The following is a 56,047-nucleotide window of genomic DNA, read 5'->3' as shown; positions in this document are numbered from 1 at the left end:
TTGGCGACCCCGTACGGCGAGCGCGGGTGGAAACCGGTGCTCTCGTTCTGCGGGGTCTCGCCGACCTGGCCGAACATCTCCGAGGAGGAGGCCTGGTAGAAGCGGATCTGCCCGCCCGACGGACGCCCGCCGCGTGAGACGCCGGAGCACACCCGGATGGCCTCCAGGACGCGCAGCACGCCCATCCCGGTGACCTCGGCCGTCAGCTCGGCCTGCTCCCACGACATCGGCACGAAGGAGATCGCGCCGAGGTTGTAGACCTCGTCCGGCTGAACGCGTTCCACCGCGGAGATCAGCGAGCCCTGGTCGAGCAGGTCGCCCCTGACGAGGTGGACGTCGGCCAGAAGCTTGCGGATGCGCGACACGCGCGGGTTGGCCTGGCCGCGGGCCAGCCCCCATACCTCGTAGCCCTGATCGAGCAGGTGCTCCGCCAGATAGGAACCGTCCTGGCCGGTGATGCCGGTGATCAGAGCGCGCCTGGCCAAGGGTCCTCCAACTCTCGCCTACCCGGGGAATACTATCTAGAACACGTTCCACCGAACAACGCTCGGTCAGGCTAATGCCGCAGTTCGCACGGCTTGTCCGTGTGACTGTGAACCATTCCAGATGACCTACCGAATGGTAGCCTTCTCGGACTAAGGTCATCTTTCACGGTACACGCCCGCGTTCCGGGCCTACCGGCGGAGAAAGGGGTGTCCGTGAGCACGGACTCGCTGCGGATCGCGCTGCTGTCCTACCGCAGCAAGCCCACCTGCGGCGGCCAGGGCGTCTACCTCCGCCACCTGAGCCGCGAGCTGGTCGCGCTCGGCCACCACGTCGAGGTGTTCTCCGGCCAGCCGTACCCCGAGCTCGACGAGGGCGTCATCCTGCGGAAGGTGCCCAGCCTCGACCTCTACCGCGACGAGGACCCGTTCCGCACCCCCAGACTCGGCGAGTACCGCGACTGGATCGACCTCCTGGAGGTCGGCACCATGTGGACCGCGGGCTTCCCCGAGCCGCTCACCTTCACCCTGCGCGCCCACCGCGAGCTGAAGAAGCGCGTCGGCGACTTCGACGTGGTGCAGGACAACCAGACCCTCGGCTACGGCCTGCTCGGCATCCAGAAGCTGTTCCCGGTGGTCGGCACCATCCACCACCCGATCAGCGTGGACCGGCGCATCGAGCTGGAGGCCGCCCAGGGCGTCAAGAAGCTGACCATGCGCCGCTGGTACGGGTTCGTGAAGATGCAGGCCAAGGTGGCCCCCCGGCTGAACCCGATCCTGACAGTCAGCGAGTCGTCGCTGGCCGACATCCACCGCGACTTCAACGTGCCGCAGGCCAACATGCGCCTGATCCCGCTCGGCGTCGACACCCGCTACTTCCACCCGCGCCCGGACAAGCCCCGCCGCAAAGGCTCGATCGTGGCCGTGGCCAGCGCCGACTCCCCGATGAAAGGGGTCGCCACGCTGCTGCGGGCCGTCGCCAAGCTGGCCACCGAGCGCGACGTCAACCTGACCGTGGTGAGCCGGCCGACCCCCGGCGGGCCCACCGAGCAACTCGTGCAGGAGCTGTCGCTGCAGGACCGGGTCCGGTTCGTCCACGGGATCTCCGACGACGAGCTGGGCGAGCTGATCGCCACCTCGGAGATCTCCGTCGTCCCCTCGCTGTACGAAGGGTTCTCGCTGCCCGCCGTCGAGCACATGGCCTGCGGCACGCCGCTGGTGGCCAGCCGTACGGGGGCGCTGCCCGAGGTCGTGGGCGACGCCGCGGTCCAGGTGTCGCCGGGCGACGCCGAGGAACTGGCCGCGGTGCTGCGCCGGCTGCACGACTCGCCGGAGGAGCGCGAGCGGGTGGGCCGGGCCGGCTACGACCGGGTCATGGAGCGCTACACCTGGCACGTGGTCGCCAAGAAGACCGTCGAGGCCTACCGGGAGGCCATCGCCGCCCGCCGGTCCCGCTGATCGCCCGTCCGAAGACAGGAGAACGTTTCTCGTGCTGACCGTCGACTTCGACCGGCTGCCCGTGGGCCCTGGGGTGCGCGTGCTCGACCTGGGGTGCGGCGGTGGCCGGCACGCCTTCGAGGTGCTGCGCCGCGGCGCGAACGTGGTCGCCTTCGACATGGACCAGACCGAGCTGGACAGCGTGGCGGCGATGTTCGCGGCGATGGACAAGGCGGGCGAGGTGCCCGGCGGGGGCACCGGCGAGACCGTCCAGGGCACCGCGCTCGACATGCCGTTCGAGGACGCGAGCTTCGACCGCGTGATCGCCGCCGAGGTGCTGGAGCACATCCCGGACGACATGACGGCGATGCGGGAGATCTTCCGGGTGCTGAGGCCCGGCGGCACGGCCGCGATCACGGTGCCGAGCTTCCTGCCCGAGCGCATCTGCTGGGCGCTGGACGAGGACTACCACACGGCCCCCGGCGGGCACGTGCGCATCTACACGCTGGCCGAGCTGTCGGCCAAGCTGAAGTCCACCGGGTTCGTCATCGGCCCGCACCACCACGCCCACGGCCTGCACGCCCCCTACTGGTGGATCAAGTGCGCCGTCGGCGTCAACAACGACGACAACCCGCTGGCGAAGGCGTACCACGAGCTGCTCGTGTGGGACATCATGAAGCGCCCTCCCGCCACCAGGATCGCCGAGGCTCTGCTGAACCCGATCATCGGCAAGAGCGTCGTGCTCTACGTGCGGAAGCCCGAGGCGTGATCTCGCGCGAGCAGGTCGTACAGACGGCCGAGAGCATCGCGGCCATCCAGCAGGACGACGGGGGCGTGCCCTGGCCCGAAGGACACGTCGACGCGTGGAACCACATCGAGTGCCTGATGGCCATGGCCGTCGCCGGGCTGCGCGAGCCGGTCGAGCGGGGCTACGCCTGGCTGGCGGCGCACCAGCGCGAGGACGGCTCCTGGCCGATGAAGGTGGTCGGCGACGCCGCGGTGGAGCGCGGCGGCGAGTCCAACCACGCCGCCTACATCGCGGTCGGGCTCTGGCACCACTGGCTGGTGACCGGCGAGCGGGCCTTCGCCGAGGAGCGCTGGCCGATGGCCAAGGCGGCGCTCGACTACGTGGCGGGGCTGCAGACCGAGCGCGGCGAGATCGTCTGGGAGCGCGACGCGCACGGCCGGTCGGCCACCTACGCGCTGCTGACCGGCTGCGCCTCCATCCACCAGGGGCTGCGCTGCGGGGTGCTGCTGGCCGACCGCCTGGGCGACCCGCAGCCGCACTGGGAGCTGGCCGCCGACCGGCTGGCGCACGTGCTCGCCGCGCACCCGGAGGCGTTCGCCGACAAGAGCCGCTACTCGATGGACTGGTACTACCCCGTGCTCGGCGGCGCGGTGCGCGGCCAGGCCGCCTTCGAGCTGCTGGAGCGGGAGTGGGGCACGTTCGTGGTCCCCGGGCTCGGCATCCGCTGCGTGTCGGACCAGCCGTGGGTGACCGGCGCGGAGACGTGCGAGCTGGCGCTGGCCCTGGACGCGCTGGGCGACCGTGACCGCGCGGTCGCGCTCTTCGCCGACATGCAGCACCTGCGGCACGAGGACGGCTCGTACTGGACGGGCTGGCAGTTCGCCAACCGCAAGCACTTCCCGTACGAGCGTTCCGGCTACACGTCCGCGGCCGTGATCCTGGCCGCGGACGCCCTGCAGGGGCTCACCGGCGGGGGCGGGATCTTCCGCGACACCGCCGCGCCGTCCGGCCTCACCGGCCGCCCGGAGCTGTGCGGCTGTACGCCCGCGCGGGCGTGACGCGCAAGCGGTTTTGCCGCGTCTTTGCGCGCGAGGCCCGTGCGGCTCCGTGAAAGCGCCCAATGCGGTTACTAGCTTCGGGAGCGACCGTACGAGGCGTCTTCGGGGGAAGCGTGGGCGACACGGGCACGACATCGTTCTTGGAGCACGCCGGAACCGAGCCGGTGGCGAGCCCGGCCCGAGGATGGCGGCGGCTGCTGTCGAGGGATCCGAGCGAATCGGACCTGAGCAGGCGGAGGTTCCGGCTCACCCGGCCGGCCTCCAGGGCCGTCATCGAAGGCGCGGAGAAGTCCTACCTCACCGGCTTCAACGCGGTCGTCTCACGGAATGTCGAACGGATCGAGGACATCTCCCGTGATCAGCTGGCCTTCGCCTACGAAGGGGCGGGGGCCGCGTGCGCGGTGCTCGATCTGGTCACCCTGACCCGGGGCCGGCGCCTTCGCGAGCTACTGGCCGGCCCCGCCGCGCACCACGCGTTCGCCGCCCATCTGGGCGCCGGCCGCGGCTACGCCATGCTGCGGATGCGGCCGGTGCGCGCCGCCCGGCGGGCCCACCCGCTGCTGCGCTGGCTGGCGCTCGACGGGTTCGGGTTCCAGTGGAGCATGGCGCGGGCCGACCGGATGGTGGGCGAGCGGGCCATGCCCGACCTGCTGTCGCGGGCCCACTGCGCGCTGTTCGACCAGGGGCTGGGGCGGCTGCTCTGGTATCACGACTGCGCCTCGCCCGACGACGTGGCGGCCAGGATCGCCGCCTATCCGGTGGCGCGGCGGGCGGCGCTGTGGAGCGGCGTGGGCTTCGCCGCCGCCTACACCGGCGGCGCGGAGGCCGACGAGCTGTGGTGGCTGACCGAGCACGCGGGCGCCGACGGCTTCCGCTCCCACCTGGCGCAGGGCTGCGCGTTCGCCGCGACGGCAAGGGCACAGGCGGGGCACCTGCCGGACCACGTGGCGCAGGCGGCGCCGATCCTGGCGGGCGGCACGGCCGAGGAGGCCGTCGCCTGGGCCGACCGGGCGCTGCTGACCCTCCCGGACGACCCGTGCGGCCACGAGGAGTTCCTCGCCTGGCAGGCGCACACCCGCCGCCTCTGGCTGCGCCGCCACCAGCCGGCCTGACCCGGCGCGCTAGATGCCGTCGGCGACGCGTTCCAGGACGCGCAGCGAGCCCGTCACGCCGACCTCGGCGAACGCCCCGGACTCCAGCGCCCGCAGGTAGACGCGGTAGGGCGCCTGGCCGCCGTCGGCGGGGTCGGGGTAGATGTCGTGGAAGACGAGCGCCCCGCCGGGCATGACGTGCGGCGCCCAGCCCTCGTAGTCGCGGGTCACCGGCTCCTCGGAGTGGCCGCCGTCGATGAACAGCATGCCGAGCGGCGTCGTCCACAGCTTCGCCACCCGGTCCGAGTGCCCGACGATCGCGATCACCTCGTCCTCCAGCCCGGCGGCCGCGATCGTGGCGCGGAACGTCGGCAGGGAGTCCATCTTGCCGAAGCGCAGGTCGACCAGCGTCGGGTCGTGGTGCGCCCAGCCGGGCTGGATCTCCTCGGAGCCGCGGTGGTGGTCGACGGTGACGACCACGGAGCCGGCCTCGCGGGCGGCGGCGCCGAGATAGATCGCCGACTTGCCGCAGTAGGTGCCGATCTCGCAGATCGGCCCGCGGGTCCCGTACGTCCGAGCCACCTCGTACAGGGCCAGGCCCTCCTGCGCGGGCATGAACCCCTTGGCGTGCTCAGCTGCGTAGAGCAGCGCGGGCGGCATCGTCATGCCCAGCACCCTAACGGCACCGAATCTTATTCGGGCGACCCCTTGCCCGCCATTATGCAACCTGTTCTACTTGGCAGCGTGAATCAGCGCGCTCGCATCTCCATGTCCGAGGAAGAGGTCGCCGCGTTCCTGGAAGCGGGACGTAAGCTCCAGCTGGCCACCATCAACGCCGACGGCACGCCCCACCTCGTGACCATGTTCTACGGCCTGGACGACAAGGGCAGGATCACGTTCTGGACGTACGCCAAGTCGCAGAAGGCGCTCAACCTGGCCCGCGATCCGCGGGTGAGCTGCCTGGTCGAGCTGGGCGACGACTACAGCGAGCTGCGCGGGGTGCTGGTGTACGGGCGGGTCACGCCGCAGGACAGCCCTGAGGACGTGCTCGACGTCGGCATGCGGGTGGCCCGCCGGATGACTCCCGGCGTGGCCGACGAGCAGCTGCGTCCCTACGTGGAGCACACCGGGCGCAAGCGGCTCGCCTACGTGGTCGAGCCTGTCAAAGTGGTCTCATGGGATCACCGGAGAATCACGTGAAAGTCAGTGTCGACGAGCTGGTCTGCGAGGCCAACGCCGTCTGCATGGGCCTCGCGCCCGAGGTCTTCGAGCTGGATGACGACGACCAGCTCCACATCCTGCTCCCCGAACCACCCCCCGAGATGCTCGACCGCGTCCGCCACGCGGTGCGGTCCTGCCCCAAAGCCGCCCTCTCCCTTGAGGATTAGCCGGAGGAGGAAACCATGCGCGCAGCTCTCCTGCACGCCGTAGGCGACGACAAGCTGGACATCCGCGACGACATCACGCTGGCCCCCGTCGGGCCGGGTGACGTCCGCGTACGGATCAAGGCGACGGGCGTCTGCCATTCCGACCTGTCGGCCATGACCGGCGTGCTGCCGCAACCCGTGCCGCTGATCCCCGGCCATGAGGGCGCGGGCGAGGTGGTGGAGGTCGGCGAGCACGTCGGCTCGGTCCAGCCGGGCGACCACGTGGTGATCAGCTGGCGGCCGGCCTGCCAGGAGTGCGACCTGTGCCTGGGCGGCCAGCCCTTCCTGTGCATGAAGTACATCATCGAGTCGTTCACCAAGGGCAACTTCCGCTTCGGCGGCGGCACCACCGCCTTCGGCATGGCCGGCTGCGGCACCTGGGCCGAGGAGATCGTGGTCCCGTCGGTGGGCGTCGTGAAGATCGACCCCGAGGTGTCGTGGGAGGCGGCGGCGCTGATCGGCTGCGGCATCACCACCGGCGTGGGCGCCGCGATCAACACCGCCAGGGTGCGCCCCGGCTCGACGGTCGCGGTGATCGGCTGCGGCGGCGTCGGCCTGTCGGTGATCCAGGGCGCGCGCATCTCCGGCGCCCGCACGATCCTCGCGATCGACCCGCTGGAGTCCAAGCACGAGCTGGCCAAGAAGGTCGGCGCCACCCACGCGGTCACCCCCGAGGGCGTGCCGGGCGCGCTGGCCGAGCTCACCGGCGGCGCCGGCTTCGACTACGGCTTCGAGGTCGTCGGCAAGTCGGCCACCATCCAGTCGGCCTGGCAGATCACCCGCGCGGGCGGCGACGTGATCGTGGTCGGCGCGGGCGCGGCCGACGACATGGTCTCGATCTCCGCCTTCAGCCTGCTGTTCGAGGGCAAGAACCTGCTGTCGAGCCTGTACGGGGAAGCGGACGTCCGCCATGACTTCCCGTACTTCGCCAAGCTCTACAAGGCCGGGCAGCTCGACCTGGAGTCGCTGATCAGCTCCCGCATCAAGCTCGCCGACCTCAACGACGCGGTGGCCGCGCTGAAGAGCGGCGAGGTGCTGCGCCAGATCGTCATCATGGACTGATCGCGGTTTCGGTCGCCGGCGCCCGGGTGGATCGTCCCGGGCACCGGCGGCCGCAGGAGGTCTCAGCCATGGCCGTGGGTCGCGCCGGCCGGGCACTTCACGCTCGGGTTCCACTGCTCGAACATGCCCTTCGGATTCTCCTTGAAGATCCAGAGGTGCAGGTCGTAGTGGATGGGCATGCCGTCCACGTGCGGCCCCATCGGCCCCTGGAACTCGTGCCCGAGCAGCGTGGGCCGGTCGTCGACGGTCGCGATGCGCTGGTCCCTGTCGCGCTGGAAGTATTCGACAGCCCCCAGCTCCCGCCCGCCGTGGCCGTCGGGCACGTACACGAGGATCTCCGGACGCATCAGCTCGATTTTCGGGTCCTCGATGAGCCGCGTGTTGGCGTAGTGGTAGCCCATGCCGCCGAGCCGCTCACCGCCGGGCAGCGTGTACGGGAACTCCCAGCAATCGTCGGCCCTTTCGTACCCGTCCTGCTCGGCGACCTTCGGGTCCTTGTACTTCGCCGTCGCCTGGCGCAGCTGGTCGAGCCAGTCCGCCGGAGGGGTGTCACTCCGGTCCACGTCGACGCCCTCCGCCTGGGCCGTCGCCGCGGCGGGCAGGACGACGACGGACGTCGCGCATGCGGCGGCCAGGAGCATGGATGCGATTCTTCTCATGCCCTTGTTTGTCCGCTAACGCCCCTCGTGTCAAACACCGAGGGTTTCCAATTCTTCACTGACGGTCAGCGGCGGGCGAGGGCCTCGGGTCCGAGGCCCTCGCCCGATGGTCAGCCGCTGCTGAAGGCCGCGTCGAAGGCAGCCGTCGGCGGGGTGATCGAGTTCATGGTGCGGATGTACGACAGCGCCTCCCTGGCCCCGTCGAGCCGGTCCATCCCGGCGTCCTCCCACTCGATCGAGATCGGTCCCTCGTACCCGATGGAGTTCAGCGCGCGGAAGCAGTCTTCCCACGGCACGTCGCCGCGGCCGGTGGAGACGAAGTCCCAGCCGCGCCGCATGTCCGCCCACGGCAGGTGCGACGACAGGCGGCCGCGGCGGCCGTCGCCGACGCGGACGCGGGTGTCCTTGCAGTCGACGTGGTAGATGCGGTCGGCGAAGTCGAGGATGAACGCCACCGGGTCGAGGTCCTGCCACACCATGTGGGACGGGTCCCAGTTGAGCCCGAACGCGGGCCGGTGGCCGATGGCCTCCAGGGTGCGCACGGTGGTGTGGTAGTCGTAGGCGATCTCGCTCGGGTGCACCTCCAGCGCGAACCGCACGCCGACCTCGTCGAACACGTCCATGATCGGGTTCCACCGGTCGGCGAAGTCCTGGTAGCCGGCGTCCACCATGGAGGCGGGCACGGGCGGGAACATCGCGACGGTGTGCCAGATGGACGAGCCGGTGAAGCCGACGACGGTGTCGACGCCGAGCAGGGCGGCGGCCCTGGCGGTGTTCTTCATCTCCTCGGCGGCGGCCTGGCGCACCGACTCGGGGTCGCCGTTCCCCCAGATGCGGGCGGGCAGGATCGCCTTGTGCCGCGCGTCGATCGGGTGGTCGCAGACGGCCTGGCCCACGAGGTGGTGGGAGATGGTCCACACCTTCAGGCCGTGCTTGTCGAGCTGGGCGCGCTTCTGCTCGACGTACGACGGGTCGGAGACGGCCTGGGCGACGTCGAAGTGGTCGCCCGAGCAGGCGATCTCCAGTCCGTCGTAGCCCCATTCGGCGGCGAGCCGGCACACCTCCTCGAACGGCAGGTCGGCCCACTGGCCGGTGAACAGCGTGACGGGTCTCATCAGTCCTCCACGGTGGTGTAGCGGCTGCCGTCGGCCGCGCTGCGCTCGACGGCGGCGAGCACGCGCTGGACGCGCAGCCCGTCGGCGAACGACGGCGTGGGATCGGCGCCCTGGCCGATGGCCTCCAGGAAGTCCTTGATCTCGTGGGTGAACGTGTGCTCGTAGCCGAGGCCGTGGCCGGGCGGCCACCACGCGCCCACGTACGGATGGTCGGGTTCGGTGACGAGGATGCGCTCGAAGCCGCGCCCGCCGTCGCTGACCCACAGCTCGTTCATCGCCTCGAAGTCGAAGGCGAGGCTGCCGAGCGAGCCGTTGAGCTCGATCCGCAGCGCGTTCTTGCGGCCGGTGGCGAACCGGGTGGCCTCGAACGAGCCGAGCGCCCCGCCGGACAGCCGTCCGACGAACAGGGCGGCGTCGTCGACCGTGACGGCTCCCCTGCCGGAGCCGCCGCTGGCGGCCAGGCCCGCAGAGCCTTCGGCCAGCGGCCGCTCCTTGATGAACGTCTCGGTCAGCGCGGACACCCCGACGAGGTGCTGGCCGGCGATGAACTGGGCGGCGTCGATGATGTGCGCGCCGATGTCGCCGAGCGCGCCCGAGCCGGCCTTGTCCTTCCGCAGCCGCCACACCAGCGGGAAGTCCGGGTCGACGATCCAGTCCTGGAGGTACTGGGCGCGCACGTGGCGGATCTCGCCGAGCCGGCCCTCCTCCACCAGGCGGCGGGCCAGCGCGATGGCGGGCACCCGCCGGTAGTTGAACGCCACCATGCTCTTGCCGGTGGCCGAGGCGGCGGCCGCCGCCATGGCCTCGGCCTCGGGCACGGTGTTGGCGAGCGGCTTCTCACAGATGACGTGCTTGCCGGCGCGGAGTGCGGCGATGGCGATCTCGGCGTGCGTGTCGCCGGGCGTGCAGATGTCGACCACGTCGACGTCCGCCCGCCCGACCACCTCCCGCCAGTCGGTCACCGCCTCGTCCCAGCCCAGCCGCTCGGCCGCCGCCTCTGTGGCGTCCTTCGACCGGCCCGCGATGACCCGCATGCGGGGCGTGACGGGCAGGTCGAAGAAGGCGGCGACGTTGCGCCAGGCCTGGGAATGGACGCGGCCCATGAAGGCATAGCCGATCATGCCGACGCCGACGGTTCTGTCTGACATGCAACCCCCGATCAGGATTCGAAGCCGAGTGGCAGATACTGCTCGACGTTCTCCTTGGTAATGGTCTCGGATGCCAGCGTGATCGACTGGGGAACCTGGTTCTCCACGAGATCACTCATGCCCTTCCCTTGGGCGATCAGGCGGGCGAGCTTGATCGCGGAGGAGGCCATGGTCGGGCTGTAGGTGACGGTGGCCTTCAGGACCGTGTTGTCCTCCTTGATCGCCCGCATGGCGTTGGCCGAGCCGGCCCCGCCGACCATGATGAACTCGTCCCGGCCGGCCTCGCTGATGGCGGCGAGCACGCCGACGCCCTGGTCGTCGTCGTGGTTCCAGAGCGCGTCGATCTTGCTGTGGGCCTGCAGCAGCGAGGTGGCGACCTCGTTGCCGGTCTCGACGGTGAACTGCGCGTCCTGCTGGGCGGTGACCTCGAAGCCGTACGTCTTGAGCGCGTCGGCGAAGCCCTTGCTGCGGTCCTGGGTCAACGGGAGGGTGGCGATGCCCTGGATCTCGACGATGACCGGGTTCGAGACGTTCTTCTCCTTGAGCGCGGTGCCGATGTAGTGGCCGGCGGCCACGCCCATGCCGTAGTTGTCGCCGCCGATCCAGGTGCGGTAGGCGAGCTTGTCGGGGAAGATCCGGTCCAGGTTGACCACGGGGATGCCGGCCTCGGTGGCCCGCAGCGCGATCTGGTTCAGCTGCTGGCCGTCGTTGGGCAGGATGACCAGCGCGTTCACCTTCGCGGCGATGAGCGACTCGACCGCGGAGATCTGCTGGTTGATGTCGTTGGTGGGCTCGACGGCCTGGAACTCGACGTCCGAGAACTGCCCGGCGGTGGCTTCGGCGTTCTTGGCGATGGCCGCGATCCAGCCGTGGTCGGCGGCGGGGGCGGAGAAGCCGATGGTCACCTTGGTGCCGGGCTCGTCGTTGCCGCCGGCCGCCTGGGTGGGCGCGGGGGCGGCCGAGGTCGGCGCGGCGGACGGCTCGTTGCTGGTGCAGCCGGCCGCCAGCAGCGCGGCTCCGCCGAGCCCGCCGATCAGGAAACCCCGGCGCGCGACGTTTTCACTCATGGTGCTCTCTCCTTCAAGTTCCGCCGCTGGAGGAGGACGGCGACGACGATGATCAGGCCCTTGGCGATCAGTTGGTCACTGGTGTTGAGCCCGTTGAGGATGAACAGGTTCGTGATGAGCGTGAAGATGAGCAGGCCGAGGATCGATCCGATGATCGTGCCCCGGCCGCCGGTGAGCAGGGTGCCGCCGATGATGACGGCGGCGATCGCGTCCAGCTCGTACAGGTCGCCGTGGGTGGACGAGCCCGTGGTGGTGCGGGCCATGATGAGGACCGCGGCGATGCCGCAGCACAGCCCCGACAGCGCGTAGAGCAGCATGGTGTGCCGGCGCACGTCGATGCCGGCGAGCCGGGCCGCCTCGGGGTTGCCGCCGACGGCGTAGGTGCGGCGGCCGAACGTGGTGCGGTTGAGCAGCACCCAGCCGAGCGCCACGACCAGCGCGAAGATGTAGACCAGCAGCGGGACGCCGAGCACCCGCGTGGTCGACAGCTCGACGATGGCGGAGTTCTCCGGCTGGATGAGCTGCGTCTTGCGGTCGGACATGCGCTGGGCGAGCCCGCGGGCGGCGACCAGCATGGCCAGGGTGGCGATGAACGGCACCAGCCGCCCGTAGGCGATGAGCACCCCGTTGACCAGCCCGGTCCCGGTGCCGACCAGGATGGCGCAGATCGCCATGACGACCGGGCCGAACTCCTGGGTGGCCACCGTCGTCGCCCACACCGAGGCCAGCGCCATGATCGCGCCGACCGACAGGTCGATGCCGCCGCCGATGATGACGAACGTGGCGCCGACCGTGATGACGCCGATGGTGGCGGCCAGCGACAGGATGCTGACCAGGTTCGAGGTGGTGGCGAAAGCGGCCGGCTTGGTCACCAGGCCGACGACGACGAGCAGCGCGATCGCCACCAGCAGGCCCATGTGGCCGGCCTCGGTCAGCCTGCCGAGCGGGTTGCCGCCTGCCCGCCCAGGCAGCGCGATGCCTGGCGGCCCGGTGTCCGACCGTGGTTTCGTGGGGTCGCTCATCAGGCCGCCCTCCCGTTCATGATCATGTCGAGTACGAGGTGCTCGTCGAGCTCGCGGGCGTCGCCCTCGTGGATGACCGACCCTTCGCGCAGCACCAGCACGCGGTCGGCGAGGCCCAGCACCTCAGGCACCTCACTGGAGACCAGCAGCACGCCGATGCCGCGGTCGGCCAGGTCGCGGATGACCGCGTACAGCTCCGCCCTGGCGCCCACGTCGACGCCCCGGGTCGGCTCGTCGAGCAGGAGCAGCTTGCGGCTGCCGAGCAGCCAGCGGGCGAGCACCGCCTTCTGCTGGTTGCCGCCCGACAGCGTCTTGACGGGCCGCTCCGGGTCGGGCGGGCGGATGTCGAGTGCCTTGGCCAGCCGCTCGGCCTCCGCCCTCTCCCGGGTACGGTCCAGCCAGCCGAACTTCGCGAACCCGGGCAGGCTGCCCAGGGTGATGTTGGCCGTGACGCTCTGGTCCAGCAGCAGCGCCTGGGCCTTGCGTTCCTCGGGGGCCAGGCCCATGCCCCGGCGCACGTTGCCGACGACGCTCTTCCGTACCTGCTTGCCGGAGAGCACCACCCGGCCGGAGGACGGGCGCGCCCCGTACACGGCTTCGAGGATCTCCGAGCGCCCGGAGCCGACCAGGCCAGCCAGCCCGACGATCTCGCCGGCGCGCACCGAGAAGGACACGTCGCGGAACGCGCCCGGGGAGGTGAGCCCCTCGACCCGCAGCACCTCCTCGCCGGGCGGCCCGTCGGCGGGCGCCTCCGGCCGCGGCGGGAACACGTACTCGACGTTCCTGCCGGTCATCAGCGAGACGATCTGGGAGGTGGGGGTGTCGCGGGCGGGCAGCCCCACCGCGACGGTGCGGCCGTCCTTCAGCACGGTGACGCGGTCGCCGATCTCGCGGATCTCCTCCAGCCGGTGGGAGATGTAGACCACGGCCACGCCCTGGCTCGTCAGCTCGCGGATGATGCGGAAGAGGTTGGCCACCTCGTCGTGGGCGAGCGCGGCCGACGGCTCGTCCATGATGATCAGCCGGGCGTCGTGGGACAGCGCCCTGGCCATGGACACGACCTGCTTGGCGGCCGGGGACAGCCGGCCCACCTCGGTGGTGGGGCGGATCTCGGGGTGGCCGAGGCGTTCGAGCACCTGGCGGGCGGCCCGGTTGCCGGCGGCCCGGTTGACGAAGCCGAGCCTGGCGTGCTCGTGGCCGAGGAAGATGTTGTCGGTCACGCTGAGCCCGTCGACCAGGTCGAGCTCTTGGTAGATGGTGGCGAAGCCGAGCTTGATCGCGTCGTTGGGACCCGACGGGCGGACCCGCCGGCCGTTGAACTCGACGGTGCCCTCGTCGGGTTGGTGCACGCCCGCCATGACCTTGATGAGCGTGGACTTGCCGGCGCCGTTCTGGCCCAGCAGGCAGTGCACCTCTCCCGCCCGCACGTCGAGGTCCACGCCGTCGAGCGCGCGCACGCCGGGGAACTGCTTGACGATGCCCCTCATGACGAGCATGGGGCTCCCTTTCAGGCGTTGACGATCTTGTTGATGTTGTCCGGGGACAGGTAGTGCTCGATCGCCAGGATTCCGGCGCCCATGACCGCGGCGTCGACTCCCATGCGACTCGGCACGATCGACAGATGGTGGGTGGCCAGCGGCAGCGAGCGGCGGTAGATCGTCTCCCTGATGCCCGCGAGCAGGTGCTCGTGGACGCGGGAGAGCGCGCCGCCGATGACGATGGCCTCGGGGTTGAAGAAGTTGACCAGGCTGGCGAGCACCTCGCCGATGAGCCGTCCGGCCTCGCGGACCAGCCGCAGCGCCTGGGTGTTGCCGGCCTGGACCAGGGCGACGACGTCGGCGCCCGTCTCGGCGGGGACGCCGAGCTCGGTGAGCCGGCGCGCCACCGCCGCGCCGCCCGCCACGGCCTCCAGGCAGGCGCTGTTGCCGCACCGGCAGCCGGACTCCTCGTGGCCGCTGACGCGGATGTGGCCGATGTCGCCGGCCGAGCCCTGGGCGCCCCTGTGGAGCGTGCCCTCGGCCACGATGCCGCAGCCGATGCCGGTGCCGACCTTGACGAACAGCAGGTGGCGGGCCGCCGGGAAGGCGTTGCGGTGCTCGCCGAGCGCCATCACGTTCACGTCGTTGTCGACCAGGACGTCGACGCCGGGGAAGTAGTCGGGGATCGGGTAGTCGTTCCAGCCGGGCATGATCGGCGGGTTGTTGGGCCGGCCGGTGGCGAACTCGACCGGCCCAGGCACCCCCATGCCGATCACCCGCAGCGCCGCCCTGGGCCGGCCCGCCTCGGCGAGCAGCCGGTCGATCCGCCCGTCGACGTGGGCCAGGACCTTCTCCGGGCCTTCGCCGATGAGCAGCGAGTCCTCGCACTGGGCGAGCAGGTCGCCGGTCATGTCCATGAGCGCGATCCGGCAGTGGGTGGCGCCCAGGTCGACGCCGGCGAACGCGTGCTCCTCGGCGTGCAGGCGGAGCTGGCGCGGCGGCCGGCCGCCGGTGGACTCGCCGCTCTCGGTCTCCTCGACCAGCCCGCGTTCGATCAGCGCGTCCACCCGTTGCGAGATCGTGGAGCGGGCCAGGCCGGTGAGCCGGGCGAGATCGGAACGGGTCGTGGCAGAGCCTGCGCTGATGAGCGTCAGGACGTCACCGGGCGAGCCCGGGGCGGGGGTCATGCCGCGACAATAAGATCACACAACGCGCAATTCAAGAGGGCGAGGTGACATAACTCCCCATACTTACGCCGTTCATCGAACAAAGTCTGATTGGCCGGACATGACGAAGGCCGGCCGGGGGTTCCCCCGCCCGGCCTTGACGTGCCGCGATCAGAGCATGCGCTGCATGGACTCCGTGGCCGACTGGACGTACGGCTGCTCGGCCATGACCTCGTCCCAGTGGTCGGCGATCGACTCGGGCGTGAGGTCGTCGGTCTTCCAGCCCGGTCCCTCGGCGACGAACACCCGGGCCACCCGGCCCCCGCCCACGCTGAACACCTCGCCGCTCACCTCGCACGACTCGTGCACCAGGTAGGCGACCAGGGCGCTGATCCGCTCCGGGGTGAACTTGGCCTCGAACTCCGCGGGCAGCAGCGCCTCGGTCATCCGGGTCCACGCGATCGGGGCGATGGCGTTGGCCTTGATGCCGTTGCGCGCGCCCTCGATGCCGATGGTCTTGGTCAGCCCGACCAGGCCCATCTTGGCCGTGGAGTAGTTGGCCTGGCCGAAGTTGCCGAACAGGCCGGCCGGGCTGGAGGTGTTGACGACGCGGCCGTAGCCGGCCTCCTTCATGTGCGGATAGGCGGCCTGGCTGACCAGGAAGGACCCGCGCACGTGCACGGCGAGCACGTTGTCGAAGTCCTCGACCGTCATCTTGCCCAGGGACTTGTCCCGCAGGATGCCGGCGTTGTTGATCACGATGTCGACCTTGCCGAAGGCGTCGACCGCGGACTTGACGATCGCCCGCGCGCCCTCGGGGGTGGCGACGTTGTCGGTGCTGGCTATCGCCTGCCCGCCGTTCTTGGTGATCAGCTCTGCCACCTCGGCGGCGGGGCCCGTCGAGGCGCCGGTGCCGTCGAGTGCGCCGCCGAGGTCGTTGACGACCACCTTGGCGCCGCGCTCGGCCAGCAGCAGCGCGTGTGAGCGGCCGAGGCCGTGCCCGGCCCCCGTGATGATCGCGACCCTGTCATCGAACCGCAGCATCGAACCTCCAGCACAGGAGAACAACATTCTGTTACCTGCACGATAACCCAGCGCCCCGCGGTCAGCCCTCAGCTCCGGTCCACAGCTCCGGCTCGCCCGGCAGGCGGCGGGCCCGGCCGCGCGACTCCAGCCACACCAGGTGGGCGAGCGTCTCGTTGCCGGCCGCGCGGCGCATGAACGACGGGATCGACTCCCAGGGCCGCGACCAGGTGAGCTTGGTGGCCACGTCCCAGCAGGTGACGCCGTCCGTGCCGGAGACGACCTCCTCGATCTCGGCCAGCCGCTCGCGGTGGTGCTCCATCACGTAGTCGACCCGCCCGGCCAGCTCCAGGAACCGGTACTCGTGTGCGGGGAGCACCTCCTCCACGTCGAACGCGCGCAAGGCGGCCAGCGCGTCCAGGTAGTCGGCCAGCGGGTTCGGCGCCGACTGCGGGTGCACGGCGACGGCGGAGGTGATCCTGGGCAGCACGTGGTCGCCGGTGAACAGCAGCTTCCTGGACGGCTCGGCGAAGCACAGGTGGCCGGGCGAGTGCCCCGGGGTCCACACCGCGCGCAGGTCCCAGCCGGACAGGTCGAGCCGGTCGCCGTCCTCGATGAGCCGGTCGGGCGCGGCCATCGTGACGAAGGTGCGGATCATCATGGACGCGCCCGCCAGTTCGTCCACGGTCGAGGCGGGCACGCCGCACCGCAGGAGCTGCGCGCGCTCCTTGGCGACGAGCGCGTCGATGAACTCCTCGTCGTACCGCTCGCGCAGCAGCCCGGCGTCGGCGGGGTGCAGCCCGATCCAGGCGCCCGACGCCTCGCGGACCCGCCCGGCGAGCCCGTAGTGGTCGGGGTGGATGTGGGTGACGAGCACCGCCCTGACGTCCGCGATCGTGTAGCCGGCCACGCCGAGCCCGGCCGCCAGCGCCTCGTACGCCTCGTCGGTGTCCCACCCGGCATCGATGATCGCCACGCCGTCGGCCAGCTCCAGCGCGTAGACGAGCACGTACCGCAGGGGGTTGATCGGAATGGGCACCGGAATCGACCAGAGACCGGGCCGGACCCGCTCGACCTCGGGGATGCCGCCGCCTGTCCATGCCGCACGCTGCTTCTCGCTGGAGGGAGTCACCACGAACTTCGCCATGCCCGTGATTCTGCCCGCACTTCCCGAACCATGTTCTACTGGGGTCATGGACGCGGTACGTGACGGGCGCTGGGTCAGGCAGGCCAACCACTTCACCGACCGGCTGGGGCCGCCCGAGCCGGGCCGCTACCGGCTCTACGCCTCCTACGCCTGCCCGTGGGCGCAGCGGGTGCTGATCGTCCGCGAGCTGCTCGGCCTCCAGGACCTGCTCGACGTCGCGATCGTGGACCCGATCAGGGACGAGCGGGGCTGGCGGGTGCCGGGCGGCGGGTTCCTGTCGGAGCTCTACCTGGCCACCGACCCGGGCTTCGAGGGCCGCCACACGGTGCCGTGCGTGTGGGACGTCAAGGAACGGCGCATCGTCACCAACGACTTCCCGCAGATCACCCTGGATCTGGAGACCCGCTGGGGCGGCACGCCCGACCTGTATCCGAAGGAGCTGCGCGACGGGATCGACGCCGTGAACGACCGCCTCTACCACGGCCTCAACAACGCGGTCTACGAGGCGGGCTTCGCCAGGAGCCAGGAGGCGTACGAGGACGCGGTGCGCCGGGTGTTCGCCACGCTGGACTTCCTGGAGGAGCGGCTGACGGGGTCGGAGTTCCTGTTCGACCGGCTGACCGAGAGCGACGTGCGTGCCTACACGACGCTGGCGAGGTTCGACACGGTCTACTACGCGCACTTCAAGTGCTCGGTCCGCCGGCTGACGGACTACCCGGCGGTGTGGGCGTACGCGAGGAGGTTGTACGCGATCCCGGCCTTCCGCGAGACCACGGACTTCGACCACATCAAGCGCCACTACTACATGACCCAGACGACCATCAACCCGAACCGGCTCGTGCCGCTGGGACCGGAGCTCGACTGGAGCCTGTGACCGGCATCCGGACGAACAGCAGCGCCGAGGCCAGCACCACGGCCGCGCTCACGCCCCAGGCGGCGGCCACGCCGGCCTGCACGGCGAGCGTGCCGAGCGTCAGGTTGGCCAGGATGCCGCCGGACTGCAGGGAGAGCGAGGACGTGGAGGTGACGGTGGTGCGCTCGGCGGCCGTGACGGCGTTGTGGGTCATCTCCAGGCACAACAGCCCGGTCACCGAGGAGCCGACGAACAGCGCGACGTAGGCCGCGCCGGCGGTCAGCAGCCCGGCCGCGCCGCCGAGCCCGGCCGTCGCGGCCAGCGCGCCGACGGAGAGCGCGGTCGCCACGAGACCGGCGATCGCTCCCCTGGCCGAGCCACCGGCCAGGCGGGCCGCCCGGGGCGCCAGCGCGCTGCCCGCGGCGCTGCCGGCGAATCCCAGCGCGGCGACGACCGCGTACGCCGTGCTGCCCTGCTCGGCCGTGCCCGCCAGCTGGGCCAGACGGCCCGGGGTGAGCAGCTCGATCGACATCAGCATCACGCCCGAGGCCGCGGACGCGAGCATCAGGCGGCGCAGCACGCGCCCGCCGGCCGCCAGCCGCACCCCGGAGACGACCGTGGCGGGCACCTCGCGCAGCACGCCGCCCAGCGACCTGCGAGCATGCGGCGGCTCGGGCAGCGCGAGGAGCACGACCGCCAGCAGGACCGCCGCCGCCACCGCGCCGACCAGGCTCGGCGCGGCCAGCGGGAACACCAGCTCAGGCGGCACCACGAGCGGCAGGGCGCCGCCGGCCAGCACGCCGAGGCAGAGCGCCACGGACTCCATGGCCGCGCCGCGGGACAGCCCCGGCTTGAGGTCGGCGTCGCGCCCTTCGAGGCGGTGCAGCGTGTCGACGTACCAGGACGTGGCGGGACCGCTGGACAGGGCCCTGGCGACGCCCTTGAGCGCCCCGCTGACCAGGAACATCCAGAACGCCGTGGACACGCTCATCAGCAGGAGTGCCGCTGTCAGGAACACGGCGGAGACGGCCAGCATCACGCGCCGCCCCACGACGTCGGACAGGCCGCCGGTGGGCAGTTCCAGCGCCACGGTGACCGTCGAGAAGACCGTGACCACCAGGCCGATCTGCGCCAGGCCGAGACCTCTCTCGGTCATCAGCAGCACCATCGAGGGGACCTGCAGCCCGACCGGCAACCAGGCCAGGAAGCAGACGAGCGTGTAGCGGCGTAACGCGGAACGGGCGGTCATGACTCCTCCTCCTGGGACGTGCGGGGGACGGCGCCCAGCCAGACGTGCACCTTCCTGGCGCCGGGGTCGCCGGCGTGGCGGGCGACGAGGTCGCGCAGGAGCTCCTCGGCCCGGTCCTTGAACTCGCGGAGCGCGGCGGGCGGCAGCGTGAGGAGGTGGTCGCTCATCCCGGAGACGTCCGCCCACTCCTCGGACCAGCCGGCCTGGCCGTACTCCTCCATCACCCGCCCGACCATCTCGGCCTGCCGCAGGTGGATGATCCTGAGCGCCTCGCGGCCCTCGGCGCTGGCGGACAGCTCGACGGCGTCCCACGAGGTGTAGCGGTGGCGGGCGCGCCAGCGGCGCTCGCGGCCGTCGCGCTGGTCGGCGTCCTCCTCGATGAAGCCGTACTTGAACAGCTCGCGCAGGTGGTAGCTGGTCGAGCCCGAGCTCTCGCCGACCTTGCGGCCCAGCTCGCTCGCGGTGGCCGGCCCGTCGCCGCGCAACAGGCCGAGCAGGCGCACCCGCAGCGGGTGGGCGACCGCCTTGAGCACCCGCGGGTCACTGATCGTGTACTGCTCTTCCATACAGTCGAGCGTAAACCGCAAAGAGTTTTTTGCAAAGGCAATTTTGCGGTTTTCCGAGATCGATAGACTGGGCGGATGCTGGACGACATCTGGGTGGACGACGCGGTCGCCGCGCTCCGCCCCGACTTCACGGTGCTCGCGATGACGGCTCTCGGCCTGCGCAACGGGCCCACCGACGACCGGTCCCGCGCCTGGCTCGCCGAGGCGGCCGAGGCGGCGCGGCCGGTCCAGGACGCCAAGATCGACGCCTGGAAGGACGCCTACCGCGCCTTCGGCGCCAAGCCGCAGCGCACCCGCCCGTCGGTCGACGCGCTCACCCGCAGGCTGCCGCTGCCGGAGATCAACCTGGTGGTCGACGCCTACAACTCCGTCAGCGTCAGACACGCGCTGCCCATCGGCGGCGAGGACCTCGACCGCTACTCCGGCCCGGCCCGCCTGGTCAGGGCGACCGGCGACGAGGCGTCCGAGGAGGCGCTGGGGCCGCCTGAGCCCGGTGAGGTGATCTGGCGCGACGACGTGGGCGTGACCTGCCGCAGGTGGAACTGGCGCCAGGTGGTGCGCACCCGGCTCACCGAGGAGACCACCAACGCGATCTTCCTGCTGGAGCGGCTGGAGCCGATGACGCTGGAGGAGCTGAAGGAAGCCGGCGAGGAGCTCGCCGACCTGCTGACCCGGCTCACTCCCGAGGTCCGCATCACCACCAGGCTCGTATCAAGCGGGAAGTAAACACCATCCAGTGATGTTGATACCAAAAGGTAATATTTTCAGCACCGCCTGTACTGACGAGGGAGGCGTGACCTCTTTGGACACCCCTGAGAGGATCAGCCGTGGCGCAACGGCCTAGGCTGCGCGCTGTGCCGGTCCGGGCGAGTAGCCTTGGACAAGTTCTCTATCATCAACGCCGATCTGCGGAAGAGGGCGATTTCCGCCGTGTCGTCTGAGTCGTCGCGGACAAACCCGCTGGCAAGCTTTGGTCAGAATGAATGGCTTGTCGACGAGCTGTACCAGAAGTACCTCCAAGACCCCGAGTCTGTAGACAAGGCCTGGTGGAACTTCTTCGCTGACTACAACCCTGACTACGGACCGGGGCGCACCCCGGCCAGGGAGGCGGCGAACGGCACGGCTACCGCGCCCGCGCCCGCCCCCGCAGCACCAGCGAAGGAGCCGCCCAAGGCGGCACCACCCAAGGCGGCGCCGGCCGCCGTGAAGCCGAAGCAGCCGCCGGCCCCGGTGCCCAAGGGCGCCGAGGAGGTCAAGCTGCGCGGCGCCGCGGCGCGCACGGCCGTCAACATGGACGCCTCGCTGGCCATCCCGACCGCCACCAGCGTCCGGGCCATCCCGGCCAAGCTGATGGTCGACAACCGCATCGTGATCAACAATCACCTCAAGCGGGGTCGCGGCGGCAAGGTCTCCTTCACCCACCTGATCGGCTTCGCCGTGGTCCGGGCGCTGGCGGCCATGCCGGACATGAACCACTCCTACACCGAGGTCGACGGCAAGCCCACGCTGGTCAAGCCGGAGCACGTCAACCTCGGCCTGGCCATCGACGTGCAGAAGAGCAACGGCGAGCGCCAGCTGCTCGTGCCGTCGATCAAGGCGGCCGAGGAGATGGACTTCCGGCAGTTCTGGATGGCCTACGAGGAGATCGTCCGCAAGGCGCGCGCCGGCAAGCTCGGCGTCGACGACTTCGCCGGCACCTCGATCTCGCTGACCAACCCCGGCACGATCGGCACCGTCCACTCCGTGCCCCGCCTGATGCCCGGCCAGGGCACCATCATCGGCGTGGGCGCGATGGAGTACCCCGCCGAATACCAGGGCGCCTCCCCCGAGACGCTCTCCCGCCTGGCCGTCTCCAAGGTCATCACGCTGACCAGCACCTACGACCACCGGATCATCCAGGGCGCCCAGTCGGGCGACTTCCTGCGCACGATCCACCAGCTGCTGCTCGGCGAGAACGGCTTCTACGACGAGATCTTCGAAGCCCTGCGCATCCCGTACGAGCCGGTCCGCTGGGTGCAGGACGTCTCGGCCTCGCACGACGACGACGTGTCCAAGTCCGCCCGGGTGCTGGAGCTGATCCACGCCTACCGGGTGCGCGGTCACCTCATGGCCGAGACCGACCCGCTGGAATACAAGCAGCGCAAGCACCCCGACCTCGACATCCAGTCCCACGGGCTCACCCTGTGGGACCTGGAGCGCGAGTTCGCCACCGGCGGTTTCGGCGGCCGCCCGCTGATGCGGCTCCGCGAGATCCTGGGCGTGCTCCGCGACTCCTACTGCCGCACCGTCGGCATCGAGTACATGCACATCCAGAACCCCGAGGAGCGGGCCTGGATCCAGGCGCGGGTGGAGAAGCCGCACGCCTCCCCGGCCCGTGACGAGCAGCTCAACATCCTGAGCCGGCTCAACACCGCCGAGGCGTTCGAGACCTTCCTGCAGACCAAGTACGTCGGCCAGAAGCGCTTCTCGCTGGAGGGCGGCGAGTCCCTCATACCGCTGCTCGACTCGGTGATCAGCGACGCCGCCGACGAGGGCCTCGACGAGGTCGTCATCGGCATGGCCCACCGGGGCCGGCTCAACGTGCTGGCCAACATCGTGGGCAAGTCCTACGGGCAGATCTTCGGCGAGTTCGAGGGCAACATCGACCCCCGCACCGCCCACGGCTCCGGTGACGTGAAGTACCACCTGGGCGCCTCCGGCGAGTTCACCGCGCCGAGCGGCAAGACCATCACCACCTCGGTGGTGGCCAACCCGTCCCACCTGGAGGCGGTCGACCCGGTCCTGGAGGGCGTCGTCCGCGCCAAGCAGGACCTGCTGGAGCGCGGCGAGGAGGGCTTCACGGTCCTGCCGGTGCTCGTCCACGGCGACGCGGCCTTCGCCGGCCAGGGCGTCGTGGCCGAGACGCTCAACCTGTCACAGCTGCGCGGCTACCGCACCGGCGGCACCGTCCACGTCGTGGTCAACAACCAGGTCGGCTTCACCACCTCGCCCGCCTCGTCCCGCTCCTCGGTCTACGCGACCGACGTGGCGCGGATGATCCAGGCGCCGATCTTCCACGTCAACGGCGACGACCCCGAGGCCGTGGTCCGCGTGGGCGAGCTGGCCTACGAGTACCGCCGGGCGTTCCGCAAGGACGTCGTGATCGACCTCATCTGCTACCGCCGCCGCGGCCACAACGAGGGCGACAACCCGGCCTTCACCCAGCCGCTGATGTACGACCTCATCGACGCCAAGCGCTCGACCCGCAAGCTCTACACCGAGGCGCTGATCGGCCGGGGCGACATCACGGTCGAGGAGGCCGAGTCGGCCCTCCGCGACTACCAGGCCAAGCTGGAGCAGGCGTTCACCGAGACCCGCGAGGCGGCGAAGAAGCCGCTGGAGGCGGGGGCGATGCGGGTGCCGCCGACCGAGGTGGTCAAGTGGTCCCACGCCGACACGGCGACCTCGATCACCGACGAGACGCTCAAGCGCATCGTCGACACCCAGCTCAGCCTGCCCGAGGGCTTCACGGTGCACCCGCGCCTCGCGCCGGTGCTGCAGCGCCGGGGCCAGATGGTGGAGCAGGACTCCATCGACTGGAGCATGGGCGAGACGCTGGCGTTCGGCGCGGCGCTCATCGACGGCCACCCGGTCCGCCTCGTCGGTCAGGACTCCCGCCGCGGCACGTTCACCCAGCGCCACGCCGTGCTGGTCGACCGCGTGACCGGCGCCGAGCACACCCCGCTCAAGGCGTTCAACCAGGGCACGACCAAGTTCTACGTCTACGACTCGCTGCTGAGCGAGTTCGCGGCGCTGGGCTTCGAGTACGGCTACAGCGTCGTACGCCCTGACGCGCTGGTGCTGTGGGAGGCGCAGTTCGGCGACTTCGTCAACGGCGCCCAGACGATCATCGACGAGTTCATCTCGTCCGGTGAGCAGAAGTGGGGCCAGCGCTCGGGCGTGGTGCTCATGCTGCCGCACGGCTACGAGGGTCAGGGTCCCGACCACTCCTCGGCCCGCATCGAGCGGTTCCTTCAGGTCTGCGCGCTCGACAACATGACGGTCGCGCAGCCGACCACCCCGGCCAACCACTTCCACCTGCTGCGCTGGCAGGTGAAGTCGGGCCGGCACAAGCCGCTGGTCATCTTCACGCCGAAGTGGCTGCTGCGCCACAAGCGGGCCACCTCGAAGGCCGCCGACTTCACCTCGGGCACCTTCCAGCCGGTCATCGGCGAGACGCTGATCGACCCGGGCAAGGTCACCAAGGTGGTCCTGTGCTCCGGCAAGGTCTACTACGACCTGCTGGCCAAGCGGGAGGCCGACGGCCGCGACGACGTGGCGCTGGTCCGCGTGGAGCGGCTCTACCCGTACCCGAAGGAGGAGCTCGACGCCGAGCTGGCCCGGTTCGGCCCGCAGGCCGAGCTGCTCTGGGTTCAGGACGAGCCGATCAACATGGGCCCGTGGCCCTACCTGTCGCTCAAGCTGGCCGAGGACCCGCAACTGCTGGGCGGCCGCCCCCTGCGGCGGGTCTCCCGTCCGGCCAACAGCTCGCCCGCGGCCGGCTCGCACGCCGCCCACGACGCGGAGCTGGAGGAGATCCTGCGCCAGGTCTACGGCTGACCTGATCACGTGAGTCGGCCCCCGCCCCGGCGGGGGCCGACTGCTTTCGCCGCGCTCCCCGCCGGGACGTGCGGGTCGCTTGGAGAGTCGAGGAGACGGAGCACGATGTACTTCACGGATCGGGGGATCGAGGAGCTGGTCGCTCGCCGGGGCGAGGAGGAGGTCACCCTGCTCTGGCTCGGCGAGCGGCTACGCGAGTTCGTCGATCTCAACCCCGAGTTCGAGACACCGGTCGAGCGTCTGGCCACCTGGCTGGCCAGACTCGACGACGAGGACGAGTGACACCCGCCCGCCCGTAGACGCGATACATCTTGAGATTTCGGCGGACGCGACATATCGTGTTCACTGTCAAGATGCGTCGCCAGAGAGGGCGGGATCATGCGGCAGTGGACCATCGAGAGTCCAGAGCAGCTCACGTTCGGGCACGTTGACGCCCTCGACGTGCGCATCGTGGCGGGCAGGCTCGCCGTGCTGGCCAGCGACGGTCCACCGGCGCTCGAAGTGACCGAGTTCGACTCGGCCTCACCGCTGCTGGTCACCTACGACGAGGACGCCCGGCGCCTGAGCGTCACGTACAAGGATCTGACCTGGGACGGGATGCTCGGCTGGCTGCGCCGCGACCGGCGCAGGACCGTCGCGACGCTCACCGTGCCGCGCCGCTGCGCGGTCAACGCCGGAGTCGTGTCGGCGTCCGCCGTGGTGGCCGGGTTCGAGGCGTCGACGCAGGTCAAGAGCGTGTCCGGCGAGATCGTGCTCGACGGCGTGAGCGGTGAGGTGAGCGCCACCACCGCCTCCGGCGCGGTGGAGAGCCGGGCGATGGAGGGCGATCTGTCGTTCAAGAGCGTCTCCGGCGACCTGACCGTCGCCGACGGCCTGCCGCGCAGGCTGCGCGCCAACACCGTCTCCGGCCGCATCACCGCCGACCTCGCGCTCAAGCCGACCGGCTACGTCACGCTGAACACGGTCTCCGGCTCCATCCTGGTCCGGCTGCCCGAGAACGCGGCGACGGACGTCACGATCAGGTCGACGTCCGGCCGCCTGGTCAGCGCCTTCGAGGAGGTGTCGCAGACCGGCGGCCCCGGCGCCCGGTCGATGTCGGGGCGGCTGGGCGGCGGCATGGCCTCCCTTTCCGCGACGACCGTCTCCGGCGAAGTCACGCTGCTCAAGAGGGAGAAGCAATGAGTCCCGTCTTCGGCCACGGCCGGCTCCGGCTCTACCTGCTCAAGCTGCTGGAGGAGAGCCCCCGCCACGGGTACGAGGTCATCCGGCTGTTGCAGGACCGTTTCCTCGGCGTCTACTCGCCCTCCCCCGGCACCATCTACCCGCGCCTGGCCCGCCTGGAGGCCGAAGGCCTGGTCACGCACGAGGTGGCCGACGGCAAGAAGGTGTTCTCCATCACCGACAAGGGCCGCGAGGAGCTGAACGCCCGCCTCGACGAGCTCGACGACCTGGAGCGGGAGATCTCGGCCTCGGTACGCGACATCGCCCGCGAAGTGAAGGAGGACGTCCGCGACACCGTCAAGTCGCTGCGCGAAGAGCTGACGCGGATGGCCAGGGACGTGCGCACCGGCACCGGCGACGACGTCCGCCGTACGCGTGAGCGGCAGAAGCAGGAGTTCACCCGGCTCAAGGAGGAGCAGAAGCGCCAGTGGAGCGAGCACGCCCAGCACTGGCAGGGCGAGAGCGAGCGGCTGGCCGGCGAGTGGCGGCGCATCTGGACCGAGGTGTGGCGCACGGTCGGCGGCGCGCCGGAGAGCCGGGCGGAGCTGGACGACGAGCTGGGCGAGGCGCTCGCCGACTTCGTGGCGAAGGTCCGCGAGGAGGCGTCGGAGTCCAGCATCACCCGCGAGAAGCTCGACGACCTGCGGCGCACGCTCGACGAGACGTCCGCCCGGGTGCGTGACACGCTGCGGTCGTGATCCGCCGGAGGGCGCCTGCTCGCCCGCCACCCGGGACCAGGCGCTCTCCGCCGGAGGTCAGGCGGTGAAGACGATCTTGCCGAAGACGTCGCCCTCGTGCATGGCCGCGAACCCGTCCCTGGCCTCGGCGAGCGGCATCGTCCGGTCGACGACCGGCCGGACGCCGGTCTGCTCCAGGAAGACGCCCAGCCGCTGGAGCTGGTCGCGGGTCCCCATGGTGGAGCCGACCACCGAGAGCTGCAGGAAGAAGACCCGGTTCAGGTCGGCCGGCGGGACCGCCCCGCTGGTGGCGCCGCTGACCACGATCCGCCCGCCCGGTCTGAGCGACTTGAGCGAATGGTCCCAGGTGGCCTGACCGACCGTCTCCATCACGGCGTCCACCCGCTCGGGCAGCCGCGCGCCGGACTCGAAGACCTGGTCGGCGCCGAGCTCGCGGGCTCGTTCCCGCTTGGACTCGGAGCGGCTGGTCGCCCACACGCGGAACCCGCCCGCCCGGCCGAGCGCGATGAGCGCGGTGGCGACGCCGCCGCCGGCCCCCTGCACGAGCACGGTCGAGCCGGGCTCCAGCCCGGCCTTGTCGAACAGCATCCGGTACGCGGTCAGCCACGCGGTCGGCAGGCAGGCGGCCTCCTCGAAGGAGAGCGCGGCCGGCTTGGGCACGAGGTTGCGGCGGGGCACGGCCACGCGTTCGGCGAACGTGCCGTCGTACACCTCCGACAGCAGCGACCGCTTCGGATCGAGCGTCTCGTCGGCCCCGGTGCCGACCACCGCGTGCACGACGACCTCGTTGCCGTCCTCGTCGACGCCGGCCGCGTCGCAGCCGAGCACGATCGGCAGCCGGTCCTGCCTGATGCCGACACCCTTGAGCGTCCACAGGTCGTGGTGGTTGAGCGCGGCCGCCCGCACCGAGACGGTCGTCCAGCCGTCGGGGACCTTCGGCTCGGGGCGCTCACCGAGGGTCAGGCCGGCGAGAGGATTGTCGGGATCGGTCTGTGTGGCGGTAACGGCGAACATGGCCGCACCTTACTTGACGCTGATCCGGATGCCGTCGAGCGCCTTGCCGACGAACGCGTCGTCGCCCATCGCGACCACGCGCATCCCGTCGCGGCACACGTCCGCGACCGGGTGGCCGCGCCCCCGGACGCCCCGGGGCAGGCCGCGCGCCTTCTCGCAGCCGGGGGTGGGGATGAGCGCCACCATGTCGGTCGCGCCGCCGCCGAACCAGAGCTGCGGCCCCACCGGTTCACCGCGTTCGGTGTCGCCCGGCGCCGCCAGCCGCACCCGCCCGGCGCCGGACAGCACCAGGTGGCCGTCACCGGTCACCCGGCCGCGCACCCCGCTCGCGACCGCCAGCCGCTGGTCGAACCCCAGCCCGGGCGGGCGGTCGTACATGGCCATCCGCCACGGGCCGAACGCGAACAGCAGCACCTGCCCGAACGAGCCGCTGCCCGCCTGACGCGGCCAGAGCGTCACGTTGTCGCCGAACGACCTGATCGGCTCGCCCCCTCGGGTGATCTCCAGCTCGCCGTTGTAGGGGGCGGTGAGCTGGCGGAACTCGTCGTCGACCCACACGCCCTGGAACGGTCGCAGGCCGAGCCGGTCGAGGCGGAGCTCGGCGGGGTAGCGCACGGTGGCCCGGACGCCGTCGGGGAACGTCACCTCGATCCGCGCCGTGCCCTTCTTCTCGTCCGCTTCCGGATGCAGCAGGTTGGGGCGGCTGTCGACGCGGGTGAGCGACCGGATGGGGGCGGCGGCCTCGCGGGGCGGTTCCCGCTCGGGCGCGGGGTCGGGCCCGCGGCTGAGGATCAGGCCGGCGACGGACGCGCCCAGGAGCGCGAGCACGACCAGCAGCCCGATCGGACGGCGGCGGTCGCGCTCGCCCGCTTCGATGACATCGAACTGATCGGCCACGACGGACCTCGCTAGCGAGTTGTACTGCCCTCAGTTCAGTTGAGCGGCGACCGCCAGCGCAACCCCTCGAACTTGGCGAAATCCCGGTCACAGGTCACGAATTCGCATCCGTGCTCAATGGCGAGGGCGGCGAGATACGCGTCGGGCACGAGCTTTCCTTTCGCGTCGGATGCGACGCACAGCCGGGTGAAGATCTCCCAGTGCCGGGACCCGGCGTGGATCGTCACCGCGTGTGGCTGGCCACGGACGCTCTCGGCGAACTGTCTGGCCGTCTCGAAGGGCGTCGAGCCTGGGATGCGCGGGTCGGTGACGATGCGGATGAAGCCGTTGATGACGAAGTCGCTCACCGCGTAGGACTCCTCCCCGTAGAGGAGCTCCTTGAGGGCGGCGAGGCACTGCTCGTGGTGCTCCATGTCCCGCCGCTGCGCGTTGACCAGGATGTTGACATCAAGCATCCTCATGCTGCCGCACCCCCACCACACGCTCGATGTCATCCAGTTCAAGCATCTCCTGGATCTCGTGCCAGGTCAGCGTCGGCCCGTCCTCGGCCCCGGAGAGGGGCAGGTTGATCTGAGGGCGCTCCACCGTGCCGGTGGAACGGTTGAGTAGTTGACGCAAGGCGTCCTCCATCACCGAGTTGAGACTGCGTCCGTTTCTGGCCGCGTACGCCTTCGCCTCGTTGAGGAGTGTCTCGTCGATGCGCACCGTGGTCCTCCGCATGACTCCAGCGTCCGCTAGTGACATTTAAATGTCAATAGCGAAGCGTAGTCGAGCGGTCACAATCTTTGCACCATCTTTGCCACCTCACCAACTCGCCACATTGACCTTGCCGTCCGTCGTCAGCTCGACCCGCTGCCCCACCAGCTCCCGCGACACGGCGTCCGCCATCAGCTCCTCCCTGGTCACGTGCGCGTACGCCCGCGCCCCCGACGGCAGGTCGGCGACCAGGATGCCCCGCCACGGCACGCCGTCCTTGTCGTAGGCGACCGTGTATCCCGCCACGACCGCCGGTCCCTCGTACGAGTCCGCGATCGGCACCGGCTCGGCGGTGAAGACCGGCTCCGGCCCGCCCAGGACACCGCCCGGCTCCGTGGACCAGATCGCGTAGGTGTGCTTGGTCAGGTGCATGCCGACCCCGGTGACGAGCCCGTGGCCGCCGCCGGCGCGCAGCAGGCCGGCCATGGTGGCGGTGGAGTGCAGCACGTAGTCGCTGGCCGGGCCGCCCGCGTACGGCAGGCCACCGGTGACGGTGAGGCCGCGCGGGTCCATCGGGTCGAGCTTGATCGCGTCGCACGCCTGGCGCAGCGCGATGGCGAAGCAGCTGTAGACGTCGAGCGCGCGCATGTCGTCCAGGGTGAGCCCGGCCCTGGCGAACGCGGACTCGGCGGCCCTGCCGACGGCCTGCGAGGCGCCGAGCGCGGGCCGGGCGGCCACCTCCCACGTGTCCTCGGCGTAGGCCCAGCCGCGCAGGTAGACGCGCTGGCCGGAGGGCACCCCGAGACGGTCGGCGAGCGCGGTGCTGGCCAGCACGACCGCCGCCGCCTGGTCGACCTCGATCACGGCCACGGTGCTCCGGTTGTACGGCCAGCCGACGAACCGGTTGCCGTCGATCAGCTCTTCGGGGGTGCGCGGGGTGCGCCGCCAGGCGTGCGGGTTGGCGGCGGCCACCCGCGTCATCGGCGCCATCATCCGGCCCCGGTCGAGCAGCTCCTGCTCGATCGTGTGGCCGAGGGCGGCGCGGCGGGCGGTTTCCATGATCGGGTACGTGTGCACGGGCAGGAAGAGCTCGTGCGCCAGCTCGCTGGGGTGCGGCGGCCGTTCCCAGGCGTACGGCGGCCTCGGGTCGGCGGCGTGGCTCCACGGCGCGTGCTCGCCCGCCAGCCGGTACGCCCGGCGGGTGGCCAGGGCCTCGGCTCCGGTGATCAGCGCGGAGTCGAGCTCGCCGGCCGCGATCCGGGCCGCCGCCTCGCCGATGAGCGTCAGCGGAGCGGTGCCGCTGACCTTCGAGTACGCGGTGTGCCCCGGAGTGGCGCCGAGCCGCTCGGCGAGCCGTCCGGTGGGCGTGTCGTACTGCCAGGAGTCCGTGTGGACGATCTGGATCGATTCGAGGCGTTCCACCGGGAGCCGCGCCTGGGCCGCGGCGGCCCGCGCCGTCTCCTCCCACAGGTCGAGCGGTTCAGGGCCGGGCTGCTCGCGGACGGTGCGCTGGGCCGCGCCGATGAGGCAGGGGGTGCGTGGATCCATGCCCCCCATCCAACCAGAACAAGATTCGGTTGATAAGGAACGGTTTCGACCAGCACCGGAGGCCGGGCCGAGTGATCATCGAATCCGCCACGCCGGGAAGAACATCTTCCGCGCGAACGTGACCTTCCACCATTTGACCGTCGACCATCGCGAATTGGCCTCGCAAATCCGGCGTCTAGCTGGGCCGACGTCATACAATGAAGATCGTTTATAGGCACGTTCCAGCACGCTTGACATGGTTCTTATGCGACGCAAGTCACGCTTGCTCAGATAACGAATCTCCATCCGAGCTGCAATAGCCCCAGTTGATCTGGAAAAATCCACCGTTACAACCTCAGAAAGGCACTTTCATGATCTCCCGGGCCAGGCACCTGCTAGCCGCCGCCGTCAGCGGCGCGCTGCTGATGCTGCCTGCGTTCACCGGGAGCGCGGACGCCGCCGCGGCGAGCCACGTCTTCCACGTCTCACTCGCCAAGACGAAGGCGGACGTGCAGAAGGTCGCCGACTACTGGAAGCCCGAGAAGCTCAAGAAGGCCGACAGCTACACCCCCGCCGCCCCCACCTCGAACGGCTCGCCGAAGTCCGGCACCGCGGGCGGCGGCACGGTGACCAGCCAGCGGATCATCGCCCTGCGCAAGGCGGCCGGCCCGGTCAACGCCGTGGCGCCGAAGACGGGCCGGGCCAGCACGACCGGCAAGGTCTTCTTCCGGCTCGGCGCCAAGGAGTACTGGTGCTCGGCCGCCGCCGTGGCGGCCGGCAACCACAGCGTGGTCGCCACCGCCGCACACTGCGCCTACGACGCGCGCCAGGGCAAAGAGGCCGATTCCTGGATCTTCGTCCCGGAGCCGGGCGCCGACGGCACCACGCCGCACGGCATCTACGTGGGCTCGTCGATCAGCATGCACGAAGACTGGGCCGGCAAGAACGACTACGACTTCGACTACGCGTTCGTCACGGTCCACCGCGGCTTCACCTGGGTCAAGCAGGGCAACACCTACGTGGCCAAGGACGTCGGCCGGCTGCAGGACAACGTCGGCGGGCTCGGCCTGGAGCTGGCCAGGAAGCCGCCGCTCGCCCAGGTGCACGCCTTCGGCTACCCCGCCGGCCCGCAGCCCGACGGCAGCAGGCCCTTCAACGGCCAGACGCTGAAGAGCTGCGTGGGCGGCACCCGCAAGGCCGTCGCCCCCAGCCTCGACCTCGACCACGGCGTGCAGCTCCACCCCTGCAACTTCAGCAAGGGCGCCAGCGGCGGCCCGTGGATCACCGGCCTGCACAACAACCTGGGCAACCTCATCGGCGTCAACAGCCTGACCTGGAACAGGGACGCGAAGGGCGAGTTCGACGCGGTGTCCTCGCCGTACCTCACGGCCGCAGCCGGAGACGTCTACCGGCACGCCGCCGCGCAGAAGACCCCGGCAAATGTGATCTAGTTAACAAGTTACCGCTCGGTCACTCCGGGCGATCAGCCCAGACATTGATCTCGGTACGGTCACGGCGGCGTTCCACGCGCCGGTCGCGCCCGGCGGGAACCCGCGTGACCAGGATCGACGCTGTACGGTTCCGGCTGTCCGTTTGCTGGCATCCGGGGCGCACCAAGGCGCCGCGCCAGCGTAAGGCAAAGCCTGGAGTTACCTTGAAGCGAATCCTCCTCCCCGTCGGCGGCGCCACCGTGGCGACCGGCATGCTGCTCGCCGGCCTCAACGGCACCGCGCAGGCCGCCGGCGACGTCGCCAACGACCCCATGGCCAGGAACACCAGCCAGGCGGCCTCGGTCGCGTCCTTCTGGTTCGCCTCGAACGGCGCCGCCCTCCGTCGCGCCACCGCCTACACCTGGGATTCCAAGGACGTCAGGAAGGTCGTCTCCAAGGGCGGCTACAGCCCTGACGGCAGGCCCGGCACCGCCGCGCCCACCAGCGGCAACAAGGCCGCGGGCGGCTCGCAGAACGTCAACCTGCCCAAGACGGTCGGCAAGGTGTTCTTCGTCGACGGCTCCGGAAAGTTCCGCTGGTGCTCGGCCACGTCGATCCAGTCGAACTACCGCAACCTGGTCGCCACCGCCGGCCACTGCGTGTACGACACCGAGAGCAACAAGGCCCTTCTGAACAACTGGGTCTTCGTGCCCGGTTACTACCAGGGTAAGACCCCCTGGGGCATCTACGTCGGCAAGCAGGCCTTCACCCACTACGACTTCGACGTCTACGAGGACTACGACCGCGACTACGCGTTCGTCACGGTCTACAACGGCATCCAGTTCACCGGGGCCGAGCGCGTCAGCCGGCGCGACTACCAGCGCTTCAGCGGCCCCAAGCGGTCCTGGGGCGGCCAGCGCTACATCCTGAAGTCCAGGGACGTCGGCCGGCTCGGCGACAACGTGGGCGGCCAGGGCTTCGCGTGGAACCAGCCCGCCAACCGCACCGTGCGCACCTTCGGCTACCCCGCCGCGCCGCACCCGGACGGCAGCAGGCCGTACAGCGGCGTCACCCCGAAGCACTGCTACGGCAGGACCACCGCCAAGGCCGTCGGCGCCTCCTGGCTGAAGATCAATGAGCACATCGGGCTCAAGTGCGCCGTGACCCCCGGCTACGACGGCGGGCCGTGGCTCACCCAGTACAGCAACGCCAAGCGGGTGGGTTACGTCAACGGTGTGACCAGCACCTTCGCCGACCAGGACGGGAACGACCGGATCGACTACATCACGTCGCCGTACTTCGACGGCGAGACGGCCGCGGTGTACAACGCGGCCAGGAACGTGTGGTCGGGCAAGATCGTCGGCCCCAACGGCGAGCTCTACCGCTGACCCAGTCCGCTTCGTGAAGGGCCCGGCCACCGCCGGGCCCTTTTTCGTGCCCGCGGAGGCACCCAAACGTGGCGATACCGGTGAGGGGTCAGCGCAAGGCCCGGACGGGACAAACCACCCAGACAGTCACGGATTTCCTGGAACCTGAACGTTCCCTGGCAGAAGACTGGCTACTTAGACGGAGGATGGGTTCCATTCGGTTCCTGTGATCTGAGTCACATTTCCCCGACTACAGCCCGTGAGTCGATGCTAACGGAACTTTCGTCCCAATCTTCACACCCCCTACATACCCTGCGAAAACGTACCGACCTGATCACGTACGGCGAACATCTCTGACAGGTCACGGAATGGTCACGGCGATCCGGGTCCATGCCGGACCCGCCGATTCGGCTTCCACCTGCGGAGATCACCGCGCTATGTTCCTTGCTATCCCTTTACTGACGCATGGGGCGCAAGTTGCGGCCCACGACAGACCAAGGAGCAGTTCCCTTGAAGCGCATCCTCATCCCCGCCGGTGGTGCCGTTCTGGCCACCGGTCTCCTGGCCGCCGGTCTGGCCGGTACGGCTCAGGCCAACAACGACGTCGCCTCGGACGCGATGGCGAAGAACGCCGCCGCGGCCAAGGCCATCGCCTCGTTCTGGGCGGACAACAACGGCGCTGCTCTGAAGGCCGCCAAGGAGTCCAACGTCTGGGACAAGACGGACGTCACCAAGCTGCAGAGCAAGGGCGGCTACAGCGCCGACACCAAGGCGGGCTCCACCGCCCCGATCGGCCAAGAGAAGAAGACGTCCGCCAAGGTGCAGAACGTCAACATGCCGAAGACCATCGGCAAGGTGTTCTTCGTCAACGGCAAGGGCGAGAAGAAGTGGTGCTCGGCTACTTCGATCCAGTCGAAGTACCGTAACCTCGTCGTCACCGCCGGCCACTGTGTCTACGACGTCAAGGCCAACTCGGACGTCATGGACAAGTGGGTCTTCGTCCCCGGTTACTACCAGGGCAAGTCCCCGTTCGGCATCTACGTCGGCAAGCAGGCCTTCACCCACTACGACTTCGACGTCTACGAGGACTTCGACCGCGACTACGCGTTCGTCACCGTCTACAACGGCGTCAAGCTCGGTGGGGGCACCGCCAAGAAGGTCTCCAAGGCCGAGTTCGAGAAGTACGAGGGCCTCAAGGAGGCCAAGGACGTCGAGATCAGCCGGGACGAGTTCCGTTCCTGCAAGCTCGACCCCACCTCCACCGAGGCCTGCTGGGTGAAGCCCGGCTCCCGGTCCGAGAAGGTCGGCCCGGACTACCCCGGCGCCGTCGTGGAGAAGGAAGAGGTCGGCGAGCGCGAGTACCGGCGCGCTCCCGTCGGCAAGAAGAACGGTGCGAAGTTCGGTGAGCCCGTCACCGACATCGTCACCGAGCGGGAGTACAAGAAGTACGACGGCCCTGGCAAGAAGTGGCAGGACCGCGCCGGCAACTTCCTCATCACCCACTACTACGTCCAGAAGTGGGTCAAGCCGGGCTCCGACACGAAGTTCTACAAGACCGTCTTCACCATCATCGAGAACGCCGCCACGGACGCGGGCCGCCTCGGTGACGTGGTCGGCGGCCAGGGCTTCGCGTGGAACCAGCCGACCGGCAAGTACGTGCGCGTGTTCGGCTACCCGGCGGCTCCTCACCCCGACGGCCACAAGAACTACACCGGCATTACTCCGAAGTGGTGCTACGGCAAGACCACGAAGAAGCTGGTGGGTGACGCGGCCAAGAAGATCGAGGAGCACGTCGCGCTCAAGTGCGCGATGACCGAGGGCGCCGACGGTGGCCCGTGGCTCTTCAAGTACAGCAACGCCAAGCGTCTCGGCTACGTGAACGGTGTCACCAGCACCTTCAACGACCAGGACGGCAACAAGCGCGTCGACTACATCTCGTCGCCGTACTTCGACGGCGAGACCAACACGGTCTACAAGGCCGCCGCCAACGTGTGGTCCGGCAAGATCATCTAAGTTGCGACGCCACTGACGGTCACCCGTCGGGAGATCGTCACCTGTAAGACCCGAAGGGCCCGGCACACCAGCCGGGCCCTTCGGCGTTCCGGGCCCGGAAAGTGCGGGCGCTTTGGACGCACGGGAGACACGGATGGTGCCATGAACCCAGTGTGATGTGCGTCACATCAGCGAGAGTGGCGCCCCGAGAGGGCCGCACCGCTCTCGCCAGTCACACTAACAACATCCTTATGCTGATCTGCGAGAACACCCGGCCGGTGTCCTTCCCCCGGCTCCTGCGCTGAAGCCTCTCAAACATCACAGATCGATCACGCCCGACATGTCGCCTCTTTTTCATTCAAAGCGGCTTCCTGTTAGCAAGATCGACACTGTATCTTCCTGGCTATCCCTTTACTGACGCATGGGACGCAAGAGGCGTTCCACGACAGCGCAAGGAGTTACCTTGAAGCGCATCCTCCTTCCGGCCGGTGGCGCCGTTCTGGCCACTGGTCTCCTGGCTGCCGGCCTGGCCGGTACCGCTCAGGCCGACGCGAAGATCACCGACGAGGTCCTGGCCAGCCAGGCCAAGGCCGCTGAGATCCTCGACTTCTGGACCAAGTCCAACAACGCCGCCCTGAAGCAGGCCTCGGCCTACCACTGGGACAGCAAGGACGTCACGAAGGTCGTGTCCAAGGGCGGTTATTCGCCTGACGGCAAGCCTGGCTCCACCGCCCCCATCGGCGAGGAGAAGAAGTCCGCTGTCAAGACCCAGAACGTGAACCTGCCGAAGACCATCGGCAAGGTCTTCTTCGAGGGTCGCGACGGCAACCTGTACTGGTGCTCCGGCACCTCCATCCAGTCCAACTACCGCAACCTGGTCGCCACCGCCGGTCACTGCGTCTACGACGTGTCCGGCAACGCTGAGGTTGTGTCGCGCTGGGTCTTCGTCCCCGGTTACTACGAGGGCAAGACGCCGTACGGTGTCTACGTGGGCAAGCAGGCCTTCACCCACTACGACTTCGACGTCTACGAGGACTTCGACCGCGACTACGCGTTCGTCACCGTTTACAACGGCATCGGCGGCACGCTGAACAAGCCGAAGCAGGTCACCAAGGCCGAGTTCGAGGCGTACAAGGGCGACAAGGACGTCAAGCAGACCCAGGTCTCCTTCGACGAGTACAAGAAGGGTCGCCTCGACCCGAAGACCACCGAGTACTACTCGGTGGACCCGGGCAGCAGGGCCCAGAAGGTCGGCCCCGACTACCCCGGTGCGGTTGTCGAGAAGAAGGAAGTCAGCAAGCGCGACTGGTGGCGTGCCCCGGTCGGCAAGGCCAACGGCGCCAAGTACGGCGAGCCCGAGACCGTGTCGGTCACCAAGCGGGAGTACGAGGCCTACCGCGGCCCCGGCGAGAAGGCCGTCGACCGCGCTGGCAACTACACCATCACCCGCTACTACGTGCAGCAGTGGTACAAGCCGGGCACCGAGTTCAAGTTCCTCCGCACTGACTACTACATCATCGTGCACGAGGTCAAGGACGCTGGTCGCCTCGGCGACGTTGTCGGCGGCCAGGGCTTCGCGTGGAACCAGCCGACCGGCAAGTACGTCCGTACCTTCGGGTACCCGTACGGCAAGCACCCCGACGGCAGCAAGCCCTACACCGGCAAGACGCCGAAGTGGTGCTACGGCAAGACCGGTGCCAAGACGACTCAGGCCGCGAAGTACAAGGTCGAGGAGCACGTGTCGCTGAAGTGCGCCGTCACCGGCGGCTACGACGGTGGCCCGTGGCTCTTCAAGTACAGCAACGCCAAGCGTCTCGGCTACGTCAACGGTGTCACCAGCCTGCTGTACGACGCCGATGGCAACGACCGCTGGGACCACATCTCCAGCCCGTACTTCGACGGTGAGACCGCTGCGGTCTACAACGCCGCGAAGAACGTCTGGTCGGGCCAGATCACCCCGATGCCCAAGTAAGTCGGGTTGATCTCCCGGAGTCGGGGGTCCAAACCTCGGTTCCTTCTGCTTCACCCGAAGGGCCTGGCTCGCGCCAGGCCCTTCGGCCATTTCTGATGACATTTCTGACAAGATCCCTGTTCGTTTGTGACCAGAGGGACAGGAGTGTCGATAGGGTCTTTACACCCTTGTAGATATACGTGTGGAGCCATCCCGTGAAGCGCCTGCTCATCCCCCTCGCAGCCGCCAGCCTGAGCGTCACCGCTCTGGCCATACCGGCCCAAGCCGCCCCCCACTGGGTCAAGGACCCTCTGACACCCCAAGCGAAGGACGCCTACGGCGCCGCCTTCTTCTGGCTCGACGCCAACGGCGCGGCCCTCAAGAAGGCCACCCAGTACCACTGGGACGCCAAGAAGGTCGACAAGATCGTCCGTAAGGGCGGCACCACTCCCGACGACGGCAAGCCGGGCGCCACGGCTCCGGCGACGACCGGCTCGGGCGGCAAGACCAAGAACGTCAACCTGCCGAAGACCATCGGCAAGGTCTTCTTCGTCGACAAGGCCGGCAAGCACCGCTGGTGCTCGGCCACCTCGATCCAGTCCCGCCACCGCAACCTCGTAGCCACCGCCGGCCATTGCGTGTACGAGAGCGGCGAGGACGTCTTCGCCAAGTGGGTCTTCGTCCCCGGCTACTACCAGGGCACGGCCAAGTTCGGCGTCTACGTGGGCGCCTACGCCTTCACGACCTACGACCTCGACACCTACGACGACTACGACGGCGACTACGCGTTCGTGGCCGTCCACAACGGCTTCGCGCTGGCCGGTGAGAAGGAAGTCACGCCCAAGGAGTACAAGGCCTGGGCCGGTGACAAGTGGGTCAAGCCGCGCGAGATCACCCGCGAGGAGTTCGGCAAGTGCCAGCTCAACCTCGGCGAGTGCTGGTCCGAGGGCAAGGACACGAACCCTGACCTGGTCGGCCCCGACCACCCGGACGCTGTCCTGGAGAAGGTCGAGGTCAGCCCGGAGACGTACAACAAGGCCAAGGCCGGCCGCGCGCAGGGCGCCAAGTACGGCGAGCCGGTGACCGAGGCGGTCACCTACGCCCAGTGGAAGGCCTACAAGGGTCCCGGCACCAAGGGCAAGGACAAGGTCGGCAACTACACCATCACGCGCTACCACGTGCAGCGCTGGGTGAAGCCCGGCACGTCCCGCAAGTACTTCGAGGGCCGGTTCGTCATCGGCCTGGCCAAGGACACCGGCCGCCTCGGTGACGTCGTCGGCGGCCAGGGCTTCGCCTGGAACCAGCCGATGAACCAGCAGACGATGGTCTTCGGCTATCCCGCCGCCCCGCACCCCGACGGCGACAAGCCGTTCACCGGCGTGACGCCGAAGTACTGCTACGGCAAGACGGGCACCAAGACCATCCAGGCGAACATGTTCAAGGTGGAGACCCACCAGGTGCTCAAGTGCTCGATGACCCCGGGCGCCGACGGCGGCCCGTGGCTCATCAAGTGGAACAACTCCAAGCGCACCGGCTACGTCAACGGCGTGACCAGCGTGTTCTACGACGACGACGGCAACGACCGGGTCGACCACATCAGCTCGGCCTACTTCGACGGCGAGACGGCGGACGTCTACAACAAGGCGAACTACGCCCAGACGAAGTCGATCGTCGGCCCGAACGGCGAGCTCCTGCAGTAGTCGTCAGAACGTGAAGAGCCCGCCGGCGCGCCCGGCGGGCTCTTTCGTCTTCAGACCCCCGCGAGTTCCCGCGTCCGCTCCCTCAGCGCCCTGACCGGGGCCTCGTTCTTGTACGGCTCCAGCCGCCTGCGCAGGTCGGCCATGTAGGTGCGGGAGCGGGCCGACTGCAGCTCGCTCCCCAGCGTCATGGCGCCGAGCGCCACCGAGCAGGCTTCCTCCAGCTCGCCGCACTGCAGCAGCCCGGCGGCCAGCAGCGACAGGTTGAACATGCGGCCGCGCACGAAGCGGCCGTCCATGTCGAGCGAGCGCCGCGCCTGTCGTACGGTGCGCTCGCCCTCCCCCAGGTCGCGGAAGCAGTGAGCGATCTTGGCCGACAGGTAGGCCTCGTCGAAGTAGCCCAGCCAGGGCGGCTCGCCGGCCGGCTTGCGGACGTCGAACGCGCGCTCGGCCTCGTGCAGCGCCCCGCCGCAGGCGCGGGCGTCGCCCAGCCCGGCGTGCGCGTGCGCCTCCAGCACGTGGCTGGAGGCCAGCAGGGTGGCCACCCCGGCGCGGCGGGCCGAGAGCTGCGCGGCCCGGGCCAGGTCGAGCGCGTGCGCGTGCTGGCCCATGTAGATCGCCTGGTGTGCCATGCCCGCCAGGATCTCGCCGCCCAGGGCGTGGTCGTCGGAGCCCCTGGCCAGGCGCAGCGCCTGGATGAGGTAGCGCTGGGCGAGGCCGTGCTGCTCCAGGTCGTAGGCCATCCAGCCGGCCAGCCTGGTGAGCTCGGCGGCGGCCGCGGCCAGCTCGCGGCCGGTCTTGTCGCCGTACGAGCCGTCCTTGAGGAGCGGCGTCACGGCGGTGTCCAGATATCTCACGACAGACGAGCGCACGCGCCCGCTGCCGAACCGGTTGTCGAGCTCCCCGAACGAACGGGTGACCTCGTGGATGGCGGCGATGTCCGCACTGCCCACCCTGCGGGCGCCCGCCGCGCTGGGCCGCCCTTCCGGCGGGGAGGTGAGCCACCGCACCGCCCCTACGGAGCCCGCCCCGATCGCGAACGTCGAATCGAGCAGGAACCTCCGTCTCTCCACATCGGCCCGCCACAGCGCCGTCACGGTCGCGACCCCCTCCTGCCACGTGTGCGTGAACTCCTGCCCGAGATCGAGGGGCGTAGCGGCGGCGGGCATGCCCAGGTCATCAGCCGTGACGGGCCTGCCCAGCCGCTGTGCGAAGATCTCGGTCAGGAGCCCGGGCACCGGGTCCCGCGGCCGCTGGCCACCGATCCATCGGAGGACGGAGCTGTGGTCGTACTTGAGGCCGGGGGTGCCACGCGCGGCTCCCAGATCGTTGAGGCGCCTGGCCAGACCCTTGTGGGAAAAGCCCGCCTCCACGATGAGCTGCCGCAGCAGTCGATTGGGCTCGCGTTTCATCGCTCTCCTCCAGGCAGGAGCCGGCGCCCGCATCCTTACAGAGGGCTCTTGTTATAGCACGCTGGGTAAAGGATGTTTGAGGAATCCTTCACTCGCTGCCGACCCGGCGGGCTCCTGCCTGGAGAGAAGACGATCAGGCGCGGGCGACTCCGTCGGCCCTGGCCTGCGCGGCGACGGCGGCCGTGACCGCGGGGGCGACCCGCTCGTCGAACGAGCTCGGGATGACGTAGTCGGCGCTGAGGTCGTCGCCCACCACGCCCGCGAGCGCGTCGGCGGCGGCCACCTTCATGTTCTCGGTGATCGTGGTGGCCCGCACGTCGAGGGCGCCGCGGAAGACGCCGGGGAAGGCCAGCACGTTGTTGATCTGGTTGGGGAAGTCGGAGCGGCCGGTGGCCACGACCGCCGCGTGGCGGGCGGCGACGGCGGGCTCGACCTCGGGCGTCGGGTTGGACAGCGCGAACACGATGGCGCCGTCGGCCATGGCGGCGACCGCCCGCTCGGCGACGGTCGAGCCGGACAGGCCGACGAACACGTCCGCCCCTGCCAGCGCGTCCTCGGTGGACCCGGTGTGCTTGGCGCGGTTGGTGTCGCGGGCCAGGGCCTCCTTGACCGGGTTGAGTCCCTCGCGGCCGGAGTAGATCATGCCCTTGGAGTCGGCGACGGCGATGTCGCCGATGCCGGCCTCCAGCAGGATGCGGCTGACCGCGACGCCGGACGCCCCGGCCCCGGCCACCACGGCCCGCAGGTCGCCCAGCGAGCGGCCGGTCAGGCGGGCGGCGTTGCGCAGCGCGGCCAGCACCACGATCGCCGTGCCGTGCTGGTCGTCGTGGAAGACGGGGATGTCGAGCCGCTCGCGGAGCTGCCTCTCGACCTCGAAGCAGCGCGGCGCGCTGATGTCCTCGAGGTTGATGCCCCCGAACGAGGGCGCCAGCCGCACCACGGTCTCCACCAGCTCGTCGACGTCGGTGCAGGCGAGGCAGATGGGCACCGCGTCGACGCCGCCGAACTCCTTGAACAGCAGCGCCTTGCCCTCCATGACCGGCATGGCGGCCACGGGTCCGATGTCGCCCAGGCCGAGCACGGCGGTGCCGTCGCTGACGACGGCGACCACGTTGGAGATCCAGGTATAGGTGTCGGCCAGCGCGGGCGTCTCGGCGATGGCGCTGCAGACGCGTGCAACGCCGGGCGTGTAGGCGAGCGCCAGATCGTCGGCGTTGCGCACCGGAACGGTCGAGCGGACCTCAAGCTTCCCCCCGCGGTGCAGGGCGAAGGCCGGATCGGATTCGTGAGCGGATGTGATGGACACAGCGACCCCAGTAGTGGTTGTGACGGAAGAGACCTTGGGCAGACGGGCGGAGATGCCTGGCCTCGGTTCGCCAGGATCCCCTCGTCGATGCCTCGGAGGGGTACGGGGGTCACCCGTCGCTCCATAGTGACACATGCTGAGACGGGATCAGGTAGCCCCCCTGACGCCGCTTCGTTGACGCATCGTTAAAAGCCCGATGACTGACTGCAGCTAAACCCGCTCTAAACTGCACAAAGCTCAACCTTTCTCCGCATACCACTTCGAGGAGGCCTCCCCGTGGCCCTCTGGTCCATGAAGCGCCGAGGCATGGCCGCCGGCGCCCTTGCGTTGACCGCCACCCTGACCCTGTCCGCGTGCGGCAGCGACTCGGGAGGTTCCGGTACGACCTCCGCCAGCGCCTCCGCGGACGCCGGTGACGCGGCGGGCGGCGCCAAGCTGGTGCAGCCCGGCAAGCTGACGGTCTGCACCAACGTCCCCTACGAGCCGTTCCAGTTCAAGGAAGGCGACAAGATCGTCGGCTTCGACGTCGACATCGTGGACCTCGTCGCCAAGAAGCTCGGCGTCGAGCAGGAGATCGTCGACATCGACTTCGCGGTGATCAAGAGCGGCGCCGCCATGGCCACCAACAAGTGCGACCTGGCCGCCGCCGGCATGACCATCACCGAGGAGCGCAAGGCGAACATCACGTTCTCCGACCCGTACTTCGACGCCACCCAGGCCCTCCTGGCCAAGAAGGGCACCGGCGCCACGTCCCTGGAGGACGTCAAGGCCAAGGGTCTCAAGCTGGGCGCCCAGGCCAGCACGACCGGCCTCGACTACGTCAAGAAGAACGGGTTCGACCCGACCGAGTACGCCGACTCCCCCAAGGAGCTCCTCGCTCTGCAGGCCGGCCAGGCCGACGTGATCGTCCAGGACCTGCCCGTGGTGCTCACCTGGCTGAAGAAGCCGGAGATCGCGGAGAAGTTCGAGCTGATCGCCAGCCTCGACACCGGCGAGCAGTACGGGCTCGGCATGAAGAAGGACGCCGACCCGGTGCTGGTCAAGACCGTCAACGAGGAGCTCGCGGCGGCGAAGTCGGACGGCAGGTACGAAGAGATCTTCGTGAAGTGGTTCGACAAGAAGCCCGGCGAGCTGGGCTGATCCATGGCGGACCAGCCGAAGGCGGCTGAGCCGGCCCGGCGCCGGCTCAGCCCTCGCAAGAGGCAGCGCATCTTCCGCGGCGTCCAGTACGCCATCCTGGTCGCCGCCTTGGTCGCCCTCGCCCTTTACGCCGACTGGGCCAGCCTGGCCCAGAACTTCGCGCGGCTGGACATCGCCGAGCTGATGCTGCCCGACCTGTTCACGGTCGCGCTGCTCAACACGATGGTGTACGCGGTCGGCGGGTTTCTGTTCTCCTTCGTGTTCGGCCTGATCGTGGCGCTGATGCGGCTGTCCACGGTGGGCCCGTACCGGTGGCTGGCGACGCTCTACATCGAGATCTTCCGGGGCGTGCCCGCCCTGCTGGTCTTCCTGATGATCGTCTTCCTGCCGCTGGCGCTGCCAGGTTTCGCGGTGCCCTTCGGCACCTACGGCCAGGCCATTCTCGGCCTCGGCCTGGTCGGCACCGCCTACCAGGCGGAGATCTTCCGGGCGGGCCTGCAGGCGGTGCCCCGGGGGCAGACGGAGGCCGCCAGGTCGCTGGGCATGTCGGCGACCAGGGCTCAGTTCACCGTGGTGGTCCCGCAGGCGATCCGGATCGTCATCCCGCCGACCACCAACCAGTTCGTGGCCCTGCTCAAGGACTCCTCGCTGGTGCTCTTCCTGGGCGTTTCGGGCCAGTACGTCGATCTGACCAAGTTCGGCAACGACATGGCGTCCACCCACGCCAACGCCACGCCCATTCTGGTCGCCGGTCTGACGTACCTGATCGTCACGGTGCCGCTGGGCTACCTGGCGGGACGTCTGGAGAAGCGCAAGGGGACGAGCCGATGACGCACGCGATCGAGATCAAGGACCTGCACAAGCACTTCGGCCAGAACGAGGTGCTGCGCGGCATCGACATGACCGTCGAGCCCGGCCAGGTCGTCTGCGTCATCGGGCCGTCGGGCTCCGGCAAGTCGACGCTGCTGCGCTGCGTCAACCTGCTGGAGGAGCCCACCCGGGGCAAGGTCTTCGTCGACGGCGTCGAGGTGAACGACCCCGACGCCGACATCGACGCGGTACGACGCCGCATCGGCATGGTGTTCCAGCAGTTCAACCTGTTCCCGCACATGACGGCGCTGCAGAACGTGATGATCGCCCAGCAGCGGGTGCTGAAGCGCGGCAAGCGGGACGCCGAGAAGATCGCCAGGGAGAACCTGGAGAAGGTCGGCGTCGGCGAGAAGTGCGACTCCTTCCCCATCCAGCTCTCCGGCGGGCAGCAGCAGCGGGTGGCCATCGCCAGGGCGCTGGCCATGGACCCCGGCCTCATGCTGTTCGACGAGCCCACCTCCGCGCTCGACCCCGAGCTGGTCGGCGACGTGCTCGCGGTCATGCGCAAGCTGGCCGAGGAGGGCATGACCATGCTCGTGGTCACCCATGAGATGGGGTTCGCCCGCCAGGTGGCCGACCGGGTGGTGTTCATGGACGGCGGCGTCATCGTCGAGGACGGCCCGCCCGCCCAGGTGATCGGCGATCCGCAGCACGAGCGGACCCGCACCTTCCTGGAACGCGTGCTGCACCCCGAGGAGTGATCGCTGGACGCCCGCGCGACCGGGCGTCCAGCACTTTTCATGTAATACTCCCGCATGGACTTGACCTCTTACGCCGAGTGGGCGGTCCGTCTCGTCAACGACCCGGAACCGCCGCCCGGCCTGCGGGAGCTGCGGGCCGAGCTGGCCGCGGTGTTCGACGCCGCGGGCGCCGAGGAGCGGCTGGTGGCCCTGCTCAACGACCTGCTCGTGCGCTACCCCGTACGGCCTCAGCTCACCGACCACGACGGCCGGGGCTGGCACCTGCACCTGGCCGGCCACACCGGCGCTGCCGCCGTGATGGGGCTCGCCTCGGTGGTGGCGGAGCTGGGCGCCGACCGGCTCGGCCGCTGCCTGGAGACGCGCTGCGACCGCGCCTTCCTCGACACCTCGTCCAACCGGTCGCGCCGCTACTGCTCGCCCCGCTGCGCCAGCAGGGCCAACGTCGCGGCCTACCGGGCGCGCCGCCGCGGCGGCCAGTAGCGCAGCACGACGCGGCCCACGAGCTCGGGGACCGCGCCGAAGTCCCAGCTGTCGCGGCGGCCGCTCGCGCGCTGGTTGTCGCTCTCCAGCCACCAGCCGTCGGCGCCGTGCCAGGCGGCCCGCTTGACGATCAGCCGCTCCGGCTCGCCGGGCAGCCGGGCCACCACGATGTCGCCCGGCCGGGGCGGCACCCGGCGGCACACCAGCAGCCAGTCTCCCGGCAGCAGCGCGGGCCGCATCGAGTCGCCCTCGACACGCACTCTCATGGGCCGCCACCCCTTTCTCCCCGGGGGTTCGGAGACGAGTAAGGTCGGTACGAGGACCAAGCTCATTCGGCATCTAGGAAGGACTTTCTGATGCTCGCACGACTGCTACGACCCAAGCATGTCGCTTCCGCGCACTGCGACCTGCCCTGCGGCGTCTATGACCCGGCACAGGCCCGGATCGAGGCGGAGTCGGTGAAGGCGATCATGGAAAAGTACGCGGCGAACGAGGACCCGGTCTTCCGCGCCCGTGCCATCACCATCAAGGAGGAGCGCGCGGAGCTGGTCAAGCACCACCTCTGGGTGCTCTGGACCGACTACTTCAAGCCGCCGCACCTGGAGCAGTACCCCCAGCTCCACCAGCTCTTCTGGGACGCCACCAAGCTGGCCGGCGCCGCCGGGGCCAAGGGCACCGTCGACGTCGCCAAGGGCGAGGAGCTCCTCGGCAAGATCGACGAGATCTCCAAGATCTTCTGGGAAACCAAGGCCGCCTAAACCGGCCTAAAGGCTCTGTGCGGCCTTCAGGCCGCACAGAGCCTTTTCCGTTGAGGGCGAGTCTGAATCCGCCAAGCAGCTCCTTCTGGCGGTAAGTTGCAGTCAGCGTCGTATACGCGAGGAGGAACGTGACCGAGGACACCGAGACGCGCGCGACAGGTGAGGCCGCCATCCGCGACGTGGTGAGCATCAGGCTCCCCGCCGACAGCGCCTACCTGTCTGTGTTGCGTACGGCCACAGCCGGCCTGGCCGCCCGGCTGGATTTCACGCTGGACGAGATCGAGGATCTGCGGATCGCGGTCGACGAGGCGTGCGCCATGCTGCTCAACGAGGCGGTGCCGGGCACCGACCTGACCGCCGAGTTCGAGCTCACCGGGCAGGAGATGCAGGTCCGCGTCGAGGTGGCGACCGTCGGGAGCTCCGCACCGAAACGCGATGACTTCGCCTGGATGGTGCTGACGGCCCTCGCCGACGACGTCGACGCGGTGACCGACGCGGCCGATCGCATGGCGATCATCCTGCGTAAGCGCCGAGGCGCGGCGAGGCCGGCGTGACGGAAAGGACTGGAGCCATGGCCGCCAGCGACCACGCCGTGCCCGACCGGGTCCGTGCTCGCATGCTGTTCGCCGAGCTGTCCGAGCTGGGCCCCGACGAGCCGCGCCGGCAACGCATCAGGGACGAGTTGGTCGAGCTCCACCTTCCCCTGGTCGAATACCTGGCCCGCCGCTTCCGCAACCGAGGCGAGTGGCTCGACGACCTCACCCAGGTCGCCACCATCGGGCTGATCAAGTCCATCGACCGCTTCGACCTCAACCGCGGCGTCGAGTTCTCCACGTACGCGACGCCCACCATCGTCGGCGAGATCAAGCGTCACTTCCGCGACAAGGGCTGGGCGGTCCGGGTGCCGCGCCGCCTGCAGGAGCTGAAGCTCTCGCTCACGAAGGCCATCAGCGAGCTGTCGCAGCGCGAGGGGCGCGCCCCCACGGTCGCGGAGCTGGCCGCCTTCCTGAAGATGACCGAGGAGGAGGTGCTGGAGGGTCTTGAGTCGGCCAACGCCTACTCGACGGTCTCCCTCGACGCGCCCGACTCCGGCGACGACGACGCCCCCGCGGTGTCCGACTCGCTCGGCATCGTGGACGAGTCGCTCGAAGGCGTCGAATACCGCGAGTCGCTCAAACCGCTGCTCGAACGGCTGCCGCCGCGCGAGAAGCGCATCCTGCTGCTGCGGTTCTTCGGCAACATGACCCAGTCGCAGATCGCCACCGAGCTCGGCATCTCGCAGATGCACGTGTCGCGGCTGCTCGCCCGCACCCTCGCCCAGCTCCGCGAGGGCCTGACGGCCGACGACTAGGCGTCGTCGCCGAAGAACGCGTGAGTGGTGGGAGGCGCCAGCAACATGCCCAGCCCGGCGAGGGCGACCGCGATCAGCGGGATCCCGAGCGCGGGCTGGTCTGACTGGATGAGCGTCACGGCGACCGGCAACAGGAAGATCTGGGCCACCACACCGGGGGCCCTCCCCCAGCGCTGGCCGGCCAGCAGCCCGCCCCATGCCACCCAGAGCAGCCCGGCGCCGATCAGCACCCCGAACGCGGCCTCGGCCAGCGCGGCCGTCAGGTCGGACGCCCCGCCGAGCACGGTCCCGACCGCGGCGTAAACTCCCAGGCCCAGCGCGACCAGCCCTTCAAGGGCGACGATCACGGCTGCCATCACCAAACTCCACGGACGCTTCCCCACACCCGAACCCTATCCGCCCCGGCCGCCTTACTTTCCCTGCGCGACCACCTTAAAAAAGGATGTTCACGACAAGCCGGACATCCATCAGCGGCTACCCTGGCCTCATGCGCGCGATGCTCCTGGTCAACCCCAAGGCCACCACCACCAACGCCCGCACGCGCAACGTGCTGCTCCGCGCGCTCGGCGCGGCCGTCGAGCTGGCCGTCGAGGAGACGGCCTACCGCGGCCACGCGGCCACGCTGGCCGCCACCGCCCGCGCCAAGGGCTACGACATGGTGGTCGTGCTGGGCGGCGACGGCACCATCAACGAGACCGTGAACGGTCTGCTCAACCCGGTCAACGGCGCCCCCGAGCCGCTCGGCGACGACCCGAGCATGAGCCGCCCCGCGCTCGCCGTCATCCCCGGCGGCAGCGCCAACGTGTTCGCCCGCGCCCTCGGGCTGCCCAACAACCCGGTGGAGGCCACCGGCGCGGTGCTGGAGGCGCTGCGCGAGGGCCGCCGGCGCACCGTGGGGCTGGGGCAGGCGCTGTGGGAGGGCGAGAGCCGCTATTTCACCTTCTGCTCGGGCCTGGGCTACGACGCCGAGGTCATCAGGGCCGTGGAGGGCCTGCGCGGCACCGGCCGCAAGGCCACGCCCGCCCGCTACGTGAACACCGCGCTGCGCCACTACCTCGCCACCGACAAGCGGCGTCCGGCGATGACGCTGACCGGCCCCGGCATCCCCAGGGCCAGGGGCGTGTTCATGGCGATCGTCTCCAACACCTCGCCGTGGACGTACCTCGGCAGCAGGCCCGTCCAGCCCACCCCGTGGGCCGGCTTCGAGACCGGGCTCGACCTGCTCGGGCTGCGCCGGATGGGCGTCATGGCCCTGCTGCCGGTGATCCGCCACATCCTCACGCAACGTGACAGCCTTCCGTCGGGCAAACACCTCGTGCAGCTGCACGACGAGGCCGAGTTCACGCTCACCGCGGACCGTCCCGTGGCCTTTCAACTGGACGGAGACTATTTGGGGGAACGTGAGGCCGTGACCTTCCGTGCTACACCGAACGCGTTACAAGTTCTGGTCTAGCTGGTTACATTCGGTCATGGTGTGACGCATACGACAGCCATTACGGGGAAAACTTGGGTGTTGCCCTCTTGCGTGCACTCTCCGTGGCTGAAAAGCTCATAGTGACGTCGGAACGTAGGACCTTTAGCCAAAACCCCTGGTCCTCCGGCGTATGCGGGCAGCCCCGGCTCCACCACAAGGTGCCGGGGAATTGTTCGCACGCCTTAGTGAAACTCTTCACAAAGTAGTAGCCGCACCGGAGCCGACCGCAGGCTCCATCTACTAAGGAGTGGACGCATGGACTGGCGACACCGAGCCGCCTGCCGTGACGTGGACCCCGAGCTGTTCTTCCCGATCGGGAACACCGGACCGGCACTCATGCAGATCGAGGAAGCCAAAGAGGTCTGCCGTTCCTGTTCGGCCGTGGAAGCCTGCCTCAAGTGGGCGCTGGAGTCCGGTCAGGACGCCGGTGTGTGGGGCGGCCTCAGTGAGGACGAGCGTCGCGCGCTCAAGCGACGCACCGCTCGGGCCCGCGCCCGCGCGACCGCCTGACCGACATCGACGCAGAAGGCAGGAACCCGCCTGAAAACCGCGACGAGCCGACCAGCCTGGCACGACACCGTGTCCGCCAGGACCGCGCCGCGTCCCCGATAGCCAGGGGACGCGGCGTTCAGGCTTTCTGACGGTCTCCCGCGGGCAGCGGGATGGAGAGCGTCGCTTCCGTGCCGCCGCCTTCGCGCGGTCTCACCGAGAGCTTGCCCGACAGCTCCCCCTCGACGAGCGTGCGGACGATCTGCAGCCCGAGGCTGGTCGAGCTGTCGAGGTCGAACCCCTCGGGCAGGCCCCTGCCGTCGTCCCAGACGACGACACGCAGCCGCTCGGGGCCCGACTCCACCACCACCTGCAGCCGCTCGGGCCGGCCGTGCTGGAGCGCGTTCTGCATCAGCTCGGTCAGGGCCATGGCCAGCGGGGTGGCGATGAGCGAGGGCAGCACGCCGAACGCCCCCAGCCGGCGCGGCGTGACCCCGGCCTCCGGCGCCGACACCTCCCCCGCCATCGCGATCACGCGGTCGGCGATCTCGTCGAAGTCGACGAACTCCTCCGGCGCGTGCGAGAGGGTCTCGTGCACGATCGCGATCGACCCGACCCGCCGCACCGCCTCCTCCAGCGCCTCCCGGCCCTCCGGCACCTGCAGCCGCCTGGCCTGCAGCCTGAGCAGGGCGGCGACGGTCTGCAGGTTGTTCTTGACCCGGTGGTGGATCTCGCGGATGGTGGCGTCCTTGGTCATCAGCTCGCGCTCGCGCCGCCGCAGCTCGGTCACGTCGCGGATGAGCACCAGCGCGCCGATGCGGCCGCCGCCGACGATCAGCGGGATCGCGCGCAGTTGCACGATCGTGCCGCCGGACTCGACCTCGGTCTCCTTGGCGGCCCGCCCGCTGGCCACGATCATCAGGTCTTCGTTGATCGGCTCGTCGGAGTAGCACAGGGTGGCGGTGACCCGGCCCAGCTCGACGCCCACCAGGTCGGCGTGCAGGCCGAGCCGCCGGTAGGCCGACAGCGCGTTCGGGGACGCGTACGTGACCCGGCCGGCCCGGTCGAGCCGCAGCAGGCCGTCGCCGACGCGCGGCGAGCGCACCAGGATGGGCTCCTCGCCGGAGAACGGGAAGCGGCCCTCCGCCACCATCTGCGCCAGGTCGGAGGCGCTCTGCAGGTAGGTCAGCTCCAGCCGCGACGGGGTGCGGGCGGACGACAGGTTGGTGGAGCGCTGGATGACGGCCAGGAACCGGGCGTCGCCGCCGGGGACGGCCCGTCGCACCGGGATGGTCTCCTCCCGCACCGGGACGCCCGTCGACCAGTCGGGGTCGCCCTCGCGGCAGATGCGCCGCTCGCTCCAGGCGGTGTCGATCAGCGGGCGCTCGCCCCTGGCCACGACGCTGCCGACGACGTCGTCGTGGTAGACGGTGGGGCCGGTGGTGGGCCGCATCTGGGCGATCGCGATCCAGCCGTCCTCCCCCAGCAGCGGCGCCCACAGGATGAGGTCGGCGAACGACAGGTCCGCCAGCAGCTGCCAGTCGGAGACCAGCGAGTGCAGCCAGTCGAGGTCCGCCCCGTCGAGCGCGGTGTGGCGGACGACGAGGTCGCTGAGAGTCGGCACGACTGCATCATGCGTGGTTTCCCGCCGAACATCCAAACCGGCGCCCTGGCCGTACGCGCTCAGAGGACGGCCAGTGATAACCATCACATCACCGGCGGGGGCAGGAGACGAAAGGCACGTCTCCCGTACGACTGCGCACCTGCGCGAACAGGAAGGACGCGATCCTCGGTTGCCACGCCGCCCACGGCTGTGGATATCCTTCACCATCAGCCTGAGCTGCCCGTACGGGCGCGCGGCAGGGCAGGTGAGCGGGTCTGCGCGGAGCAGAGAGCCGGGGCACCGGCGCGCTGCCCTCGCGCGCGGTTGACCGTGAGGGCAGATCTGGGTTCCGATGATCTAGCGGTGATCCGACACGCCCTCACCGCCGTGGCAGAAGTGAAGGTGAGAGCGTGACAGACGAAGGCCCTCGCGTACCGAAGTACTACGACGTGAAGCGGAGCCTGCTCGAGCTCACGAAGTCGCTCCAGCCGGGCACCGCGCTGCCCCCCGAGCGGACTCTCGCGGTGCGCTTCGAGACCTCCCGCACCACGGTCAGGCAGGCGCTGACCGAGCTGGTCGTCGAAGGACGGCTGCTGCGCATCCAGGGCAAGGGCACGTTCGTCGCGCAGCCCAAGGTGGCCCAGGTGCTGCAGCTCACCTCGTACATCGGAGACCTGCGCACGGCGGGGCTGGAGCCCGACACGAAGATCCTGGAGATGGGCTACATCACCGCCGACGAGCCGCTGGCGCGGCGGCTGGCGATCAACCCGGGCGGCCGCGTGCTGCGCATCCACCGCCTGCGGCTGGCCAACGGCGAGCCCGTCTCGGTCGACACCACCCACCTGTCGGCGCGGCGCTTCCCGCGCCTGCGCCGCGAGCTGGAGGTGCACTCCTCGCTGTACGAGACGCTGCACAACGCCTACACCGTGCGGCTGACCGACGCCGAGGAGATCATCGAGACCGTGCTGGCCACCCCGTACGACGCCAAGCTGCTCGGCGTGGACGTGGGCCTGCCCATGCTGCTGCTCACCCGCCACGCCTTCGACGCCGACGGCAACCCGGTGGAGTGGGCGCAGTCGCTCTACCGCGGCGACCGCTACAAGTTCGTCACCCGCCTGCGCCGTCCCTGAGTCGCGCCCCTCTACGCTGGGCCGATGAGCGTCATCGTGGTCACCGGCACCGGCTCGGGCGTGGGCAAGACGGTGGTGTGCGCGGCCCTGGCGGCGCTGGCCCGCACGCGCGGGGCGAGCGCGGCGGTGGTCAAGCCCGCGCAGACCGGCGTGCGGCCCGGCGAGCGCGGCGACCTGGACGAGGTCATCAGGCTGTCCGGGGTGCCGACCACGTTCGAGCTGGCCCGTTTCGAGCAGCCGCTGTCGCCGGCCGCGGCGGCGCGGGCGGCCGGGGTGCCGCCGGTGTCGCTCGCGCAGGCCGCCCTGCGGATCCGGGAGCTGGCCGAGAGCAGCCGGCTGGTGGTCGTGGAGGGCACGGGCGGGCTGCTGGTGCGCTTCGACGAGGACGGCGCGACGATCGCCGACCTGGCCAGGCTGCTGGGCGCGCAGGTGCTGGTCGTGACCGGGGCGGGCTGCGGCACGCTCAACCACACGGCGCTCACTCTGGAGGCGCTCGCGCACCGCGGGCTGGACCTGGCCGGGGTGGTCATCGGCGGGTGGCCCGCCGAGCCCGGCGTGATCGAGCGGAGCAACGTGGCCGACCTGGAGATGCTGGCGGCGCGGCCGCTGGCGGGCGCGCTGCCGGAGGGCGCCGGGCTGCTCGACGCCGGCGCCTTCGCGGCGGTGGCGCGGCGCGGGCTGGCCGTGACGCTGGGCGGCGCCTTCGACCCCGCCGCGTTCCGCGACTCGTACCACGTCTAGGATTGCCGGAACGGCAAGTCACGTTGCGGGAGTGGCCATGACGGAAGCGATCGAGGACGTCCTGACCCAGGTCGGCCCCCGGCTCAAGCGGCTGCGCGCCGAGCACGGCCTGACCCTGACCGGGCTGGCCGAGGCCACCGGCATCTCCACCAGCACGCTGTCGCGCCTGGAGTCGGGGCAGCGCCGGCCCACGCTGGAGCTGCTGCTGCCCATCGCCCAGGCCTACCAGGTGCCGCTGCAGGAGCTGGTGGGCGCGCCCGAGGTCGGCGACCCGCGCATCCGCCCCACCCCACGCCGGCTCAACGGCATGACCGTGCTGCCGCTGACCCGCCAGCCGGGGCCCCTGCAGGCGTTCAAGATGATCATCCCGCACCGGGGCGGCACACCCGAGCCGCAGACCCACGAGGGCTACGAATGGCTCTACGTGCTGTCCGGACGGCTGCGCCTGGTGCTGGCCGACCGCGACCTGGTGCTGAAGGCCGGGGAGGCGGCCGAGTTCGACACCCGGCTGCCCCACTGGTTCGGCTCCGCCGACGAGCAGCCCGTCGAGGTCCTCAGCCTCTTCGGGCGCCAGGGCGAGCGCATGCACGTCCGGGCCAGGCCGAAGTCGCGCACCTGACCGGGGGTGGGGCTAACCCCACCCCGTACCCGGACGACAAACCCATGTCCAGCGGACCTTCCACCTCAATACGGTGGATTCCATGAAGGTCCCCCGTCCCTGGTCGGCCAGGGCCTGGCTGGACACCGCGCACGTGATCACCGGGCTGCCCGTCGCCTGCCTGCTCGCCGCGGCGACGCTCCCGCTGGCCCTGTTCCCCGCCGCGCTCCGTCACGCCCTGCCCTGGCTCACCGGGGTGCAGCGCTCCAGGTTCGCGGCGTTCCAGGGGGCGCGCATCCCGCCGGTCCCGGTGGCGTCCGGCTGGCGCACGCTGAGCCTGTGGCGGCAGGTGGGCTACCACGCGCTGTCGCCGCTCGTGAGCTTCCCCGCGGCCGTCCTGGTGTCGCTGGCCTGGGGGGCGGGCCTCGTGGGCGTGCTGGCCTTCCTGGGGCCGCTGTCCAGCCCGCCGCCCATGGTCTTCACGCCCGACCTGCGCGACCCCGCGGTGGCGGTCGTCTACGCGCTGGCCGGCGTCGTCCTGCTGGTGCTGGCGCCGCTGCTGGCCCGCGTCATGGCCGCGCTCGACCTGGCGATCGCCCGCGCGCTGCTCGGCCCCAGCCGCAAGGAGCTGGACGAGCGGATCGAGACGCTGACCGAGAGCCGCGCGGGCGTGATCGACGCCGCGGACGCCGAGCGCCGCCGCATCGAGCGCGACCTGCACGACGGCGCCCAGCAGCGGCTGGTGTCGCTCGCGATGAACCTCGGCATCGCCCGCGCCACGCTGACCGACCTGCCCGACCCCGCGCGCCAGGCCATCGAGCAGGCGCACGAGGAGGCCAAGCAGGCGCTCAGGGAGCTGCGCGACCTCGTCCGCGGCCTGCACCCCGCGGTGCTCAACGACCAGGGCCTGGACGCGGCGCTCTCCGGCGTGGCCGCGCGGGCCCCCATCCCGGTGCGGCTGGAGGTCGGCATCGACCGCCGCGTCTCCCCGACGATCGAGGCGGTGGCGTTCTTCACCGTGTCCGAGGCACTGACCAACATCGCCAAGCACGCCGCGGCCACCCGGGCCGAGGTGACCGTGCGGCGCGAGCGCGACCGGCTGCGCCTGCTGGTGTACGACGACGGCTGCGGAGGCGCGACGATGGACCGGGGCACCGGGCTGCGCGGCCTGGCCCAGCGGGTCGAGTCCGTCGACGGCACGCTGCGGCTGAGCAGCCCGCTGGGCGGGCCGACGACGATCGAGGTGGAACTACCGTGCGCATAGTGCTCGCCGAGGACTCCGTACTGCTGCGCGAAGGGCTGATCCGGCTGCTGGAGGGCTCGGGCATGCGGGTGGTCGCGGCCGTGGCCGAGGCCGAAGGGCTGCTGCGGGCCGCCGAGGAGCACCGGCCCGACCTCGTGCTCACCGACGTCCGCATGCCGCCCACGCACACCGACGAGGGGCTGCGGGCCGCGCTGGTGCTGCGCCGCCAGCGGCCGGCGCTCGCCGTCCTGGTGCTGTCGCAGTACGTGGAGGAGCGCTACGCCGCCCAGCTGCTGTCGTCCGCCACGGGCGGCGTCGGCTACCTCCTGAAGGACCGGGTGGCTGACGTCGCCGAGTTCGTCGACGCGCTGCGCAGGGTCGCGGCCGGCGGCACCGCGCTCGACCCGGAGGTGGTGGCCCAGCTCCTGCTGCGCGGCCACAGTGACCCGCTGGACCGGCTGACACCCCGCGAGTACGAGGTGCTCCAGCTGATGGCGGAGGGCCGCTCCAACGCGGGCATCGGGCAGGCGCTGGTGCTCAGCGAGGGCGCGGTGGGCAAGCACATCGGCAACATCTTCGCCAAGCTCGACCTGCCCCCCGCCGAGGGCGACCACCGGCGGGTGCTGGCCGTGCTCCAGTTCCTCAAGATCAGGAGCTTGCCGTGAGGCGGCTCTGGCTGGTCCTGGGCGCGACCCTGACGGTGGTCGCACTGGCCGTCTCCACCAACCTCGTCTGGCAGGCCGTCGCCGACCCCAGCCCGCCCACCGAGCTGACGTGGCGGTCCATCCCGTTCCGGGGCGGCGCGCTGACGATCGAGGCCGGCGACGACATCCACGTGCACATCCAGGCGGGCCGGGCCGGTTCCGTCGGGGTGGGGCGCCAGCTGATGTGGACCGGGCGGAAGCCCACGGTGAGCGAGGAGTGGGCTGACAACGCGCTCCGCCTCGACGGCGGCTGCCCCGGCGACCACCTCCCCGGTCAGCCGGACTGCCTGGTCAACTACCAGCTGTTCGTCCCACCGGAGACCGACATCGAGGCGACCACGAGCGCCTCGCTGAGCGTCAGCGGCATCCACGGCGACGTCAGCCTCACCTCCGCCTGGGGACTCGTCGACGCCGACGACCTGACCGGTGACCTGCGGCTGCGCAGCGAGACCGGCGACATCGACGCCGCACGCCTGCGCGGCGGCGTGGTGGACGCCGAGACCGGCACCGGCACGGTGCGGCTGTCGTTCGACACTCCCCCGGCCGACGTGCGCGCCGTGGTCAGGGCCGTCGGCGACATCGGGATGGACCTGCCCGAAGGCGACTACGACGTGACCGCCAGCGCCCCCGAGACGGACGTCGAGAGCCGCGTCGACCCGTCCTCGTCACGCAAGGTGCGCGCCACGACCCGCGACGGCGTCATCCACATCTGCTGCTGACCTCCTCCTTGAAGGCTGTTTACTCATGTGACTCATTGGTAAGTTCCGGGCTATGGAGTCTGCGAAGCACGCCGGTGACGCCGCCGTCGCCGTGTCCAAGGCCTATGGTGTCGAGACCATGTTCACCCTCTCGGGAGGACATGTCTTCCCCCTGTACGACGGCGCCCAGCACGAGGGCATGCGCATCCTCGACGTGCGCCACGAACAGAGCGCGGTGTTCGCCGCGGAGGCCACCGCCCGCCTGACGAGGAAGCCCGGCCTGGCGGTGCTCACCGCGGGCCCCGGCATCACCAACGGCGTCAGCGGCGTGGCCACGGCCCACTTCAACGGCTCGCCGGTGGTCGTCATGGGCGGGCGGGCCCCCCAGTCCCGCTGGGGCAGCGGCGCCCTGCAGGAGATGGACCACCCGCCGCTGCTGGCCCCGATCACCAAGCTGGCGTT

General features: G+C 70.1%; 57 protein-coding genes (2 of these 57 running past the window's edge). 34 read left to right on the top strand and 23 right to left on the bottom strand.

What is annotated here, in order from left to right; all coding sequences use genetic code 11:
- A protein-coding gene (locus tag FR742_RS02400) for a GDP-mannose 4,6-dehydratase (protein ID WP_148029387.1) crosses the window boundary here: on the bottom strand, positions 1–485 show its start. The gene continues 541 nt to the left of window position 1, outside the view; only the first 485 of its 1,026 coding nucleotides appear in the window; the start codon lies at positions 483–485; its stop codon lies beyond the left edge, outside the window.
- Positions 486–698: 213 nt separating this feature from the next.
- Here FR742_RS02400 and FR742_RS02395 point away from each other — a divergent pair, with 213 nt between their 5' ends.
- The 4 genes from FR742_RS02395 to FR742_RS02380 all read left to right on the top strand — a co-directional run bounded on the left by FR742_RS02395 (position 699) and on the right by FR742_RS02380 (position 4,837).
- On the top strand, positions 699–1,940 hold the full coding sequence (locus FR742_RS02395; protein ID WP_372452505.1) for a glycosyltransferase family 4 protein: 1,242 nt from the start codon (positions 699–701) through the stop codon (positions 1,938–1,940).
- A gap of 31 nt (positions 1,941–1,971) precedes the next feature.
- The gene (locus FR742_RS02390; RefSeq protein WP_148029385.1) at positions 1,972–2,688 is read left to right on the top strand and encodes a class I SAM-dependent methyltransferase; all 717 of its coding nucleotides are present in this window, start codon (positions 1,972–1,974) and stop codon (positions 2,686–2,688) included.
- The gene (locus FR742_RS02385) at positions 2,685–3,725 is read left to right on the top strand and encodes a prenyltransferase (protein WP_148029384.1); all 1,041 of its coding nucleotides are present in this window, start codon (positions 2,685–2,687) and stop codon (positions 3,723–3,725) included. Before FR742_RS02390 ends, FR742_RS02385 begins: the two co-directional genes overlap by 4 nt.
- A gap of 140 nt (positions 3,726–3,865) precedes the next feature.
- Positions 3,866–4,837 carry a DUF1702 family protein gene (locus tag FR742_RS02380; protein ID WP_187280960.1) on the top strand — a complete coding sequence of 324 codons (972 nt, stop codon included), beginning with the start codon at positions 3,866–3,868 and terminating at the stop codon, positions 4,835–4,837.
- Positions 4,838–4,846: 9 nt separating this feature from the next.
- Here FR742_RS02380 and FR742_RS02375 read toward each other — a convergent pair whose 3' ends face one another.
- Positions 4,847–5,482: a class I SAM-dependent methyltransferase gene (locus FR742_RS02375; protein ID WP_187280959.1), complete on the bottom strand. Its 636-nt coding sequence runs from the start codon at positions 5,480–5,482 to the stop codon at positions 4,847–4,849.
- Positions 5,483–5,560: 78 nt separating this feature from the next.
- Here FR742_RS02375 and FR742_RS02370 point away from each other — a divergent pair, with 78 nt between their 5' ends.
- The 3 genes from FR742_RS02370 to FR742_RS02360 are packed head-to-tail and all read left to right on the top strand — an operon-like array spanning position 5,561 to position 7,305.
- The gene (locus FR742_RS02370) at positions 5,561–6,016 is read left to right on the top strand and encodes a pyridoxamine 5'-phosphate oxidase family protein (RefSeq protein ID WP_148029382.1); all 456 of its coding nucleotides are present in this window, start codon (positions 5,561–5,563) and stop codon (positions 6,014–6,016) included.
- Positions 6,013–6,204, top strand: coding sequence for a ferredoxin (locus FR742_RS02365; protein ID WP_148029381.1), 192 nt, complete (start codon positions 6,013–6,015; stop codon positions 6,202–6,204). The genes FR742_RS02370 and FR742_RS02365 overlap by 4 nt, the downstream gene beginning before the upstream one ends.
- Before the next feature lie 15 nt (positions 6,205–6,219).
- Positions 6,220–7,305 (top strand): Zn-dependent alcohol dehydrogenase, encoded by a 1,086-nt coding sequence (locus FR742_RS02360; RefSeq protein WP_148029380.1) that lies wholly within the window; start codon positions 6,220–6,222, stop codon positions 7,303–7,305.
- 62 nt (positions 7,306–7,367) lie between these two features.
- Here FR742_RS02360 and FR742_RS02355 read toward each other — a convergent pair whose 3' ends face one another.
- The 9 genes from FR742_RS02355 to FR742_RS02315 form a co-directional block, all read right to left on the bottom strand.
- Entirely contained in the window at positions 7,368–7,964 is a 597-nt protein-coding gene (locus FR742_RS02355) for a hypothetical protein (protein WP_148029379.1), read from the bottom strand.
- Between the two features lie 110 nt (positions 7,965–8,074).
- Positions 8,075–9,082 carry a sugar phosphate isomerase/epimerase gene (locus FR742_RS02350; RefSeq protein ID WP_148034296.1) on the bottom strand — a complete coding sequence of 336 codons (1,008 nt, stop codon included), beginning with the start codon at positions 9,080–9,082 and terminating at the stop codon, positions 8,075–8,077.
- Positions 9,079–10,227, bottom strand: a complete 1,149-nt coding sequence (locus FR742_RS02345) for a Gfo/Idh/MocA family protein (protein WP_187280958.1) — start codon at positions 10,225–10,227, stop codon at positions 9,079–9,081. The genes FR742_RS02350 and FR742_RS02345 overlap by 4 nt, the downstream gene beginning before the upstream one ends.
- 11 nt (positions 10,228–10,238) lie before the next feature.
- Positions 10,239–11,294: a substrate-binding domain-containing protein gene (locus tag FR742_RS02340; RefSeq protein ID WP_148029378.1), complete on the bottom strand. Its 1,056-nt coding sequence runs from the start codon at positions 11,292–11,294 to the stop codon at positions 10,239–10,241.
- Positions 11,291–12,316: an ABC transporter permease gene (locus tag FR742_RS02335; RefSeq protein WP_148029377.1), complete on the bottom strand. Its 1,026-nt coding sequence runs from the start codon at positions 12,314–12,316 to the stop codon at positions 11,291–11,293. Before FR742_RS02335 ends, FR742_RS02340 begins: the two co-directional genes overlap by 4 nt.
- Entirely contained in the window at positions 12,316–13,812 is a 1,497-nt protein-coding gene (locus FR742_RS02330) for a sugar ABC transporter ATP-binding protein (RefSeq protein ID WP_148029376.1), read from the bottom strand. The genes FR742_RS02335 and FR742_RS02330 overlap by 1 nt, the downstream gene beginning before the upstream one ends.
- Positions 13,813–13,823: 11 nt before the next feature.
- Entirely contained in the window at positions 13,824–14,981 is a 1,158-nt protein-coding gene (locus FR742_RS02325) for an ROK family transcriptional regulator (protein ID WP_148029375.1), read from the bottom strand.
- Positions 14,982–15,131: 150 nt separating this feature from the next.
- Positions 15,132–16,004, bottom strand: coding sequence for an SDR family oxidoreductase (locus FR742_RS02320; RefSeq protein WP_148029374.1), 873 nt, complete (start codon positions 16,002–16,004; stop codon positions 15,132–15,134).
- 61 nt (positions 16,005–16,065) lie between these two features.
- The gene (locus FR742_RS02315; protein WP_148029373.1) at positions 16,066–17,130 is read right to left on the bottom strand and encodes an MBL fold metallo-hydrolase; all 1,065 of its coding nucleotides are present in this window, start codon (positions 17,128–17,130) and stop codon (positions 16,066–16,068) included.
- 46 nt (positions 17,131–17,176) lie between these two features.
- On the opposite strand from FR742_RS02315, the gene FR742_RS02310 reads away from it, so the two are divergent.
- Entirely contained in the window at positions 17,177–18,004 is an 828-nt protein-coding gene (locus tag FR742_RS02310; RefSeq protein WP_148029372.1) for a glutathione S-transferase family protein, read from the top strand.
- Here the strand turns inward: FR742_RS02310 and FR742_RS02305 are convergent.
- Both FR742_RS02305 and FR742_RS02300 read right to left on the bottom strand, forming a co-directional pair.
- Positions 17,952–19,232, bottom strand: coding sequence for an MFS transporter (locus FR742_RS02305; protein WP_148029371.1), 1,281 nt, complete (start codon positions 19,230–19,232; stop codon positions 17,952–17,954). The two genes, FR742_RS02310 and FR742_RS02305, sit on opposite strands and share 53 nt — an antisense overlap.
- The gene (locus FR742_RS02300; RefSeq protein WP_148029370.1) at positions 19,229–19,798 is read right to left on the bottom strand and encodes a helix-turn-helix domain-containing protein; all 570 of its coding nucleotides are present in this window, start codon (positions 19,796–19,798) and stop codon (positions 19,229–19,231) included. Before FR742_RS02300 ends, FR742_RS02305 begins: the two co-directional genes overlap by 4 nt.
- A 75-nt stretch (positions 19,799–19,873) precedes the next feature.
- Here FR742_RS02300 and FR742_RS02295 point away from each other — a divergent pair, with 75 nt between their 5' ends.
- The 5 genes from FR742_RS02295 (at position 19,874) to FR742_RS02280 (ending at position 26,316) form a co-directional block, all read left to right on the top strand.
- The gene (locus FR742_RS02295) at positions 19,874–20,524 is read left to right on the top strand and encodes a B3/4 domain-containing protein (RefSeq protein ID WP_148029369.1); all 651 of its coding nucleotides are present in this window, start codon (positions 19,874–19,876) and stop codon (positions 20,522–20,524) included.
- A 204-nt stretch (positions 20,525–20,728) separates the two neighbouring features.
- Positions 20,729–24,397 (top strand): multifunctional oxoglutarate decarboxylase/oxoglutarate dehydrogenase thiamine pyrophosphate-binding subunit/dihydrolipoyllysine-residue succinyltransferase subunit, encoded by a 3,669-nt coding sequence (locus tag FR742_RS02290; protein ID WP_148029368.1) that lies wholly within the window; start codon positions 20,729–20,731, stop codon positions 24,395–24,397.
- Positions 24,398–24,502: 105 nt separating this feature from the next.
- The gene (locus tag FR742_RS44250) at positions 24,503–24,679 is read left to right on the top strand and encodes a DUF6104 family protein (protein ID WP_187280957.1); all 177 of its coding nucleotides are present in this window, start codon (positions 24,503–24,505) and stop codon (positions 24,677–24,679) included.
- Positions 24,680–24,775: 96 nt separating this feature from the next.
- Complete coding sequence (locus tag FR742_RS02285) at positions 24,776–25,579, top strand: DUF4097 family beta strand repeat-containing protein (protein WP_148029367.1); 804 nt, start codon at positions 24,776–24,778, stop codon at positions 25,577–25,579.
- The gene (locus FR742_RS02280) at positions 25,576–26,316 is read left to right on the top strand and encodes a PadR family transcriptional regulator (RefSeq protein ID WP_148029366.1); all 741 of its coding nucleotides are present in this window, start codon (positions 25,576–25,578) and stop codon (positions 26,314–26,316) included. Before FR742_RS02285 ends, FR742_RS02280 begins: the two co-directional genes overlap by 4 nt.
- Positions 26,317–26,373: 57 nt before the next feature.
- On the opposite strand, the gene FR742_RS02275 is transcribed toward FR742_RS02280, so the two are convergent.
- The 5 genes from FR742_RS02275 to FR742_RS02255 form a co-directional block, all read right to left on the bottom strand.
- Positions 26,374–27,330, bottom strand: coding sequence for a zinc-binding dehydrogenase (locus FR742_RS02275; protein ID WP_148029365.1), 957 nt, complete (start codon positions 27,328–27,330; stop codon positions 26,374–26,376).
- Between the two features lie 9 nt (positions 27,331–27,339).
- A complete protein-coding gene (locus FR742_RS02270) occupies positions 27,340–28,227 on the bottom strand; it encodes a hypothetical protein (RefSeq protein WP_148029364.1) in 888 nt (295 codons plus the stop codon).
- 35 nt (positions 28,228–28,262) lie between these two features.
- Positions 28,263–28,688 (bottom strand): type II toxin-antitoxin system VapC family toxin, encoded by a 426-nt coding sequence (locus tag FR742_RS02265; RefSeq protein WP_148029363.1) that lies wholly within the window; start codon positions 28,686–28,688, stop codon positions 28,263–28,265.
- Positions 28,675–28,932 (bottom strand): hypothetical protein, encoded by a 258-nt coding sequence (locus FR742_RS02260; protein ID WP_148029362.1) that lies wholly within the window; start codon positions 28,930–28,932, stop codon positions 28,675–28,677. The genes FR742_RS02265 and FR742_RS02260 overlap by 14 nt, the downstream gene beginning before the upstream one ends.
- Before the next feature lie 99 nt (positions 28,933–29,031).
- Positions 29,032–30,471: an acetyl-CoA synthetase gene (locus FR742_RS02255; RefSeq protein ID WP_148029361.1), complete on the bottom strand. Its 1,440-nt coding sequence runs from the start codon at positions 30,469–30,471 to the stop codon at positions 29,032–29,034.
- Between the two features lie 350 nt (positions 30,472–30,821).
- Here FR742_RS02255 and FR742_RS02250 point away from each other — a divergent pair, with 350 nt between their 5' ends.
- The 5 genes from FR742_RS02250 to FR742_RS02230 all read left to right on the top strand — a co-directional run bounded on the left by FR742_RS02250 (position 30,822) and on the right by FR742_RS02230 (position 38,890).
- A complete protein-coding gene (locus FR742_RS02250) occupies positions 30,822–31,901 on the top strand; it encodes a serine protease (protein ID WP_148029360.1) in 1,080 nt (359 codons plus the stop codon).
- A 203-nt stretch (positions 31,902–32,104) separates the two neighbouring features.
- Positions 32,105–33,268 carry a serine protease gene (locus FR742_RS02245; RefSeq protein ID WP_148029359.1) on the top strand — a complete coding sequence of 388 codons (1,164 nt, stop codon included), beginning with the start codon at positions 32,105–32,107 and terminating at the stop codon, positions 33,266–33,268.
- A gap of 489 nt (positions 33,269–33,757) precedes the next feature.
- The gene (locus tag FR742_RS02240) at positions 33,758–35,260 is read left to right on the top strand and encodes a serine protease (protein ID WP_148029358.1); all 1,503 of its coding nucleotides are present in this window, start codon (positions 33,758–33,760) and stop codon (positions 35,258–35,260) included.
- Positions 35,261–35,702: 442 nt separating this feature from the next.
- Positions 35,703–37,211: a serine protease gene (locus FR742_RS02235; RefSeq protein WP_148029357.1), complete on the top strand. Its 1,509-nt coding sequence runs from the start codon at positions 35,703–35,705 to the stop codon at positions 37,209–37,211.
- Positions 37,212–37,405: 194 nt separating this feature from the next.
- Positions 37,406–38,890, top strand: coding sequence for a hypothetical protein (locus tag FR742_RS02230; RefSeq protein WP_148029356.1), 1,485 nt, complete (start codon positions 37,406–37,408; stop codon positions 38,888–38,890).
- Positions 38,891–38,940: 50 nt separating this feature from the next.
- Here FR742_RS02230 and FR742_RS02225 read toward each other — a convergent pair whose 3' ends face one another.
- On the bottom strand, positions 38,941–40,299 hold the full coding sequence (locus tag FR742_RS02225; RefSeq protein WP_148029355.1) for a hypothetical protein: 1,359 nt from the start codon (positions 40,297–40,299) through the stop codon (positions 38,941–38,943).
- 133 nt (positions 40,300–40,432) lie between these two features.
- Complete coding sequence (locus FR742_RS02220) at positions 40,433–41,605, bottom strand: NADP-dependent malic enzyme (protein ID WP_261808318.1); 1,173 nt, start codon at positions 41,603–41,605, stop codon at positions 40,433–40,435.
- A gap of 291 nt (positions 41,606–41,896) precedes the next feature.
- Here FR742_RS02220 and FR742_RS02215 point away from each other — a divergent pair, with 291 nt between their 5' ends.
- Genes FR742_RS02215 through FR742_RS02200 form a run of 4 tightly spaced genes read left to right on the top strand, consistent with a single transcriptional unit; the run spans position 41,897 to position 44,796 of the window.
- Positions 41,897–42,745: an ABC transporter substrate-binding protein gene (locus tag FR742_RS02215; RefSeq protein WP_148029353.1), complete on the top strand. Its 849-nt coding sequence runs from the start codon at positions 41,897–41,899 to the stop codon at positions 42,743–42,745.
- 3 nt (positions 42,746–42,748) lie between these two features.
- Positions 42,749–43,576, top strand: coding sequence for an amino acid ABC transporter permease (locus tag FR742_RS02210; protein WP_148029352.1), 828 nt, complete (start codon positions 42,749–42,751; stop codon positions 43,574–43,576).
- Complete coding sequence (locus FR742_RS02205) at positions 43,573–44,316, top strand: amino acid ABC transporter ATP-binding protein (RefSeq protein WP_148029351.1); 744 nt, start codon at positions 43,573–43,575, stop codon at positions 44,314–44,316. Before FR742_RS02210 ends, FR742_RS02205 begins: the two co-directional genes overlap by 4 nt.
- A 54-nt stretch (positions 44,317–44,370) precedes the next feature.
- Positions 44,371–44,796 (top strand): CGNR zinc finger domain-containing protein, encoded by a 426-nt coding sequence (locus FR742_RS02200; RefSeq protein WP_148029350.1) that lies wholly within the window; start codon positions 44,371–44,373, stop codon positions 44,794–44,796.
- On the opposite strand, the gene FR742_RS02195 is transcribed toward FR742_RS02200, so the two are convergent.
- Positions 44,766–45,062, bottom strand: a complete 297-nt coding sequence (locus tag FR742_RS02195) for a S24 family peptidase (RefSeq protein WP_148029349.1) — start codon at positions 45,060–45,062, stop codon at positions 44,766–44,768. The two genes, FR742_RS02200 and FR742_RS02195, sit on opposite strands and share 31 nt — an antisense overlap.
- A gap of 90 nt (positions 45,063–45,152) precedes the next feature.
- Between FR742_RS02195 and sodN the strand changes: the two genes are divergently transcribed.
- The 3 genes from sodN (at position 45,153) to FR742_RS02180 (ending at position 46,905) form a co-directional block, all read left to right on the top strand.
- Positions 45,153–45,554: a superoxide dismutase, Ni gene (gene sodN, locus FR742_RS02190; RefSeq protein ID WP_148029348.1), complete on the top strand. Its 402-nt coding sequence runs from the start codon at positions 45,153–45,155 to the stop codon at positions 45,552–45,554.
- Between the two features lie 128 nt (positions 45,555–45,682).
- Complete coding sequence (locus FR742_RS02185; RefSeq protein ID WP_148029347.1) at positions 45,683–46,108, top strand: anti-sigma factor; 426 nt, start codon at positions 45,683–45,685, stop codon at positions 46,106–46,108.
- A gap of 17 nt (positions 46,109–46,125) precedes the next feature.
- Positions 46,126–46,905 (top strand): RNA polymerase sigma factor SigF, encoded by a 780-nt coding sequence (locus tag FR742_RS02180; RefSeq protein ID WP_187280956.1) that lies wholly within the window; start codon positions 46,126–46,128, stop codon positions 46,903–46,905.
- On the opposite strand, the gene FR742_RS02175 is transcribed toward FR742_RS02180, so the two are convergent.
- On the bottom strand, positions 46,902–47,261 hold the full coding sequence (locus FR742_RS02175; RefSeq protein ID WP_246640839.1) for a hypothetical protein: 360 nt from the start codon (positions 47,259–47,261) through the stop codon (positions 46,902–46,904). The two genes, FR742_RS02180 and FR742_RS02175, sit on opposite strands and share 4 nt — an antisense overlap.
- Before the next feature lie 131 nt (positions 47,262–47,392).
- On the opposite strand from FR742_RS02175, the gene FR742_RS02170 reads away from it, so the two are divergent.
- Positions 47,393–48,358 (top strand): diacylglycerol kinase family protein, encoded by a 966-nt coding sequence (locus FR742_RS02170; protein WP_148029345.1) that lies wholly within the window; start codon positions 47,393–47,395, stop codon positions 48,356–48,358.
- 276 nt (positions 48,359–48,634) lie between these two features.
- Positions 48,635–48,889: a WhiB family transcriptional regulator gene (locus FR742_RS02165; protein ID WP_148029344.1), complete on the top strand. Its 255-nt coding sequence runs from the start codon at positions 48,635–48,637 to the stop codon at positions 48,887–48,889.
- A gap of 118 nt (positions 48,890–49,007) precedes the next feature.
- Here the strand turns inward: FR742_RS02165 and FR742_RS02160 are convergent, their stop codons facing one another.
- On the bottom strand, positions 49,008–50,492 hold the full coding sequence (locus FR742_RS02160) for a PAS domain-containing sensor histidine kinase (protein WP_148029343.1): 1,485 nt from the start codon (positions 50,490–50,492) through the stop codon (positions 49,008–49,010).
- A 389-nt stretch (positions 50,493–50,881) separates the two neighbouring features.
- Here FR742_RS02160 and FR742_RS02155 point away from each other — a divergent pair, with 389 nt between their 5' ends.
- The 7 genes from FR742_RS02155 to FR742_RS02125 form a co-directional block, all read left to right on the top strand.
- Complete coding sequence (locus FR742_RS02155; RefSeq protein WP_148029342.1) at positions 50,882–51,601, top strand: GntR family transcriptional regulator; 720 nt, start codon at positions 50,882–50,884, stop codon at positions 51,599–51,601.
- 24 nt (positions 51,602–51,625) lie between these two features.
- On the top strand, positions 51,626–52,342 hold the full coding sequence (gene bioD, locus FR742_RS02150) for a dethiobiotin synthase (protein ID WP_148029341.1): 717 nt from the start codon (positions 51,626–51,628) through the stop codon (positions 52,340–52,342).
- Positions 52,343–52,379: 37 nt separating this feature from the next.
- Entirely contained in the window at positions 52,380–52,961 is a 582-nt protein-coding gene (locus tag FR742_RS02145; protein ID WP_187280955.1) for a helix-turn-helix domain-containing protein, read from the top strand.
- An 82-nt stretch (positions 52,962–53,043) separates the two neighbouring features.
- Complete coding sequence (locus FR742_RS02140; RefSeq protein ID WP_148029339.1) at positions 53,044–54,204, top strand: sensor histidine kinase; 1,161 nt, start codon at positions 53,044–53,046, stop codon at positions 54,202–54,204.
- Positions 54,195–54,848 carry a response regulator transcription factor gene (locus FR742_RS02135; RefSeq protein WP_148029338.1) on the top strand — a complete coding sequence of 218 codons (654 nt, stop codon included), beginning with the start codon at positions 54,195–54,197 and terminating at the stop codon, positions 54,846–54,848. The genes FR742_RS02140 and FR742_RS02135 overlap by 10 nt, the downstream gene beginning before the upstream one ends.
- Positions 54,845–55,606 (top strand): hypothetical protein, encoded by a 762-nt coding sequence (locus FR742_RS02130; RefSeq protein WP_148029337.1) that lies wholly within the window; start codon positions 54,845–54,847, stop codon positions 55,604–55,606. The genes FR742_RS02135 and FR742_RS02130 overlap by 4 nt, the downstream gene beginning before the upstream one ends.
- A 52-nt stretch (positions 55,607–55,658) precedes the next feature.
- Positions 55,659–56,047: the start of an acetolactate synthase gene (locus tag FR742_RS02125; RefSeq protein ID WP_148029336.1), read on the top strand. It continues 1,258 nt past the right edge of the window; 389 of the gene's 1,647 nt are visible here — the first part of the coding sequence; its start codon is at positions 55,659–55,661; its stop codon lies beyond the right edge, outside the window.

The sequence above is a fragment of the Nonomuraea sp. C10 genome (assembly GCF_008017515.1).
Classification (GTDB): Bacteria; Actinomycetota; Actinomycetes; order Streptosporangiales; family Streptosporangiaceae; genus Nonomuraea; species Nonomuraea ferruginea.
The sequence above is the reverse complement of the archived record's forward strand: the minus strand, read 5'-3'. Positions and strand labels throughout refer to the sequence as shown.

Coding starts and splice junctions, on each gene's coding strand:
- FR742_RS02140 (WP_148029339.1), top strand. CDS start 53,044: ATGAAGGTCCCCCGTCCCTGGTCGGCCAGGGCCTGGCTGGACACCGCG.
- FR742_RS02330 (WP_148029376.1), bottom strand. CDS start 13,812: ATGCTCGTCATGAGGGGCATCGTCAAGCAGTTCCCCGGCGTGCGCGCG.
- FR742_RS02360 (WP_148029380.1), top strand. CDS start 6,220: ATGCGCGCAGCTCTCCTGCACGCCGTAGGCGACGACAAGCTGGACATC.
- FR742_RS02320 (WP_148029374.1), bottom strand. CDS start 16,004: ATGCTGCGGTTCGATGACAGGGTCGCGATCATCACGGGGGCCGGGCAC.
- FR742_RS02225 (WP_148029355.1), bottom strand. CDS start 40,299: ATGAAACGCGAGCCCAATCGACTGCTGCGGCAGCTCATCGTGGAGGCG.
- FR742_RS02375 (WP_187280959.1), bottom strand. CDS start 5,482: ATGACGATGCCGCCCGCGCTGCTCTACGCAGCTGAGCACGCCAAGGGG.
- FR742_RS02345 (WP_187280958.1), bottom strand. CDS start 10,227: ATGTCAGACAGAACCGTCGGCGTCGGCATGATCGGCTATGCCTTCATG.
- FR742_RS02255 (WP_148029361.1), bottom strand. CDS start 30,471: ATGGATCCACGCACCCCCTGCCTCATCGGCGCGGCCCAGCGCACCGTC.
- FR742_RS02170 (WP_148029345.1), top strand. CDS start 47,393: ATGCGCGCGATGCTCCTGGTCAACCCCAAGGCCACCACCACCAACGCC.
- FR742_RS02200 (WP_148029350.1), top strand. CDS start 44,371: ATGGACTTGACCTCTTACGCCGAGTGGGCGGTCCGTCTCGTCAACGAC.
- FR742_RS02285 (WP_148029367.1), top strand. CDS start 24,776: ATGCGGCAGTGGACCATCGAGAGTCCAGAGCAGCTCACGTTCGGGCAC.
- FR742_RS02215 (WP_148029353.1), top strand. CDS start 41,897: ATGAAGCGCCGAGGCATGGCCGCCGGCGCCCTTGCGTTGACCGCCACC.
- FR742_RS02250 (WP_148029360.1), top strand. CDS start 30,822: ATGATCTCCCGGGCCAGGCACCTGCTAGCCGCCGCCGTCAGCGGCGCG.
- FR742_RS02205 (WP_148029351.1), top strand. CDS start 43,573: ATGACGCACGCGATCGAGATCAAGGACCTGCACAAGCACTTCGGCCAG.
- sodN (WP_148029348.1), top strand. CDS start 45,153: ATGCTCGCACGACTGCTACGACCCAAGCATGTCGCTTCCGCGCACTGC.
- FR742_RS02275 (WP_148029365.1), bottom strand. CDS start 27,330: ATGTTCGCCGTTACCGCCACACAGACCGATCCCGACAATCCTCTCGCC.
- FR742_RS02325 (WP_148029375.1), bottom strand. CDS start 14,981: ATGACCCCCGCCCCGGGCTCGCCCGGTGACGTCCTGACGCTCATCAGC.
- FR742_RS02340 (WP_148029378.1), bottom strand. CDS start 11,294: ATGAGTGAAAACGTCGCGCGCCGGGGTTTCCTGATCGGCGGGCTCGGC.
- FR742_RS02310 (WP_148029372.1), top strand. CDS start 17,177: ATGGACGCGGTACGTGACGGGCGCTGGGTCAGGCAGGCCAACCACTTC.
- FR742_RS02300 (WP_148029370.1), bottom strand. CDS start 19,798: ATGGAAGAGCAGTACACGATCAGTGACCCGCGGGTGCTCAAGGCGGTC.
- FR742_RS02335 (WP_148029377.1), bottom strand. CDS start 12,316: ATGAGCGACCCCACGAAACCACGGTCGGACACCGGGCCGCCAGGCATC.
- FR742_RS02315 (WP_148029373.1), bottom strand. CDS start 17,130: ATGGCGAAGTTCGTGGTGACTCCCTCCAGCGAGAAGCAGCGTGCGGCA.
- bioD (WP_148029341.1), top strand. CDS start 51,626: ATGAGCGTCATCGTGGTCACCGGCACCGGCTCGGGCGTGGGCAAGACG.
- FR742_RS02265 (WP_148029363.1), bottom strand. CDS start 28,688: ATGAGGATGCTTGATGTCAACATCCTGGTCAACGCGCAGCGGCGGGAC.
- FR742_RS02305 (WP_148029371.1), bottom strand. CDS start 19,232: ATGACCGCCCGTTCCGCGTTACGCCGCTACACGCTCGTCTGCTTCCTG.
- FR742_RS02175 (WP_246640839.1), bottom strand. CDS start 47,261: ATGGCAGCCGTGATCGTCGCCCTTGAAGGGCTGGTCGCGCTGGGCCTG.
- FR742_RS02355 (WP_148029379.1), bottom strand. CDS start 7,964: ATGAGAAGAATCGCATCCATGCTCCTGGCCGCCGCATGCGCGACGTCC.
- FR742_RS02180 (WP_187280956.1), top strand. CDS start 46,126: ATGGCCGCCAGCGACCACGCCGTGCCCGACCGGGTCCGTGCTCGCATG.
- FR742_RS02295 (WP_148029369.1), top strand. CDS start 19,874: ATGCTGGACGACATCTGGGTGGACGACGCGGTCGCCGCGCTCCGCCCC.
- FR742_RS02165 (WP_148029344.1), top strand. CDS start 48,635: ATGGACTGGCGACACCGAGCCGCCTGCCGTGACGTGGACCCCGAGCTG.
- FR742_RS02280 (WP_148029366.1), top strand. CDS start 25,576: ATGAGTCCCGTCTTCGGCCACGGCCGGCTCCGGCTCTACCTGCTCAAG.
- FR742_RS44250 (WP_187280957.1), top strand. CDS start 24,503: ATGTACTTCACGGATCGGGGGATCGAGGAGCTGGTCGCTCGCCGGGGC.
- FR742_RS02145 (WP_187280955.1), top strand. CDS start 52,380: ATGACGGAAGCGATCGAGGACGTCCTGACCCAGGTCGGCCCCCGGCTC.
- FR742_RS02210 (WP_148029352.1), top strand. CDS start 42,749: ATGGCGGACCAGCCGAAGGCGGCTGAGCCGGCCCGGCGCCGGCTCAGC.
- FR742_RS02195 (WP_148029349.1), bottom strand. CDS start 45,062: ATGAGAGTGCGTGTCGAGGGCGACTCGATGCGGCCCGCGCTGCTGCCG.